This is a genomic window from Brevibacterium sp. SMBL_HHYL_HB1, from assembly GCF_018208375.1.
Classification (GTDB): Bacteria; Actinomycetota; Actinomycetes; order Actinomycetales; family Brevibacteriaceae; genus Brevibacterium; species Brevibacterium intestinavium.
Window position 1 is genome coordinate 3,277,667 of sequence record NZ_CP062936.1, and the last position, 57,671, is coordinate 3,335,337.

51 protein-coding genes and 3 pseudogenes (2 of these 54 running past the window's edge) are annotated in these 57,671 nt (G+C 61.7%); 29 read left to right on the plus strand and 25 right to left on the minus strand.

Features of this window, described 5'->3' with window-relative positions:
* On the plus strand, nucleotides 1-818 hold the 3' portion of the coding sequence (locus tag IG171_RS15035; RefSeq protein ID WP_212128174.1) for a pyridoxal phosphate-dependent aminotransferase. The gene continues 352 nt to the left of window position 1, outside the view; only the last 818 of its 1,170 coding nucleotides appear in the window; its start codon lies off the left edge, out of view; the stop codon is at nucleotides 816-818.
* 7 nt (nucleotides 819-825) lie between these two features.
* On the opposite strand, the gene IG171_RS15040 is transcribed toward IG171_RS15035, so the two are convergent.
* The 5 genes from IG171_RS15040 to IG171_RS15060 all read right to left on the minus strand — a co-directional run bounded on the left by IG171_RS15040 (nucleotide 826) and on the right by IG171_RS15060 (nucleotide 4,307).
* On the minus strand, nucleotides 826-1,476 hold the full coding sequence (locus IG171_RS15040) for a multidrug transporter (RefSeq protein WP_212128175.1): 651 nt from the start codon (nucleotides 1,474-1,476) through the stop codon (nucleotides 826-828).
* Nucleotides 1,477-1,550: 74 nt separating this feature from the next.
* Complete coding sequence (locus IG171_RS15045) at nucleotides 1,551-2,192, minus strand: small multidrug efflux protein (protein WP_212128176.1); 642 nt, start codon at nucleotides 2,190-2,192, stop codon at nucleotides 1,551-1,553.
* 127 nt (nucleotides 2,193-2,319) lie between these two features.
* Nucleotides 2,320-3,084, minus strand: a complete 765-nt coding sequence (locus IG171_RS15050) for a MerR family transcriptional regulator (RefSeq protein WP_212128177.1) — start codon at nucleotides 3,082-3,084, stop codon at nucleotides 2,320-2,322.
* 229 nt (nucleotides 3,085-3,313) lie between these two features.
* On the minus strand, nucleotides 3,314-4,099 hold the full coding sequence (locus tag IG171_RS19375) for a VOC family protein (RefSeq protein ID WP_349252122.1): 786 nt from the start codon (nucleotides 4,097-4,099) through the stop codon (nucleotides 3,314-3,316).
* Nucleotides 4,092-4,307 (minus strand): hypothetical protein, encoded by a 216-nt coding sequence (locus IG171_RS15060; protein WP_212128178.1) that lies wholly within the window; start codon nucleotides 4,305-4,307, stop codon nucleotides 4,092-4,094. Before IG171_RS15060 ends, IG171_RS19375 begins: the two co-directional genes overlap by 8 nt.
* 122 nt (nucleotides 4,308-4,429) lie before the next feature.
* Here IG171_RS15060 and IG171_RS15065 point away from each other — a divergent pair, with 122 nt between their 5' ends.
* From IG171_RS15065 to IG171_RS15095, 7 genes are all read left to right on the plus strand, one after another.
* Entirely contained in the window at nucleotides 4,430-7,435 is a 3,006-nt protein-coding gene (locus IG171_RS15065; RefSeq protein ID WP_212128179.1) for a DEAD/DEAH box helicase, read from the plus strand.
* 313 nt (nucleotides 7,436-7,748) lie between these two features.
* On the plus strand, nucleotides 7,749-9,137 hold the full coding sequence (locus tag IG171_RS15070; protein WP_212128180.1) for an APC family permease: 1,389 nt from the start codon (nucleotides 7,749-7,751) through the stop codon (nucleotides 9,135-9,137).
* 113 nt (nucleotides 9,138-9,250) lie between these two features.
* Nucleotides 9,251-10,813 (plus strand): AMP-binding protein, encoded by a 1,563-nt coding sequence (locus IG171_RS15075; protein ID WP_212128181.1) that lies wholly within the window; start codon nucleotides 9,251-9,253, stop codon nucleotides 10,811-10,813.
* Nucleotides 10,813-11,586 (plus strand): enoyl-CoA hydratase/isomerase family protein, encoded by a 774-nt coding sequence (locus IG171_RS15080; protein ID WP_212128182.1) that lies wholly within the window; start codon nucleotides 10,813-10,815, stop codon nucleotides 11,584-11,586. Before IG171_RS15075 ends, IG171_RS15080 begins: the two co-directional genes overlap by 1 nt.
* A gap of 136 nt (nucleotides 11,587-11,722) precedes the next feature.
* Entirely contained in the window at nucleotides 11,723-12,364 is a 642-nt protein-coding gene (locus IG171_RS15085; protein ID WP_212128183.1) for a TetR/AcrR family transcriptional regulator, read from the plus strand.
* Nucleotides 12,365-12,709: 345 nt separating this feature from the next.
* Nucleotides 12,710-13,315 carry a class I SAM-dependent methyltransferase gene (locus IG171_RS15090; RefSeq protein WP_212128184.1) on the plus strand — a complete coding sequence of 202 codons (606 nt, stop codon included), beginning with the start codon at nucleotides 12,710-12,712 and terminating at the stop codon, nucleotides 13,313-13,315.
* Between the two features lie 88 nt (nucleotides 13,316-13,403).
* The gene (locus tag IG171_RS15095; RefSeq protein WP_212128185.1) at nucleotides 13,404-14,060 is read left to right on the plus strand and encodes a hypothetical protein; all 657 of its coding nucleotides are present in this window, start codon (nucleotides 13,404-13,406) and stop codon (nucleotides 14,058-14,060) included.
* 12 nt (nucleotides 14,061-14,072) lie between these two features.
* On the opposite strand, the gene IG171_RS15100 is transcribed toward IG171_RS15095, so the two are convergent.
* A complete protein-coding gene (locus IG171_RS15100) occupies nucleotides 14,073-14,624 on the minus strand; it encodes a hypothetical protein (RefSeq protein WP_212128186.1) in 552 nt (183 codons plus the stop codon).
* A 73-nt stretch (nucleotides 14,625-14,697) separates the two neighbouring features.
* Nucleotides 14,698-16,128, minus strand: a complete 1,431-nt coding sequence (locus IG171_RS15105; RefSeq protein ID WP_212128187.1) for an SLC13 family permease — start codon at nucleotides 16,126-16,128, stop codon at nucleotides 14,698-14,700.
* Between the two features lie 547 nt (nucleotides 16,129-16,675).
* On the opposite strand from IG171_RS15105, the gene IG171_RS15110 reads away from it, so the two are divergent.
* The 4 genes from IG171_RS15110 to IG171_RS15125 all read left to right on the plus strand — a co-directional run bounded on the left by IG171_RS15110 (nucleotide 16,676) and on the right by IG171_RS15125 (nucleotide 22,724).
* Nucleotides 16,676-17,698, plus strand: a complete 1,023-nt coding sequence (locus IG171_RS15110; protein ID WP_349252123.1) for an aminotransferase class V-fold PLP-dependent enzyme — start codon at nucleotides 16,676-16,678, stop codon at nucleotides 17,696-17,698.
* A gap of 88 nt (nucleotides 17,699-17,786) precedes the next feature.
* Nucleotides 17,787-20,690 carry an FAD-binding and (Fe-S)-binding domain-containing protein gene (locus IG171_RS15115; protein ID WP_212128189.1) on the plus strand — a complete coding sequence of 968 codons (2,904 nt, stop codon included), beginning with the start codon at nucleotides 17,787-17,789 and terminating at the stop codon, nucleotides 20,688-20,690.
* A gap of 37 nt (nucleotides 20,691-20,727) precedes the next feature.
* Nucleotides 20,728-21,963 carry a CoA transferase gene (locus IG171_RS15120; RefSeq protein WP_212128190.1) on the plus strand — a complete coding sequence of 412 codons (1,236 nt, stop codon included), beginning with the start codon at nucleotides 20,728-20,730 and terminating at the stop codon, nucleotides 21,961-21,963.
* Nucleotides 21,960-22,724 carry an enoyl-CoA hydratase gene (locus IG171_RS15125; protein ID WP_212128191.1) on the plus strand — a complete coding sequence of 255 codons (765 nt, stop codon included), beginning with the start codon at nucleotides 21,960-21,962 and terminating at the stop codon, nucleotides 22,722-22,724. Before IG171_RS15120 ends, IG171_RS15125 begins: the two co-directional genes overlap by 4 nt.
* 22 nt (nucleotides 22,725-22,746) lie before the next feature.
* On the opposite strand, the gene IG171_RS15130 is transcribed toward IG171_RS15125, so the two are convergent.
* Nucleotides 22,747-23,784, minus strand: coding sequence for an NAD(P)-dependent alcohol dehydrogenase (locus IG171_RS15130; RefSeq protein ID WP_212128192.1), 1,038 nt, complete (start codon nucleotides 23,782-23,784; stop codon nucleotides 22,747-22,749).
* A 94-nt stretch (nucleotides 23,785-23,878) separates the two neighbouring features.
* Between IG171_RS15130 and IG171_RS15135 the strand changes: the two genes are divergently transcribed.
* Nucleotides 23,879-24,466, plus strand: coding sequence for a TetR family transcriptional regulator (locus IG171_RS15135; RefSeq protein WP_212128193.1), 588 nt, complete (start codon nucleotides 23,879-23,881; stop codon nucleotides 24,464-24,466).
* A gap of 21 nt (nucleotides 24,467-24,487) precedes the next feature.
* On the opposite strand, the gene IG171_RS15140 is transcribed toward IG171_RS15135, so the two are convergent.
* The 4 genes from IG171_RS15140 to IG171_RS15155 all read right to left on the minus strand — a co-directional run bounded on the left by IG171_RS15140 (nucleotide 24,488) and on the right by IG171_RS15155 (nucleotide 27,439).
* Complete coding sequence (locus tag IG171_RS15140) at nucleotides 24,488-24,622, minus strand: hypothetical protein (RefSeq protein ID WP_212128194.1); 135 nt, start codon at nucleotides 24,620-24,622, stop codon at nucleotides 24,488-24,490.
* Nucleotides 24,623-24,671: 49 nt separating this feature from the next.
* A complete protein-coding gene (locus IG171_RS15145) occupies nucleotides 24,672-26,219 on the minus strand; it encodes an aspartate ammonia-lyase (RefSeq protein ID WP_212128195.1) in 1,548 nt (515 codons plus the stop codon).
* A 179-nt stretch (nucleotides 26,220-26,398) separates the two neighbouring features.
* Nucleotides 26,399-26,722, minus strand: a complete 324-nt coding sequence (locus IG171_RS15150) for a CHY zinc finger protein (protein WP_212128196.1) — start codon at nucleotides 26,720-26,722, stop codon at nucleotides 26,399-26,401.
* A gap of 141 nt (nucleotides 26,723-26,863) precedes the next feature.
* Nucleotides 26,864-27,439 carry a nucleoside deaminase gene (locus IG171_RS15155; protein WP_212128197.1) on the minus strand — a complete coding sequence of 192 codons (576 nt, stop codon included), beginning with the start codon at nucleotides 27,437-27,439 and terminating at the stop codon, nucleotides 26,864-26,866.
* Nucleotides 27,440-27,709: 270 nt separating this feature from the next.
* On the opposite strand from IG171_RS15155, the gene IG171_RS15160 reads away from it, so the two are divergent.
* Entirely contained in the window at nucleotides 27,710-28,654 is a 945-nt protein-coding gene (locus IG171_RS15160; protein WP_212128198.1) for a helix-turn-helix domain-containing protein, read from the plus strand.
* Nucleotides 28,651-29,187 (plus strand): dihydrofolate reductase family protein, encoded by a 537-nt coding sequence (locus IG171_RS15165; protein ID WP_212128199.1) that lies wholly within the window; start codon nucleotides 28,651-28,653, stop codon nucleotides 29,185-29,187. Before IG171_RS15160 ends, IG171_RS15165 begins: the two co-directional genes overlap by 4 nt.
* A 162-nt stretch (nucleotides 29,188-29,349) precedes the next feature.
* Here IG171_RS15165 and IG171_RS15170 read toward each other — a convergent pair whose 3' ends face one another.
* Nucleotides 29,350-30,891, minus strand: coding sequence for an FAD-dependent monooxygenase (locus tag IG171_RS15170; protein ID WP_349252124.1), 1,542 nt, complete (start codon nucleotides 30,889-30,891; stop codon nucleotides 29,350-29,352).
* Between the two features lie 81 nt (nucleotides 30,892-30,972).
* On the opposite strand from IG171_RS15170, the gene IG171_RS19280 reads away from it, so the two are divergent.
* On the plus strand, nucleotides 30,973-31,620 hold the full coding sequence (locus tag IG171_RS19280) for a TetR/AcrR family transcriptional regulator (protein ID WP_212128201.1): 648 nt from the start codon (nucleotides 30,973-30,975) through the stop codon (nucleotides 31,618-31,620).
* Nucleotides 31,621-31,736: 116 nt separating this feature from the next.
* On the opposite strand, the gene IG171_RS15180 is transcribed toward IG171_RS19280, so the two are convergent.
* On the minus strand, nucleotides 31,737-32,681 hold the full coding sequence (locus tag IG171_RS15180; RefSeq protein WP_212128202.1) for a helix-turn-helix domain-containing protein: 945 nt from the start codon (nucleotides 32,679-32,681) through the stop codon (nucleotides 31,737-31,739).
* A 200-nt stretch (nucleotides 32,682-32,881) separates the two neighbouring features.
* Between IG171_RS15180 and IG171_RS15185 the strand changes: the two genes are divergently transcribed.
* From IG171_RS15185 to IG171_RS15195, 3 genes and pseudogenes are all read left to right on the plus strand, one after another.
* Nucleotides 32,882-33,529, plus strand: a complete 648-nt coding sequence (locus tag IG171_RS15185) for an isochorismatase family protein (RefSeq protein ID WP_212128203.1) — start codon at nucleotides 32,882-32,884, stop codon at nucleotides 33,527-33,529.
* 175 nt (nucleotides 33,530-33,704) lie between these two features.
* Entirely contained in the window at nucleotides 33,705-34,751 is a 1,047-nt protein-coding gene (locus IG171_RS15190; RefSeq protein WP_212128204.1) for a DUF2891 family protein, read from the plus strand.
* A gap of 118 nt (nucleotides 34,752-34,869) precedes the next feature.
* Nucleotides 34,870-35,078 (plus strand): annotated as a pseudogene (locus tag IG171_RS15195) (IS1380 family transposase); the annotation flags it as partial.
* A gap of 427 nt (nucleotides 35,079-35,505) precedes the next feature.
* Here IG171_RS15195 and IG171_RS15200 read toward each other — a convergent pair.
* A pseudogene (locus IG171_RS15200) lies at nucleotides 35,506-36,342 on the minus strand (ISL3 family transposase); the annotation flags it as partial.
* A gap of 133 nt (nucleotides 36,343-36,475) precedes the next feature.
* On the opposite strand from IG171_RS15200, the gene IG171_RS15205 reads away from it, so the two are divergent.
* A protein-coding gene (locus tag IG171_RS15205) for an IS3 family transposase (RefSeq protein ID WP_212131495.1) occupies nucleotides 36,476-37,887 on the plus strand; the annotation gives its coding sequence in 2 pieces (ribosomal slippage) (nucleotides 36,476-36,824 and nucleotides 36,824-37,887; 1,413 coding nt in all).
* 27 nt (nucleotides 37,888-37,914) lie between these two features.
* Here IG171_RS15205 and IG171_RS15210 read toward each other — a convergent pair.
* From IG171_RS15210 to IG171_RS15225, 4 genes and pseudogenes are all read right to left on the minus strand, one after another.
* Nucleotides 37,915-38,397, minus strand: a pseudogene (locus tag IG171_RS15210) (transposase family protein); the annotation flags it as partial.
* Nucleotides 38,398-38,505: 108 nt separating this feature from the next.
* Nucleotides 38,506-39,917 (minus strand): IS3 family transposase gene (locus tag IG171_RS15215; protein WP_212131495.1). Its coding sequence is split into 2 segments (ribosomal slippage): nucleotides 38,506-39,569 and nucleotides 39,569-39,917, totalling 1,413 coding nucleotides; the frame shifts between segments, so codons are not numbered across the junction.
* Between the two features lie 575 nt (nucleotides 39,918-40,492).
* On the minus strand, nucleotides 40,493-42,022 hold the full coding sequence (locus IG171_RS15220; protein WP_212128205.1) for a DASS family sodium-coupled anion symporter: 1,530 nt from the start codon (nucleotides 42,020-42,022) through the stop codon (nucleotides 40,493-40,495).
* Between the two features lie 85 nt (nucleotides 42,023-42,107).
* Nucleotides 42,108-42,893 carry an aldolase gene (locus IG171_RS15225; protein ID WP_212128206.1) on the minus strand — a complete coding sequence of 262 codons (786 nt, stop codon included), beginning with the start codon at nucleotides 42,891-42,893 and terminating at the stop codon, nucleotides 42,108-42,110.
* Nucleotides 42,894-42,995: 102 nt separating this feature from the next.
* On the opposite strand from IG171_RS15225, the gene IG171_RS15230 reads away from it, so the two are divergent.
* Together IG171_RS15230 and IG171_RS15235 are read left to right on the plus strand one after the other, a co-directional pair.
* Nucleotides 42,996-43,532, plus strand: coding sequence for an XRE family transcriptional regulator (locus tag IG171_RS15230; protein ID WP_212128207.1), 537 nt, complete (start codon nucleotides 42,996-42,998; stop codon nucleotides 43,530-43,532).
* A 403-nt stretch (nucleotides 43,533-43,935) separates the two neighbouring features.
* Nucleotides 43,936-45,330: an IS1380 family transposase gene (locus IG171_RS15235; RefSeq protein ID WP_249204272.1), complete on the plus strand. Its 1,395-nt coding sequence runs from the start codon at nucleotides 43,936-43,938 to the stop codon at nucleotides 45,328-45,330.
* Between the two features lie 588 nt (nucleotides 45,331-45,918).
* Here the strand turns inward: IG171_RS15235 and IG171_RS15240 are convergent.
* Nucleotides 45,919-46,149, minus strand: coding sequence for a hypothetical protein (locus tag IG171_RS15240; RefSeq protein ID WP_212128208.1), 231 nt, complete (start codon nucleotides 46,147-46,149; stop codon nucleotides 45,919-45,921).
* Between the two features lie 192 nt (nucleotides 46,150-46,341).
* Between IG171_RS15240 and IG171_RS15245 the strand changes: the two genes are divergently transcribed.
* Complete coding sequence (locus tag IG171_RS15245) at nucleotides 46,342-46,761, plus strand: transposase (RefSeq protein ID WP_212128209.1); 420 nt, start codon at nucleotides 46,342-46,344, stop codon at nucleotides 46,759-46,761.
* Nucleotides 46,722-47,588 carry an IS3 family transposase gene (locus IG171_RS15250; RefSeq protein WP_212128210.1) on the plus strand — a complete coding sequence of 289 codons (867 nt, stop codon included), beginning with the start codon at nucleotides 46,722-46,724 and terminating at the stop codon, nucleotides 47,586-47,588. The genes IG171_RS15245 and IG171_RS15250 overlap by 40 nt, the downstream gene beginning before the upstream one ends.
* Here the strand turns inward: IG171_RS15250 and IG171_RS15255 are convergent.
* From IG171_RS15255 to IG171_RS15265, 3 genes are all read right to left on the minus strand, one after another.
* A protein-coding gene (locus IG171_RS15255; protein WP_249203736.1) for an IS3 family transposase occupies nucleotides 47,560-48,752 on the minus strand; the annotation gives its coding sequence in 2 pieces (ribosomal slippage) (nucleotides 47,560-48,465 and nucleotides 48,468-48,752; 1,191 coding nt in all). The genes IG171_RS15250 and IG171_RS15255 overlap by 29 nt on opposite strands.
* Before the next feature lie 158 nt (nucleotides 48,753-48,910).
* Nucleotides 48,911-49,219: a hypothetical protein gene (locus IG171_RS15260; RefSeq protein ID WP_212128211.1), complete on the minus strand. Its 309-nt coding sequence runs from the start codon at nucleotides 49,217-49,219 to the stop codon at nucleotides 48,911-48,913.
* 512 nt (nucleotides 49,220-49,731) lie between these two features.
* Nucleotides 49,732-51,156: an IS1380 family transposase gene (locus IG171_RS15265; RefSeq protein ID WP_135542801.1), complete on the minus strand. Its 1,425-nt coding sequence runs from the start codon at nucleotides 51,154-51,156 to the stop codon at nucleotides 49,732-49,734.
* 131 nt (nucleotides 51,157-51,287) lie between these two features.
* Here IG171_RS15265 and IG171_RS15270 point away from each other — a divergent pair, with 131 nt between their 5' ends.
* Together IG171_RS15270 and IG171_RS15275 are read left to right on the plus strand one after the other, a co-directional pair.
* Nucleotides 51,288-51,725: a (deoxy)nucleoside triphosphate pyrophosphohydrolase gene (locus IG171_RS15270; RefSeq protein ID WP_212128212.1), complete on the plus strand. Its 438-nt coding sequence runs from the start codon at nucleotides 51,288-51,290 to the stop codon at nucleotides 51,723-51,725.
* Nucleotides 51,715-52,689, plus strand: coding sequence for an HNH endonuclease (locus IG171_RS15275; RefSeq protein WP_249203737.1), 975 nt, complete (start codon nucleotides 51,715-51,717; stop codon nucleotides 52,687-52,689). Before IG171_RS15270 ends, IG171_RS15275 begins: the two co-directional genes overlap by 11 nt.
* A 197-nt stretch (nucleotides 52,690-52,886) precedes the next feature.
* Here IG171_RS15275 and IG171_RS15280 read toward each other — a convergent pair whose 3' ends face one another.
* Nucleotides 52,887-53,939: a M20/M25/M40 family metallo-hydrolase gene (locus IG171_RS15280; RefSeq protein WP_212128213.1), complete on the minus strand. Its 1,053-nt coding sequence runs from the start codon at nucleotides 53,937-53,939 to the stop codon at nucleotides 52,887-52,889.
* Nucleotides 53,939-54,931 carry a LacI family DNA-binding transcriptional regulator gene (locus IG171_RS15285; protein WP_212128214.1) on the minus strand — a complete coding sequence of 331 codons (993 nt, stop codon included), beginning with the start codon at nucleotides 54,929-54,931 and terminating at the stop codon, nucleotides 53,939-53,941. Before IG171_RS15285 ends, IG171_RS15280 begins: the two co-directional genes overlap by 1 nt.
* A 117-nt stretch (nucleotides 54,932-55,048) precedes the next feature.
* On the opposite strand from IG171_RS15285, the gene IG171_RS15290 reads away from it, so the two are divergent.
* The 3 genes in view from IG171_RS15290 to IG171_RS15300 are tightly spaced (at most 32 nt apart) and all read left to right on the plus strand, a layout consistent with a single transcriptional unit that may run on beyond the window.
* Nucleotides 55,049-55,801, plus strand: a complete 753-nt coding sequence (locus IG171_RS15290) for a glutamine amidotransferase (protein WP_212128215.1) — start codon at nucleotides 55,049-55,051, stop codon at nucleotides 55,799-55,801.
* 32 nt (nucleotides 55,802-55,833) lie between these two features.
* Nucleotides 55,834-56,829 carry a DMT family transporter gene (locus tag IG171_RS15295; protein WP_212128216.1) on the plus strand — a complete coding sequence of 332 codons (996 nt, stop codon included), beginning with the start codon at nucleotides 55,834-55,836 and terminating at the stop codon, nucleotides 56,827-56,829.
* On the plus strand, nucleotides 56,822-57,671 hold the 5' portion of the coding sequence (locus IG171_RS15300) for a phosphotriesterase (RefSeq protein WP_212128217.1). The gene runs 203 nt beyond the window's last position; 850 of the gene's 1,053 nt are visible here — the first part of the coding sequence; it begins with the start codon at nucleotides 56,822-56,824; its stop codon lies off the right edge, out of view. The genes IG171_RS15295 and IG171_RS15300 overlap by 8 nt, the downstream gene beginning before the upstream one ends.

Sequence of the window (57,671 nt, forward strand, 5' to 3'; positions counted from 1 at the left end):
TCATCATCCCCGATCCCAGCTTCCCGAACTACCTGGGCCAGGTGCACCGCCTCGGCGGGGTGGCCGTGTCCGTTCCCGTGCGCGAGGACAACGACTTCAAGCTCCGCGCCGAGGATGTGCGCGCCGCGATCACGGAGCGGACCGCGGCCGTGATCATCAACAGCCCCTCGAATCCCCTGGGCTCAGTGATGGACAGGGCCGAGATCGAGCGACTCGCCGATCTGGCCGATGAGCACGGATTCACCGTCATCTCCGATGAGGTCTATGACGAGATGGTCTTCGACGATGCCGAGTTCACCTCCATCGCCGAGGTGCGTGCCGACTTCGACCGCTTCCTCGCGGTCGGCAGCTTCTCGAAGACCTATGCCATGACCGGGTGGCGGTGCGGGTTCGTCATCGGCGCACCGGACTACATCGCACCGATGTCCCTGTTGCAGGAGGGCCTGACCTCGTGCCTTCCGGGCTTCGTCCAGGAGGCGGCGGTCGCCGCCATCGAAGGCCCGCAGAGCGTCGTCGAGACGATGGTGGACTCCTACGCCCAGCGCCGCGAACTCATGGTCGAGCGCATCAACGCCATCGAGGGCTTGCACCTCATCCGCCCCGAGGCGACCTTCTATGCCTTCGTCAATGTCAAGGACTGGGGACTGAACTCCTGGGAGCTGGCGACCCAGCTGCTGGAGAAGCACAACCTCGCCACGATCCCCGGCTCGGCCTTCGGCCCGGCCGGCGAGGGCTATCTGCGGCTGACCTTCGCCGTCTCCCCTGAGACGATCAATGAGGCATGCGACCGGCTGGAAGCCTTTGCCGCAGGCAGGTGAATTCGCCTCACTCGACGGCGGCGAGCGCGGCGTTCCAGGAGCCGTAGAACTTTCGCACTGCCGCGGCCGAAGGCACTTCGCCCTTGTGCTCGGCAGCGTATTCCGTATAGGCCTTGTAGGTCGCTCCGACGCCACGGGATTCGCAGTCGGCGAGGAACTCGGCGATCGCGCGGTCGTAGGCGGCCGCGTCGAAGCGCAGCTGGCCCTTGGCCCGGCCCACCCTGTTCGTCGCCAGGCCCGCGGACTTCAGCGCCTCGTTCCAGGACCCGAACCGCTGGACGGCTGTCTGGCTCGTCGGCGGCCAGATGGCCGCCCCCTGCGCGGAGGTCGCCCCGAGGCTGTCGAGCACGGTCCTGCGCAGCGCGTCGTATCTGCTCGCGGTCAGGCTCGGCACCTCTGCACGCCCGCGCACGAAGGCGAAGGCCGCGGTCACCTCGGCGAGGGTGGAGGTCACGGTCGATGAGGACTCGCCGAGTTGGGCGGTCAGGGCGGCTTCCACCTCGGCGAGGGTCTCCCGGTCCGTGGGGCTCAGCTTGGCGGGATCGGCACTCGCCGGCGTCCCCGGCGCGTCCGCGGTGTCGAGGCTGCGGGCGGTGATGAACAGCAGCGCTCCGAGCACGGCCAGCGACGAGGTGTGGGTTCTCTCGGAATCAGACATTCACTCCATCTTACGATCTCGGCCGTCTGCACGCCCGAGTCCGCGAACGCGCACTTCTGCCCTTCGGTGACGGCTCAGCCGGCGAGCAGGGCCAGCGACCCTGTGGCGATCAATGTGGTCAGGGTCGTCCACGCGATGACGGCGATGCCCTGCCACAGCAGGATCCACGAGGTCTTCACGCCGGCGCTGACGAGGATCGTCGACGTGATCTGAGTGGGGATCGCGAGCGGCCCGAGCAGGCTCGCTCCGGGAACGCCGAACCGAGTGAGGAACCTCTTGAACTTCGCCCGACCTTTGGAGTCGGGCTTCGTCTCCTCGCCGAGGCGGCCGTGACCCTGGACATCATCCGCTCCCTCGGCCAGGGGTGGGGCAGCCTCGGCGGGAGTGTGCGCCGAGGGATCCTCTGCCGGCAGACCGGCTGCTCCGGTGCCGGTCGCGGAGCCGGTGGACACGAGTTCGCGTTTCCGGCTCTGTCGGGCGACGACGGCACGGCGGGCGCGGGCGCCGAGGGCCACGATGACGGTGACGCAGACGAGGTTGCCGATGGCACCGGCGACTCCGGCGAGGACCGGGTTCATCCCGGCCCAGACGCCGATGATCGATGAGACCTCTCCTTCGATGAACGGGATGGCTCCGGCGGCCGCGATGATGAAGGGCTGGAGCAGATCGGGAACCTGGGCGGCCAGGCCCTGGAAGAATTCGATGAGCGTGTTCATGGGGGTCCTCCTGAACGATGATCGGCAGATCCCGGCCGATGCGGGCCGGTTCTGTTGGTCGGTGCGTTCAGTACAGACCGTGTTCTCGGAACAGGGTCAAGCACTCATCGTCGGACCCAGGAAATCCTCAGCTTCCCTCCTCAGGGGCCATCTGTCTGGTGAAGGCGATGAATCGTTCACGGTCGGCTTCCGAGATATCGAGAGTCGGGAAGACAGCGATGAAGGCACGTTGGATGACGTCGATCTGCGCGGAGTTGTAGAGCTCGCCGATCGTGCCGATGATGGCCGCCTGCCCCATCCTCACATCGCCGATCATCCGCTGCGTCGGCGCCAGCAGCCAGGGCTTGTCCTCGAGGTGACGCTTCATGCTCGGAGCGATCTTCTCGGCCAGGCGGGCGCGGGTGGGCTCATCGGCGTCGTCGGTGAGTTCGTCGATCTCACGGTCGTGGGGCGCGGGTTCGGACATGAGCGATTTCATCTCCGCCACGGCTGATTCCTCGTAGAGGCTCGAGTAGATGTTCATCAGACCGCGGTCGGCGCTCGACATCCTCGCAGCGATGTCGATGAACCCTGAGGCCGTATCGATCGGGGCGCTGTATTCGAGCAGCTGGGACACCTCGGCGCGGGCCTTCTGCAGAGCCTCGATCCGGTCGCGCAGGTCTCCGTCGAGCTGATTGAGGGCCAGCTGCTGCTGTTCCTGGTCGTCTTGGACAGAGGCGATATCCGACAGCGGAATCCCGAGTTCGCGCATCCGCCGGATCTGGTGGAGTCTGAGCAGGTGGGAGGCACCGTACTGCTTGTAGCCGTTGCTCATCCGCTCGGGCTCGGTGAGCAGACCGAGCTTGTGGTAGTGGCGGATCGTGTTGACCGTGGTTCCGGTCAGTCGCGCCAACTCGCTCGTGCTCCACCCCACGATCAGGTCCCTCCGCCGCTGCCTGGTTCGCTCCGCACACGGTCCAGTCTATGCCGAGGCTCTGACTTGGAGGTCCGAACACGGCCAGGACCAGACGACCGGCTTTGCGGCAGACGGCGAGTGGGCCGTCGTCGCCGAGGACTTCGAGGACCTCGCCGATCGGATCGGCTGAGCTTTCCGGCTCTCGGCTCGGCGGGCTACGGCCACGTCACGGGACGAAGAAGCAGAATGGGTGACCGTCGTGGTCCCTGAACACGTAGAGGAGTTCGTCCTCGTCATCGCTGCGGTCCACTATCAGTTCGGCACCCAAGTCCTCTGCCCGGCGGCGCTGCCGGTGGAGCTCGTCCGTGTCCGTCACGGTGAAGTCGAGATGCAGCTGCATGGGGACGTCCGGTTTCGGCCAGGTGGTCGGCTCGAGCCGGTCGGCCCGCGGGAAGGCGAGCTTTCTGCGCCCGCGGGTATCGGTGAACACCAGCCAATCGGGGTCCACGGAATCAGCGCCCGAACCGGGCTCGTCACCGGGACGGTAGATGTAGCCGAGCAGCTGTCGATAGAACTCGGCCGACCGCCTCGGCACGGTTGTATCGATGACGGTGTAGATCAGCTCGGGATACTCAGGTCTGCCCTCAGCCAGGGTCAGCGGCGTGAGGACGGCGATCTTCCAACCGTCATCGGTCTGCACGAGCTGGTACATGTTCCGCTCGTCGGGTGCCCCGCCGTGATAGCGCCAGGTGACGTCGGCCCATATGCTGTGCTCGGTCGAGGCGATGACCGAGACTACGGCGTCCACCTCGGTGACCGCCTCGTACTGGCCGAAGGCACCGGCGAAGAAGCTCTCCGTCTGGTCGGCGTCGGTGACCGAGATCCGCTGCCCCGGGAACTCGATGAGCGCCGGCACCGCGTAATGGTCAGCGATCGCCGCGGCAACCCGGTCGATCAGGGCACGGGCGTAGGTGTCGAAGAACTCTGTGTGAACATCGTTGTTCTCATTCATGCGCCCCAGGATAGCGCGGTGCACTGACACAGCCAGTCCCTCGGCGCCGCCTGACGGCCAGCACCAGAGCAGTGACGAGGAATGCCAGCGACAGCCCCCAGAACACGAGCGCGGAGTAGGGAGCCACCGGCACGGGGGCGAGCACCTGACAGACGATCGCCAAGAAGAGCAGAGCCAGGATCCACTTGGTCAGCCGCGTCGGTCGCATGGCCTGTCCTTCCCGCCTCGGCGTCGGATCCTTCAGGAATCCCTGTTCGAACTCCGCTTCCACAGTAGGCAGGCGAACGGATCATCGGCAACCATGTCACCGGCAGATGAGAGGATGGCAGGGTGTCTGAGACCCGTGCTGCCATCCCCGCCGACTGGCGGGAGGCCTTCGCTCCCCTCGCCGAGGAGGCCCCGCGCTCGCACACGCCCGTGGCCTTGGGATTCGAACTCGTCGAGGTCATCCCCCGCAGCTGGTTCGAAGCCCAGCACACGGTGCTGCTCGACCGCGATGCCGTCACCCCCGGGGCGAATCCGTCGCTGGCGATCCGCCCGCTCATGCTCAGCGAGTCCGGCAACTGGGTGAAGAAGTCGCTGACCTGGCGGACCATCGACCGGATGGCCCGCCAGTACGACATCGACCGCCGCCACCAGGAATGGTTCACCCAACTCGCGGGCCTGCGCACCCGCGGGAAGACGGACTTCACCCCCGATGGAGCGCCGTACCACCTCGGCGATTTCCACACTCCTCTGCTGTGGGACCACCTCGAGCTGGGCACGAGTCTCGGCATCGAATTCGTCGGCATCAACCCCGGCATGGACGTGCGCATCGGTCACCGCGCGAAAGCCGCCATCGACATCCGTCGCCGCCGGGGCCAGCTGCGTGTCCAGCTTCGGGCGACGATCGACGAACGCAGCTTTCCGCCCGGCCTCATCAAACCCATCTGGACGCACGGATTCTTCGGCGTCGACGTCGAATCTGGGTTCACGGTCACTCTGGCCCGGGCCGAATCGCCGACGAAGGAACCCGCGCTGCCCGTGCTCCAGTCGCCCGGACCGATCACCATCCCCGACGCCGAGGCCGAGGAGTTCTTCGAGGAGTACTATCCCCAGCTGCGCGCCAGCGCCGAGGTCGTCAGCACCGATGACACCGTGACCTTCCCGGCCTACCGGCAGCCCCGCCTCGTCGTCTTCCTCACCTTCGGCACCGGCGACAGGCTCGACGTGTCCTGGTACTGGGAGTATTCGGCACCCCGTCGGTCCTATCCGGTCATCGACCGACGACAGCTCACGGCCGCCTCGGCGGCGGACTATGCCCAACTGCGCGACCTCGAGCATGAGGACGCGGTCGTCACCGAGGTCGAGAAGCTGCTGGCTGAGACCCACGAGACCGGTTCGGCCCTGGACCGCATCACCGATGTCGAACTCGACGACGCCGACACCGCCGACTTCGTCGTCAACGTCCTGCCCGGGCTCGAGGAGATCGAGCACGTCAAGGTCATCACGCGCGGGAAGAAGCAGCCCTACCGGGAGCTCGGCGGAGAACCGAACGTGAAGATCACCTCGGTCGAGTCGGAGAAGAACGACTGGTTCGACCTCGGCTTCCAGATCAGCATCGACGGCCGCCCGGTCCCCTTCGTCAAGCTGTACAAGGCGCTGGCGCGCGGGACGAAGAAGATCAAACTCTCCGACGACTCGTTCCTGTCGCTGAACCGACCGATCTTCGACCGGCTCAAGGCCCTGCTGGCCGAGGCGGACCTCATCGCCGAATGGGAACCCGAGGCGCCGAAGATCTCGCGGATGCACGTGGGCCTGTGGTCGGAGTTCGAGGACCTCGCCGACGAGTCCGAACCGGCCGTGACCTGGCGGGAATCCGCCCGTGCCCTGACCGACCTCGACCACCTGCCCGCCACCGAGGTGCCCCACCTGAACGGGGCGCGGCTGCGGCCCTACCAGGTGCAGGGATTCCGATGGCTGGCCCTGCTCTACCGGTGCCGCCTCGGCGGGATCCTCGCCGACGACATGGGGCTGGGCAAGACCCTGCAGACGCTGGCGCTCATCGCCCACGCACAGGCGGAGGCCCCGTTCCTCGTCGTCGCTCCCACCTCGGTGGTCGACAACTGGGTCAAGGAGGCCGCCGCGTTCACCCCCGGCCTCGAGGTGCGTGTGATCGCCGAGTCGACGAAGAAGCGTGGGACCCCGCTCGCCGAGGTGGCCGACGGTGCCGATGTCATCGTCATGTCGTATGCGATGCTGCGTCTCGAGGAGGATCCGATCTCGCGGATCGATTGGGCCGGACTCATCCTCGACGAGGCGCAGTTCGTCAAGAACTCGCAGGCGCTGACCCATCAGGCGGCGAAGTCCGTTCGCGCTCCGTTCCGGTTGGCGCTGACCGGCACGCCCTTGGAGAACTCGCTGCGTGACCTCTGGTCGCTGCTGGCCATCACCGCACCCGGACTGTTCCCCTCACCGCACCGGTTCGACGAGGAGTACGTCCGCCCCATCGAATCGGGTGAGAACCCGGGACGGATGCAACGACTGCAGCGGCGGATCCGCCCGTTCATGATGCGCCGGACGAAGGATCTCGTGGCCGCCGATCTGCCGGAGAAGCAGGAGCAGGTCATCACCGTCGAGCTCAACGCCGCCCACCGCCGGCTCTACGATCGGGTGCTGCAGAAGGAGCGGAAGAAGATCCTCGGGTTCATCGACAGTGACTACGACAGGCAGCGGTTCATCGTCTTCCGGTCGCTGACCCTGCTGCGGATGCTCGCCCTGGACCCGAGCATCGTCGACGCCGAGCACGCAGACGTGCCCTCGTCGAAGCTGGCCGCGCTGATGGACAGACTCGACGACGTCATCGCCGAAGGGCACCGGTCGATCGTGTTCAGCCAGTTCACCTCGTTCCTCGACCAGGTCGCCGCGGACCTCGATCGCCGCGGCGTCCCCCACGTCGTCCTCGACGGGTCGACGAGGAACCGCGGGACCGTGGTCGAGGCGTTCCGGTCCGGTCAGGCCCCGGTGTTCCTCATCAGCCTCAAGGCCGGCGGCTTCGGTCTCAACCTCACCGAGGCGGACTACGTCTTCCTCATGGACCCGTGGTGGAACCCCGCTGCCGAGAATCAGGCCATCGACCGCGCCCACCGGATCGGGCAGACGAAGTCAGTCATGGTCTACCGCTACGTCGCCGAGGGTACGATCGAGCAGAAGGTGCTGGCGCTGCAGAGGCGCAAGGCCGAGCTCTTCGACTCCCTCATGTCCGAGGCCGGCACCTTCGAAGGCCGGGGACCGTCGGGGCAGGCATTCAGCCAGGCGGTCACGGCCGAGGACATCAAGGGACTGTTCGAACGGTAGGGAGTCCGTCGGTTCTCCCCCTGCAGCCTCCCCTGGCTGGTCGCTCCCATAGCGCGCTGCACCACGCTCCACTTCTCCCAAGTTCTGTAATCGCAACGTAAAACTGTTCAGCGCAACTCTGTCGCCATGGTTGCCGGCAGAGCGGGAAACCGCTGAAAAGTGACCCAGTGACGGTTCCTGCCCCGCTACGGCTTCCAGATTGAACGCCCCTGCATGTCATTGACATCCGCCGAGGTCCGGCCTAGTCTATTCCCAATCAATCGATTGATTGACTCGAATCCTTGCTTCACACCGTGGTGAATACGGAGGGATCATGCCTAATAGAGAAACGAGTCCGCATCGGACACGTCCCAAACGCCGCGTAAACCTCATCGGCGCAACCAGCACGATTGTTGGGTTCGTCATCGGAGCGTCGATTTTCATTCTTCCAGGCCCTGTTGCTGGCATCGTGGGGCCGGGCCTGCCTCTCGCCTACCTTCTTGCCGTAATCCCCGCAATATTTGCCTGCTTGTACCTCGTCCAGCTTGGATCAGTACTACCCGTGACCGGCTCAAACTACGTCGTGGCTACGCGATTCGGCTCCCCCCCCCTGGCAGGATTCTCTGTAGTCTGGATGTTCATCGCCTGTGCTGTCTTCGCCCTGCCAGTGATGTCGATCGGATTCGCCTCCTACCTCGAGACCCTGTTGCCAGGCATCGATATCACTATCACCGCGATCATCGTTGTCGTAGCGCTCGGAGCCCTCAACCTGTTTGGTATCAAGGCGGTAACTCTCGTGCAGTCAGCGATGACCGGACTATTCCTTGTCGCGCTCATCGTATTCATTTCCGGCGGACTGCCGAACATTGATCCTGGAAATTTCTCGAACCCGTTTCCAAACGGAATAACTGGGCTGTTGCTCGGCGTAATCACGGTGTATTTTTCCTTCACGGGATTCACGGTCATCGCCGAAATCGCAGGTGAAGTGAAGAACGCACGGAAGACCATTCCCCGGGCGCTTATCATCTCCATCGTCCTGATCTTGATCGTTTACGTGGCAGTCGGCGCGGTTGTGACAGGAACCCTCGACTGGCAGGAAGCAGGCGCATCTCCCGCTGCGGTGGCGGACTCTGCAAGCCTGTACTACCCTCGTCAGGTTGTCGCACTCATCAGCGTGGGAGCCCTATTCGCCTCTGCCACGACGATCAATGCACTATTCACCTCGGTCGTCCGGGACATCTTGCGACTCGGTGAAGACCAGGTTCTCCCGCGCTGGTTTGCCCGAACTAGTCGACGTCATAACGTCCCGTACCCCGGCGTTCTTGTTATTACTGGACTGGTTGTCGTCGCTTTGCTGTTCAATCTCGATATTGAACAGTACTCGATGCTCACGGTGTTTGCGATCCTACTCCTACAGTGCATCGCAGCTTTCGCCCTCTTCCGTGTAAGGAAGCTCAAACCCAACCTCTGGGAGGCTTCTCCAATCAAATTCGGCCGCGGACTGTCGCTGTTCACGTTGGTGGGACTGTTGCTGACCTCGGCGTTCATAGTCGCCTTCGCCGCATACTCAGAACCTGCCACTGCTGTGGTCTTCTTCATTGTGCTGCTCATCGGCTATGTCATTTGGGCAGTCAGGTCCACCATCCTCCGACGCCGCGGGGTCAGCCTCGCAGAAACTACGCGTCAATTTGATTCGACTATCACCAAGGAACTCGGCGATTGAGCTCAATCTTCCGTCGACACACGCCGTGCCTTGACTCCGTCGACCCCGGGCTTCGAGCGGAAGCCCGACACTCGCCCATTACCGAAACACTGCTTCGATAAGGAGGACCACTAATGGCTGACACACTGGTCGGTGAGCTCGCTGCAGCCGCCATCGACAGCCCCAAGGCCGAGTTCCTGCGTACTTCAGAAGATAGCCTGACATTCGCCGATGTCCACGACCTTGTAGAACAGACCGCCCGGACACTTGCCTCATGGGGCATCGCACAAGGGGAGAGAGTCGGCATTCGCTTGCCCAACGGTTCCAGCTGGGTCGTCACTTGGCTGGCGGTCCTTCGGCTAGGCGCGATCGCTGTTCCCATCAATTGTGCCTACGAGACCAAAGATCTTAACCATGTGCTCTCGGATTCGGGGGCAAGAATGATCATCACCGACGAAGAGGGCCAGGAAAAGGTGAAAAGGACTGAAGCCTGGTCTGGCGGTTCCTTGAGAATCGTCGTCGATCTGATCGGGTGCACCAACGAAACCCCATCGGATGTTCTGCCACCTCTTGAGACCATCAGTGGACAGACCCTCGCCAATCTTCAATACACGTCGGGAACTACTGGCTTCCCGAAGGCATGCATGCTCGCACACGAATACTGGATGGCACTGGGCCGGCGTGCTCAAGAAAACGTCAATGCTCAGGTTGGTGACGTGACGATCACCTCGCAGCCTTTCTCATATATGGATCCGCAGTGGAACACGGCACTTTGTCTGTTGGCGAGAATTCCCTTGGTCATCCGACCTCGCTTCTCCGCCTCTAAGTTCTGGGATTGGGTACGCGAAGAAGGCGTGACGTTTTTCTACGTCCTCGGCACAATGCCGACGCTGCTGTACAAGCAGGAACCAACTTCGGCGGACAAGGAGAACCAAGTCCGGATCATCATGTGCTCAGGGATCCCTCCCGCGCTCCACCGTCAGCTTGAGGAAAGGTGGGGAGCCCCCTGGCGCGAGGCCTATGGGATGACTGAAACGGGCATCGATCTCTGCGTCCCCCTCAACGCCAAGTCCTCGGTGGGATCGGGAATCATCGGCTGGCCAGTGGTCGGCAAAGAAGCTCGGGTTCTACCGCTCGACGGCACCGATCCGGCACCGGGAAAGCAAGGCGAACTGATCGTTCGGGGCAAACCTTTGATGAAGGGGTATTGGAATCAGCCCGAAGCCACCGCCGAGGTGATGCATGACGGGTGGTTCCACACTGGTGACGTCGTCATTCAGCGCGAAGACGGGGCGTTCACACTCGTAGGTCGAATCAAGGACATGGTCCGCCGAGGAGGTGAGAACATTTCTTCCGCGGAGGTTGAGAATGCTGCAAACCAACATCCGGACATCATCGCGAGCGCTGTTGTTGCTGTTCCTGATGATCTTTGGGGCGAGCAGGTGAAGCTGTTCCTTCTGCCGAAAGAGGGGCGGATTCCGTCTCGTGAACTAGCCGAGGACGTCTTCGGTCTGCTCCAATCTCACCTTGCGCGCTTCAAACTTCCCGCGCTGATCGCCTTCGTCGAGACATTTCCTCTCACACCCTCCGAACGCATTATCAAGAGCCAGATCCCTGCAGGCCTGGCAACAGAGGGCCCCGGGATCTTCACGATGCCCCTCCCCGTCCACAATTCTTCCAAGAAGGAGCACCGCTGATGTCGGCCACGAACACACAGAACTTGATACAGCATACGGTCACCGATGACGTCGCAGTCATCAGCCTCAACCGGCCGGACAAACTCAATGCACTGAACGCCAGCATGCTGCACGAGCTTGCCGACCTGGTGCAGGACTATGGCACCGGGGACTTGGTCAAGGGACTAGTGGTTACGGGTGCCGGTCGCGCCTTTTCCGCCGGTCATGATCTGGCGGGAGGAAATCAAGCGAGCAGCGCTCAAGAGATCGCCGACTCGGTCAACGCTTTTCACAACGTCAGCCGAGCCTGTTTGCGCACCGCGGTTCCGACAATCGCTGCACTCAACGGACTCGCTGTCGGTGGCGCGTTCGAGATGACTTTGGCTTTCGACCGACGAATAGCCACAGCTTCTGCCGAAGTATTCCTACCTGAGAATTCTTTAGGGCTGACAGTCTCGAACGCATCGAGCTTTCTGTTAGGAAAGCTGCTGTCACGAGGTGATGCGTTGGACTTCGTGCTGGGTGCCAGGAGAGTCGGAGCTGAAGATGCAAAACGCCTCGGTCTCATCGACGAACTGATCGAGCTGGATCTCGTGAGCACAGCCATCGCACGAGTGCATGAGTACACACCTCCGAATTGCTCCACCCAACAGCATCTTCGACTACTCCGGCCGTCTATTCGTGAGGTTGAGGAAGCGATGGAAAACGAGACTGCCGAGGCCATAGCAGCTTGGGAAACCGGGCTGACCGCTCGTGGAAACGAAAGCTTCTGGAAGAAGAAGCGAACCAGCTGACCAAAATATTTGCTACAGCCGGTCCCCGCGCTTTGAACGACCCGAAGATGTTCTCCACCGCGTGTTTCCGTAAAGTGGGCGTCGGGCTATACCCGATATATGGCTCCGACGGGAAAACTGCCAAGGAGGACTCGCCGTGAGGATTCAAAAGGTTCAGCAAGCAGCAGTACTGCTGTTCGCTGAGCGGGGCTTTGCGGCGACGGGAATCAGAGAGATCGGGCGGAAGCTCGAGCTGAACTCTGCGACGCTTTACCACTACACGGGGAGCAAAGAAGATCTTCTGGTAGGGATCATGCGGTTGGCACTCGAGAATCTCTCAACCATGGGCCAATCCGCCGTGGCTCGGTCGGCTCGACCGATCGAACAGCTTGGCTACCTGGTGAGTGCCCACGTTGGCTTAGCGGCTCTCAACCCGTTGACAAGCAAAGTCATCGATCACGAGTTACGGTCACTGGCACCGAGAAACTATGAAACACTGCTCGCTCTCCGGGACGAGTATGAGGCGCTCTGGGCCGAAGTGTTCGAGCGCGGATTGTCAGTCGGCGAGTTCGCTAAAGATACGGACGCAAAAGTAGCCCGACTCGCAGTTATCAAAATGTGCAATGGAGTTGCCAACTGGTTCCATGCCGACGGGCCGCTGACGATCATCGAGATCCAGGAACGCTTCGTCAATCTTGCCGGAAGAATGGTGGGGGTTGATCGGCTTTCCGATCAACTGTCCGAAGGGCACGTGACCCCAGTGAAGCTTGATGTCGAACCGACAGTATGGGCTGGTTGAGATGAACAGATGCCCGCTTTTTCTGAAGATGCGATCGGACCTCAATCCGCTCACATGATTGGAGTTTCCAATGTCGGGCTTCCATTCGGGCTCCGTCGTCGGGGAATGAACAGATCTATCCGGTCAGGCCCCGGTTTTGTTCCTCATCAGTCTCGAGGCCGGCACCTTCGAAGGCCGGGGACCATCGGGGCAGGCGTTCAGCCAGGCGGTCACGGCCGAGGACATCAAGGGACTGTTCGAACGGTAGGGAGTCCGGCTAGCCTGTCAGTGAGATCAACGACCGATCCGACCGGCCCGACCGTGCGGGGCTCCTCGCCAAGGCGGGCCGGATGAAAGGCGAGACGAATGGCCGGCTTCGGAGCTGTGGCATCACGGGTCTACGGGTTCTTCACACGCAATTCGCGCACGACCCGATCGGTCGTCGACCATGCCGGCCTAGAGGCCGGTGACCGGGTCCTCGACGTCGGCTGCGGCGCCGGAAGCGGTGTCGCCTATGCCGCCGAGCGGACTCGGGTCTCGAGCGTGGCCGCCGTCGACCCGTCCCCAACGTTCGTTGCGATGGTCCGGCGCAGGGTCCCCGAGGCCGATGTGCGTGTGGCGGGGGCCGAGGAACTGCCCTTCGACGACGGCAGCTTCACCGTGATCTGGTCGGTCGCTTCGATGCATCACTGGGATGATCGGGACCGGGGTCTGGCCGATCTCGTCCGCACGCTGGCGCCCGGCGGTCGTCTCCTCATCGCTGAAAAGGCTCTGAAGCGCCCCGGGCATGGGATCACTGAGCAGCAGGCGCGGGCCGTGACGGCCCTACTCAAACGGCTCGGTCAGGTCGAGGTGAGGACTGTGGGCAAGCGGATTGGAGCGCTGCGGCTGACAATCATCGAGTCGACGCGGCCGGGCGATGCCGGCGACGGCGCCGAGGCTGCGGCCCCTGACGGTCCTGCCGCCGATTGAGCATCGGCCCGACCAGCGGGCTGATCGCTGCCTCGCCGCCGCGGCGAAGAGGGGCTCCACCGCACGGGCCACTATTCTGGTAGTGACGATGGATGAGAACACACGCACTCGAAAACGGGAGAAGCGCTGGCAGGAACGCCTGGCGCTGCCGGTCCTCATCGCCGCTCTCGTATCGATTCCCGCGGTGTTCCTGTCGTTCCTGTCCGAGCCGTGGTCCGAGGCCGGTCGGGTCATCAATCTCCTCTCCGGCCTGGTCCTCGTCGGAGAGACGCTCATCCTCTTCATCGTCACCCCGAACAGGGTCGCCTGGTTCAAGAGACATCTGTGGCTGGTCGGCCTCACGATCCTCGTCGTCCTCGGGGTCGCTTTCGCGCTCGGGCCCGTCCAGCTCCTCCGACTCATCCGCCTCATCGGCGCGCTTCGGATCCTGCGCACGGGCCGGATCATCAAGGCCGGCCGCCTGTTGGCCGGCCGCGGCTCCAGCTTCTGGAACAAGTTCACCGCGACCGGCGTCTCGATCCTCGTGGCGGTCTTCGTCGCCGCCACCTTGGCGGATCCGACCTCGACGGTGCGCGGACTGCTCCACGACATCCTGCCGTTCCGGTTCGGCCCGATCGCCATCATCGCCTCGGGGCTGGTTCTCGCCGCGGCCACGTTCATCGTCCTCTTCGACCGGACCGGCGGAGACGCCGAGGACGAAATCCTCGACGCCGGTGATGAGGACGGCGAGGAGCAGCGCCGCTGAGCCGTCGAGAAGCTAGGCGTTCAGGCCAGGCCCCGGACCGTCCCAGAACTGCTCCCGGCGGCTTCTTCTCATCGCGACGATCATCGACAGTCCCAGTCCCACGCCCAGCAGAACACCGGGCAGAGCAGCGACAGAGAAGTCGATCAGGCTGTTGCGGTATTCGGCCTCGAACACCGCGCTGGGAGATACGACATCCATGCGGAATCCGAGCAGCTCCGCGACCGGTGGCAGGGCGACCGCGCTGAGCACGAGCACCCCGCCGATGAGACCGGCGACTCGCGCTCCTGCCCGACAATGAGCGACCGCGAGGACGAGGATGACGACCGCCCCGATCAGAGGCGGGACGATGGCGATGAGCCTCAGGGCGATGGCCTCGCCAGAGATCGCTTCGCCTCCCCAGACCAGTCCGATCTGTCGGCACAGGACGATGATCGGGACGCTCACGACACCCAGCACACGAATCCGGCCGCGCGCACGGACGGCGAAGGGGATGAAGGCGGCCAGACAGCACACGATCAGCGTCACGTTGCCGACGCCGGCCCCATAGAGCAGTGCGGGATTCATGCGAAGGAGACTACCAAAGCACTAGGGTCTCGACCCCAGCGCCGCCAGCGGCCACCCCTTGGAACGGTGCCGATCAGCCCCAGCCGGGGACGACGAAGATCAGCCAAGTGACGATCGGGGCGATGACGACCATCGAGAAGCCCCAGACCATGAGCTGTTTGAACACCTTCTCACGCTGGTCCTCCGGCGAGTTCGCGACGACAAGGGCCCCCGAAGTGGAGAACGGGGACGAATCGACGACCGAGGACGAGATGGCCAGGGCGATGATCATCCCGATCTCCCCGACGCTGCCGGTGAGCAGGAACGGCACAGCCAAGGGAATGAGCGCGCCGAGGATGCCGGTCGTCGACGCAAATGCCGAAACCACGGCACCGATGAAGCAGATGATGAGCGCGGCGAAGAGCGGAGCACCCATTCCGGCGACCTGGTCACCCAACCAATCGATCGTGCCCAGTCGCTCCATCAGCTCGACATAAGTGACGATGCCGCAGATGAGTAGCACAGTCGGCCACGCAATCTTACTCACCGCACCCTTGCTGATGCGAGGAGAGAAAAAGGAGATGATCACGGCGATGCTGATCGAGGTGAATCCGACGTCCTGATTGAGCGGCGGCACGACCATGACGGCGAGAACCACCAGACCGATGAGCGTGACGATCCGGTTCATATCGAGAGTGGTCACGTTGACGTCGTCGTCATGGTCCTTGACCATCGTCGTCTGAACCGATCGGCGCGCCGCTCTCCGCTCGGGATCGTGATACGGGGCGGGCGAACCTCCACTCTGACCGCCCCGACCCTCTGAGGGTCCGGAACCGGTGGGTTCGCCTGCAACACCGTCGGTCCCTCCGTCGGCGGGAGTGCCGTCCTTGCTTTCCAGCCCCCGCCCGAGATCTCGTTTGCCCAGAAGCTCGCGCCCACCAAAGAGGAGGAAGCAGATCAGGCCGAGGGCGACGTTGAAGACGAATGAGGCGAGGAACAGCAGCACCGGGCTGCCCGGAAGATCATTGCGTTCGACGACTTGGTTCGTGATCGTGCCGAAGATGCTCAGTGGAGAGAAGCCGCCAGCTGTCGCACCGTTGATGACCATCAGCCCCATGAGCAACGGGCGGATCCCGTACCGTCTCGAGAAGCCCATACTCATCGGGGCGATGATCGCGATCGCGGCTGGCACCACCGAACCGAAGCCCGAGAGCAAGGCAGTGACGACGAAGAAGACCCAAGGAATGAGAGCGACCCGCCCTCGAACGGCCTTGACGAGAATGTTGACAATCCAATCGACCGTTCCGTTGTCCTTGGCCAGAGCGAACAGATAAGTCACCCCGACCAGAATGAGGAAGAGATCCGCGGGAAATCCGGATAGCAAGGTGTCAACGTCCTCGCCGAGCACGAAGGTCCCGAACAGGAAGGTCGCCATCAGGGCCAGTGCCCCCATGTGCACCGAGACGAATGTGGCGATGACGAATAGGGCCACAAGGACAAGTATCGAAGCAATTTCCAAAGACACAATTCGCTCCTATGCGATGTGTTGACCAATCGGAAACGACTCCTTTGCCGCATCCGATATTCCACAATGTGGAAACTGTGCCGCACTTTCATGAAAGTCTGCCCCGAGAGGCACACGCAGTCAAGACCCATTTTCCACTTTCCCGAAGATTAGGAAATAGCGGACTGCATCGGCGTCACCCAGACGCCCAACCCGCCGAAAATCTTCCGTTACCCCTGGTCAAGTCGACCAAAGGCAGAGGATTATGCGGAGTGGAAGCCGGAAGACCACCCCCGCGAGCTCCCAATCAGGATTGCCGAAGAATCTTCATCGGGAATCGCAGAAAAGGCATTCTTCTATCGAATTCTCTGTGGTAGCGTAAAACGAAACTTGAGTACCGCATCGTGGAATCAGAGAGGATTCTTCAATGGCTACCAGCGGACGGCATTTCCTTCAGATCCCGGGCCCCAGCAATGTTCCCGACAGTGTCCTTCGCGCGATTTCGATGCCGACGATCGACCACCGTGGGCCTGATTTCAAAGAACTCTTCAGCCATGTCCTCACTGGCATGGCAGAGGTCTTCCGAACCTCCAATCAGGTCATCATCTATCCGGCCACCGGCACCGGCGCGTGGGAAGCTGCTCTGGTCAACACTCTCAACCCCGGCGACGAGATCCTCTGCTACGAGACCGGCCACTTCTCGTCACTGTGGAAGGCGATGGCTGAGAAGTGGGGACTCAAACCCACAGTCATCGCCGGCGACTGGCGCACTGGCGCAGATCCACAGAAGATCGGCGAAGCCCTTGCGGCCGATACCGGCCACCGGTTCAAAGCCGTCTGCGTCGTTCACAACGAGACCTCGACCGGTGTCACGAGCCGCATCCCCGAGATTCGGGCCGCCATCGATGCCGCCGACCATCCCGCTCTGTTCATGGTCGACACGATCTCGTCCCTCGGCTCAGTCGATTATCGGCACGATGAATGGCGGATCGATGTCACGGTCTCCGGCTCGCAGAAGGGCCTCATGCTCCCGCCGGGACTGTCCTTCAACGCCATCAGCGACAAAGCCCTTGCCGCACACGAGGATTCCACCCTGCCTAAGTCGGTGTGGAACTGGACAGAGATGCTCGACGCCGGCAAGAACGGGATGACTCCCTACACGCCGAACACGAATGTCCTGTTCGGGCTCAAGGAGTCTCTGCGTCTGCTCGCCGAAGAAGGCATGGACAACGTCTTCGCCCGGCACATCCGATTCGGAAAGGCGACTCGGGCCGCCGTCGAGGCCTGGGGTCTCGAGGTGCTGTGCACGAACGAATCCGAGTTCTCTCCAGTACTGACCGCTGTCGTCATGCCCGATGGCCACGACGCCGACGAACTGCGCTCACTCATCCTCGACCGGTTCGACATGTCGCTGGGTGCAGGCCTGTCGAAGCTGCAGGGCAAGGTCTTCCGGATCGGTCACCTCGGCGATCTCAACGATCTCACCCTCGCCGGCACGCTTTCCGGAGTGCAGATGGGACTGCAGCTGGCCGGCGTGAAGATCGACCCAGCCGGGCTCGGGGCCGCTCTCGAAATCCTCCGCGACAGCTGAAGCCATGCACCGTTGAACACGACAACCGTCGACTCCAACGACCCCGCCGCAACACCAGTTTCCGACACGACAGGTTGGTGACACTGCCATGAGTAACTTCATCGCAGACCTCAAAGGCAATATCGCAGGAACCGTCGACACCTCGACTCGTCGGCTCGCAGAGTATGCCGTCGACGCATCGAACTACAGGGTAGTGCCACAGGTGGTGGCCTTTCCGAAGACCACGGCTGATGTCGTTACGATCCTCGAAGTAGCCAGGTCACATTCGGTTCCGATCACGTCACGCGGCGGCGGAACCTCGCAGGCCGGGAACTCGATCGGGCCCGGTCTCGTCATCGACTTCTCGCGCCACCTCAACAGAATCCTCGACATCGACCCGGTGCAGAAGACAGCCCGGGTCGAGCCGGGTGTGCTCATGAGCGAGCTGCAGAAGGCCGGAAAACCGCACGGCCTGACGTTCGGGCCTGACCCCTCGACGAAGAACCGAGCCACAATCGCGGGCATGATCGGAAACAACTCATGCGGACCGCACGCGATCTCGGCCGGACGCACGGTCGACAACATCATCGAGATGACTGTCATCGACGGCACCGGACGGAGCTTCCTCGCCGGACCGGGTCTCTCCCAAGTGCCGGGACTCTCCGAGGTTGCCGCACAGCACCTTGCCGTCATCCGCACCGAGTTCGGCCGATTCAGTCGCCAAGCGTCTGCCTATGCCCTCGAACACCTGCTGCCGGAGAACGGACCGAATCTGGCGAAGTTCCTCGTCGGCAGTGAAGGCACTCTGACGACGACCACGGATGCAATCGTCAGTCTCGGCGACCTCCCGAACTCGCCGACCGTCCTCGTGCTGGGCTACCCGGACATGTTCGAAGCCGCCGATGCCGTCCCACGAGTGCTGCCACATGGGCCGCTGGCTGTCGAAGGCATCGATTCGCGCTTGATGGACATGGTGCGGGCGCACAAAGGCAAAAACGCTGTCCCTGAACTTCCGAGTGGAAAGGGCTGGCTGCTCATCGAAGTCGCAGGCGCCACACCGGACGAGGCAGTCGCCAATGCTCAGACCATCGCCGATGACGCGGGAACCGAGCACTATCGCATCCTGCCAGCGGGCAAAGAGGCGAGCACCCTGTGGGGAATCCGCGCCGACGCCGGCGGTCTAGCCGGACGCACCGAAGATGGCGATCCCGCGTGGACGGGGTGGGAGGACGCAGCGGTCCCACCGGAGGTGCTCGGTGACTATCTGCGTGATCAGGACGAGCTCATGACCGCTTACGGCGTCCGCGGGCTTCCCTACGGTCATTTCGGGGACGGATGCGTACACATGCGCACGGACTTCCCCTTCGACCGACCCGGCGGCACGGATATCTTCCATGATTTCGTCATGGAGGCAGGACAGCTGGTCGCCAAATACGGCGGCTCGGCTTCCGGGGAGCACGGTGACGGGAGAGCCCGCTCAGAGCTCCTCGGCATCCAGCACTCCGAGGAGGCCATCGCAACCCTGGGAGAGGTCAAACGTCTCTTCGATCCCGAGAATCTCCTCAACCCCGGCATCATCGTCGATCCCCTGCCGATCACCGCCGATCTGCGCCGCCCGCAGGCAATTGCCATCGGAACCGCCGGTGGGTTCGCCTTCGCGCATGACAAGGGCAGCTTCACCGATGCCATCCATCGTTGCGTCGGCGTCGGGAAATGTCGCGCAGACACCTCTGGGTCCGGTGGTTTCATGTGCCCGTCCTATCTGGCGACAAAGGACGAGAAGGACTCCACTCGCGGCCGTGCCCGGGTCCTCCAAGAAGTGACCAACGGGGGCCTGATCAGTTCGTGGGACAGCGCCGAAGTAGCAGAATCCCTCGACCTGTGTCTGAGCTGCAAGGCCTGTTCGTCCGATTGCCCGGCCGGGGTCGACATGGCCCAATACAAATCCGAAGTCCTCCATCGCACCTACCGCGGCAAGATGCGCCCTCTGTCGCACTATTCCCTCGGCTGGCTTCCCACATGGGGCCGCATGCTCACCGCGGTTCCCGGAGTCAGCACTCTGGCGAATACTGTGCTGAGTTTCCGACCATTGGCAAAGTTGGTGCTCGCCGGAGGTGGCATGGATTCCCGCCGGGCGATGGTGCGGTTCAACGAACGCCGTTTCTCCCGCTGGGCTAAGAACCGGGTCTCCCCCACCGAGGCACGCGACGCCCTGGTCGAGGAGGAGTACGTCAAGAGTTCGCAGTCAAACAATCCGCGGCAGCAGGTGCTGCTGTGGGCGGATTCCTTCACCGAGTATCTCTCCGACGCCGGTGCCAGAACAGCCGTGGACCTGCTGGAGAGGGCAGGATTCGAGATCCTATTGCCGGACCGCCAGTCCTGCTGCGGACTCACCCTCATTTCGACCGGACAGCTCGATGCGGCACGGAAGAGGCTGCAAGCGACGATGGAGGTGCTGACACCCTATGCCCGCAGGGGCATCCCGATCGTCGGCATCGAACCCAGTTGCACCGCGGTTCTGCGCAGCGACCTCGGCGATCTTTTCCCCGATGACGAACGAGCCCGGCTCATCGCAGCTGCAACATCGACCCTTGCTGAGGTCCTCGCCGATGCCGAATTCGAGGTCCCCGATCTCACAGGCCGCACGATCATCGTCCAACCGCATTGCCACCAGCACTCCGTCATGGGCTTCGCCGCTGATCGGAAGCTCATCGAGCGCACGGGGGCGACAGTGCGCGAACTCGCAGGCTGTTGCGGACTGGCAGGCAACTTCGGCATGGAGGTGGGGCATTACGAGACATCGGTGGCGGTGGCAGAGAATGCCCTGCTGCCGGCATTGCGCGATGCTCCACCGAATTCGATCTTCCTCGCCGACGGCTTCTCCTGTCGCACCCAGGCCGAGGACCTCGCCGATGTCCGCGGAATGACATTGCCCCAGCTACTCACCGGGGAAGCAGCCGAACTTGGGTGTTCGGCTCGTGCGACCCGCCTGCCCCAACCCGTTGAGGCATGAACCGACGGTTGCCTCCACGAGCTCGAAATGAACGACGATGTCTGCGAGGAAGAAGATGACCGGCGACGGAACCGCAGGACCGCTCTCAGGAGTCACAGTGCTCGAACTCGGCGTGTTCATCGCTGGCCCATATGCGGCGATGCAGCTGGCCGATATGGGCGCCCGCGTCATCAAGATCGAACCGCCGGGCGGCGATCCTATGCGGGCGTCCGGGCCATTCATCGACGGAGAGTCGAGTCCGTTCGTTCGGCTCAATCGCAACAAGGAGTCGATAGTTCTCGACCTCAAGTCCGATGACGGCAGGGCGAAGCTGAAGGCACTGCTCAACGACGCTGATGTCCTCGTGGAGAATATGCGCCCCGGGGCGCTGAAGAAGTTGGGCTTCGGATACGAGGAGCTTCACGTCGATCATCCAGGACTCATCTACGCCTCCGCCTCGGGCTGGGGGCAGGACGGACCCCTAGCACCTTTGGCGGGTCTGGACATCATGGCGCAGGCCAGGTCGGGGCTGATGAGCATCACAGGATTCCCCGATCATCCGCCAGCCAAGGTGGGCGTGCCGATCTCCGACCTGTCGACCGCGCTCTATGTCGCACTCGGCGTCGTCTCGGCGCTCTATGAGCGCCGGCAGTCAGGGCTGGGTCAATACCTCGATGTCTCCCTATTCGAGTCCGCAGTGTCCTTGGCTGTGTGGGAGGCCGGAGGCTACTTCGGCTCAGGAGCTGTGAGCCGCCCGGCCGGTTCCGCGCATCAGGCACAGGCTCCGTACCAGGCCATAGAAGTTCGTGACGGCTACGTCACCATCGGCGCGAACACTCCGGCGACCTGGACCCGGTTCTGCTCGGCCTTCGACCTCGCCGATCTCGAGAACCATCCGAAATATGCCGAACCCGCCCTGCGGTTCGCGAACCGGGAAGCGCTCATCGCCGTCATCGAGGACCGACTGCGCGATCACACCATCGCCGAAGTTGTCGAAGAGATGAATCGCGTCGGCGTCCCGGCCGCCCCGATCAACGACTACGACCAGGTTTTCAACGACGTGCATCTGCATCAGCGGAACTTCTTCTGGTCTTCCCAGCACCCCCGTCTCGGCGATGTCACACAGTTGGGCAACCCGATGCGCTTCTCCCGTTCGCATCTGACCGAAGGGGCGGCGGGACCGTCGTTGGGCGCCGACACCGACAGAGTGCTGTCAGAACTGTACGCGATTGATTCGCAGTCACCGCAGACCTCCTCAGCGTCGGTCGGTACAGGCAATGAGGAGCAGACATGAGCGACGAAGTACTCACCGAGATAGTCGGACGCAGTCTGCGCGTCACCTTCAATCGGCCCGAGGCACGCAATGCGATGACCTTCGAGATGTACCAACGGCTCGGCGAGGCGTGTGCGCAGGTCGACACCGATCCGTACCTTCGCGCCCTCGTGCTGCGCGGCGCCGGCGGGCGTGCTTTCGTAGCGGGTACGGATATCGCACAGTTCCGCGGCTTCAGCGGAGACGATGGGGTGGCCTATGAACAGCGCATCGACGAGGTGCTCGGCGCCCTTGCAGCCGTAACCAAACCGGTCATCGCCGTCATCGACGGTCATTGCGTGGGCGGTGGACTGGGCATCGCCTGTTGCGCCGATGTCCGCATCGGCTCTGCCACTTCTTCGTTCTCTGTGCCGATCGCACGCACTCTGGGCAACACTCTGTCGGCGAACACGCTGCAAAGACTGGTCCGGGCGTTCGGCGAGCCACGCACCGCATCGATGCTGATCACCGCCAGGAAGGTCGACGCCGAGGAGGCACTGCTGAGCGGGTTCCTCACCTCAGTCGCCGAGGACCTCGATACCGAAGCGGAGGGCCTCATCGAGCGAGTCGTTTCGGGTGCGCCGCTGACGCAGTGGTCGATCAAGGAGAACCTTCGTAGACTCCACAGCGGCGAGGACGTCGACGACTCCGATGTCATCAAGGCCGTCTACGGCAGTCGTGACTTCGCAACCGCAGTGGAAGGGTTCCTCGCGAAGACTCCGGTGGAGTGGTTGGGCGAGTAGTCTCAGACCTCTAACGCCCGCCTCACCCGTCGAGGTCGGAGAGGTCGAGAATGAACCGGTAGCGGACATCGTTGCGGTGCAGACGCTCGAGGGCAGCAGCGACCTGCGACGAGGGAAGAACCTCGACGTCGGGGACGACCCCTGTGTCGGCACAGAAGCGCAGCAGCTCTGCGGTCCGCCCCCGGCCCCCGCTCCCTGCGGCACCGAGCCTCTTGCGCCCCATGAGAAGGTCGGTCACCGGCAGAGTCACCTCGCCGAGATATCCGAGCACTTCGAGAGTCCCGTCGAGCGCGACCAGCTCCAGATAGCGCGAGAGGTCGTGGGGCGCGGAGACTGTGTCGAGCACGACGTCGAAGCTCTCACGCGCCTGCCGCATCTGCTCCGAATCGGCAGAGACGATGAAGTCCTGCGCTCCGAGCCGATGGGCGTCGGCTCGTTTGCCTTCCGTGCGGCTGATCACCGTGGTCGTGGCCCCGAGCGCTGCGGCGAGTTTGACCGCAAGGTGGCCGAGTCCACCGAGCCCGACGACGGCGACGCGAGAATGCGAGCCGATGCCGAGCGCACGCAACGGCTCCCACACGGTGACTCCTGCACACATCAGAGGTGCGGCCGACACCGGGTCGAGCCCGTCGGGCAGACGGTAGGCAAAGGCCTCACGAACGACATACTCCCGTGAATAGGCTCCTTCGGTGATGGATGAATCATGACGGTCGGTGCCGCTGTAGGTCAGAGTGGGGAATTCGTGGCAGAAGTTCTCCTGCCCCAGCGCACACATCCCGCACTCCCCACAGGAGTCGACGATATTGCCCACTGCGACTGGGTCGCCGATGCGCAATGACGTCACCTCCACACCGATATCGGTGACGACGCCGGTGAATTCGTGTCCGGGCACGAGCGGAGCGGGCCCGGTGTGGTCCCGCAGCGCCTGCAGGTCGCTGTGACAGACTCCGCAGTACTCGACTCGCACCGCGACATCGTCAGGTCGCAGATCTCGACGCTCGATCGCCGCGAGCTCCAATCGGTTCGGGCCGGTGGCCCTCCAGCCGGTGGTCGTCCTCATTGCTGCATTCCTTAAACAGACTGTTCGGTCTATTCAGGGTAGGGCCCCACACCCGCCCAAGCAAACCAACCGTTCTGTTTGATATTCTGCCTGCATGCCTGCCCCACCACAGACCTCCCGCGGTGCCGCGACGTATCAACGCATCCTCGATGCCGCCACGAAGGAATTCGCTGAGCACGGAATCGCTGGGGCCCGCGTCGAACGGATCGTCACCGCGGCAAGGACGAACAAGGCCCAGCTCTACGCATACTTCGGAGACAAGAAGCGCCTCTTCCACACGATCTTCTTCAGCTCGCTGGACCGCATCACGGATGCCGTCCCCTTCGATGCCGACGACCTCGCCGATTGGGCCGTTCGCCTCTATGACGAGTACCTGCGTCGTCCCGATCTCATTCGGCTGGCCACTTGGTCGCGGCTGGAGTGCCGTCCCACCGGCTACCTCGCCGAGACTCACGAGGATTACGATGAGCCCAAACTCGCAGCCATCGCCGAGGCACAATCCGCGGGTCGGGTGCGCTCCGGCAACCCATTCGACATCATGGCCATCGTCATCGCGATGTCGACGGCGTGGTCGCCGGTCAGCAATGTCTACGCCGCAACCGGCGACGAGCCTGAGACAGTGCACGAATCACGACGGGCCCTGCTGCGTGACTGTGTCAGACGGGCTACGGCTCCCGAATGACGCGGCCTCGCGACCGGTCGCTCACCTCTGAAGCGGAGTCCGAACGCTTTCGCTCAGCACACGAGTGCGATAGCTGCGCGGCGATTCGCCCTCGCCTCTCTTGTACGCTGCACTGAAAGAACTCTCCGAGGAATACCCGAGCTCGCGGGCGAGCATCCGCAGACGAATGCCCTTCGAGCAGCCCCTGGTGACAGTCCGCCCTCGGTCACTCCTCCGGGTCGGCCACCACCGGGAGCTCTCCGGTCATCTCGTCCCGCGGCACCGATTCGGCGGAATCCGGGTCCGTCGTGACATTGTCATCGGCCGGCATTCCGGTCAGCCGTTCGGGTTTGAGGATCTCGCCGAGCTGTTCACGTTCGACTAGTCCGTGTTCGACGACGAGATCAGCGATGGATTCGTTCCTGGCCAGCGCCTCCTTGGCCAGCCTCGCCGCGGGGGCGTAGCCGACGACCGGCGCCAGCGCGGTGATCACCGTGACCGAACGATCCACGATGTCATCCAGCTGCCGCTCGTTGGCGGTGATGCCGTTGACGCAGTTGATGCGGAACGTCTGGCAGGCCCGCTCGAGCCAGGTGACCGACTGGAACAGGGAGTGAGCGATGATCGGCTCGAAGGCATTGAGCTGCAGCTGGCCGGCCTCGACGGCCATGGACACGGTGGCATCGGCGCCGGCCACGGAATACGCGACCTGGGAGACCGACTCGGGAATGACCGGGTTGACCTTGCCGGGCATGATCGACGAGCCCGCCTGCCGGGCCGGCAGATTGATCTCGCCGAGGCCGGCCTGCGGCCCCGAGGACAGCAGACGCAGGTCATTGGCGATCTTCGACAACTTCAGAGCGCTGCGCTTCAGCGCCCCGGAGAAGGTGATGAACACACCCGTGTCCGAGGTCGATTCGACGAGGTCACCGGCGGTGACGAGGTCGAGTCCGGTGATCTCGCGCAGGTGCTTGATCACCGCTTCCTTGTACCCGACCGGGGCATTGATCGAGGTGCCGATCGCGGTCGCGCCCATATTGACCTCGCCGAGGAGGGCGACGGCCTCTTCGAGCCGCTGGACGTCCTCGCGCAGAGTCGTGGCGAAGGCGTTGAACTCCTGACCCAGAGTCATCGGCACGGCGTCCTGGAGCTGAGTGCGGCCGACCTTGACGATATGGGCGAATTCGCGGCCCTTGGCGGCGAAGGCATCGGCCAGCAGCGTGAGCTCGCCCAGCAGGTTCTGCAGTGAGAACGCCAGGGCGATCTTGATCGCCGTCGGATAGGTGTCGTTCGTCGACTGGCTGTGGTTCGTATGGTCGTTGGGGTGGATGAACGCGTAGTCGCCCTTGGGCCGACCGGCGATCTCGAGGGCGCGGTTGGTGATGACCTCGTTGGCGTTCATGTTCGTCGACGTTCCGGCCCCGCCCTGGACGACACCGACGGCGAACTGGTCGTGCAGCTTGCCGGCCTTGATCTCCTCACAGGCGGCGTCGATAAGGTTCGCCCGCTGATCGTCGAGCGCCCCGATCTCGGCATTCGCCCTCGCCGCAGCCTGCTTGACGCAGGCGAAGGCGCGCACGAAGTCCGGGTAGACGGAGATGGGGCGGCGTGCGATGGGGAAGTTCTCATTGGCCCGAGCCGTATGCACTCCCCAATACGCAGTATCGGGGATCTCGAGACTGCCGATCGAATCGGTCTCTGTGCGAGTGGGCGAGGTCTGAGCGGTCAGAGGAGTGGAAGCGGTGGATGATGCGGAGGCATTCGACTCAGTCATAGTGGTTTCACACTCTCACACTTCGCCCGTGGACCGAAGCGGACCGGGCTGGCGGTGGACACTGCGGTGAGATTCCTGAGAGGAAGCGGACGACGGTAGGGAATTCGCCTGGTCGGACGGCCGTTTCGTCCGCCCATTCCGTGTCCGAAGCGGACGCTTCAGCCGCCTAGGATGCCAAGTCAGTTGCCGAAGTAGTAGTCCGAATGCGCCGCGCATCGGGGATTGAATGCGGCACCGCATTCCGTGCAGGCGTCGACGCTCTTGTACGTATCGATCGACAGTTCGGACCAGCACATTCCGCACAGGATCGCCGGCTGGTCGAACTGCTCGCGCGGCCACTGCTCGGCCGGGTGGTCGGTCGTCTCCGAGTGACAGAGATGGCAGGGGAAGTACCGGTCGCAGCAGAAGAAGCGGATCGCGATGATGTCGAGTCGGGTCCCGTAGTGGACGCACCGCGTGTGTTCGTCGACGGGCTTGCCGTGGACCTGGAGAGACCGGTTCATCGCTCACCTGCTTTCTGACAATCGGACCAGCGAGCCCCGCACGGCAGGCGCAAAAAGCGCACTTGGCTGGAGAGCTGCCCTGCAAGTCGACACCACGGTACCGTGACGAGAGGAGCGACAGCGAACACTGCCCCTCCTAGGTCAGTTCGTCCTACGAGTCCAGAACCCCTCATGAGCGGCTGCGGCTTCGTCCTCCAGCACTGGCCCGACGACCTCGATCACTCGCTGGCCGCGGGACAGAACCTCACGACAGGGAAGGTCGAAGGTCGGGTTCTCGGGATCATCTCCGGTCAGCTCCAGCAGCCGTCGCTCCGAGAGCGCGTAGACGATCCGGCCGATGCCCGTCCAATAGACGGCCCCGGTACACATCACGCAGGGTTCGGCACTTGTGTACAGCGTCGCTTCGGCCAGTTCTTCCGGAGAGCACTGTCGCGCTGCCGCCGATGCGGCCCGCAGCTCCGCGTGCTGTGTGGGATCACCGGTGGGAGGCAGCGAGTTGTTGCCTGCGGAAGCCAGCACGGTCCCGTCGGCTGCGACGACCGTCGAAGCGAAGGGATGGCTGCCGCGGTTCTTCGAGTCCTCAGCCAGTGAGATGGCCTTCCGCAGCTGGACAAGGTCCGATTCGCCGGCAGAGACGCGGCCTTCGGCCTCGTCCGACCGGGTGGTTGCTGAGGCCCCCGAAACTGCCGAGGAGGCTGCCGACTGTGCCTTTGTCATATCCGTATCCGTTTCTTCGTTGTTCTCGTTCGCGGCTGTCCTGTTGATGACTGCATTGTGCAGCACGGCGAAGATGGTCCAGAGGCAGATGCCCACACTGAGCGCTATCGTCACAATAAGGGAATCGTGCGTCCCCTCATATTTCGCACGCGCCAGCTCCGGATTCCTGCGGCAGTCGTCATTGCGGCCATGACGATCGCGTCTCCGCCGAGGACCGCATGAGCAAGATCGGTCGGGCGGAATGGGCCTTGCCCCGCCCATACTGGAGAAATGAACGAACGAAGATCAGGGCGCGACCGCGTCAGGGAGCTCTTGGACTCAGTCCTCGACGACTACGAGGAGGGCGCTGCCTTGGACAGCTTTGCTGCGAACGTGTTCTCTTCGACTTTCCACTTCAGCAGGCAGATCAGTCAGGCTGCTCGGGAATCCCCTTCGGCGTTGAGGCGTCGGGTCCTGCTTGAACGCGCAGCGTGGGAGCTGCAGCGTGGACGGACCGTCACTGACACGGCATTCGCTGCCGGATATGACTCGGTTGACGGGTTTTCGCGGGCGTTCTCTCGAGCGTTCGGCTGCCTTCCCAGCGTCATACCGTCAGTCGACGAACGTGGCCACTGGCTGCCGGCACCGAACGGAATCCACTTCCATTCCCCGACGGTGCTCTATGTCGATGCCGAGCAGGAGGAATCTGCTGGCGATGTCGTCGCCCTGATGGTCCGGCACGATCTCGAGGACACCGATGCGGTGCTGGCCGCAGCCGAGGCGGTTCCCGACGAGGAATACCGGCGTGAGAGGATGCCCGGTCATGAGGTGCTGCCGTGGGCCGGGGACGAATCCTCGCTCGCCGAGGTGGTTCGACATCTGGCTTTGGGCAAGCTCCCATGGCTCGCGAGCATCGCAGGTGAGGACGAACCCGACCTCGGAGGGGAGGTCGATGCTGTCAGTCTGCGCCGCCGGCACTCCGAGATCTCGGTGCGTTGGCTCGCCATGACCCGGGATGTCGAACGTCGAGGCGCGTGGGGCGATCGTGTCATCGACGCGCTCTGCGATCCGCCTGAGTCATTCCTGCTCTCGCAGATCCTCGCTCACGTCCTGACCTTCTCGGCGCATCGCCGACAGGTTGCTCGCTGGATGCTGGGGCAGTCCGGCATCGATACCGACCAACTCGACCCCGATCCGATCACTTGGCACCGACGCGTCTCTGGAGGATTGTCATGACTCGCTATCGCTATTACACCGCAACGACCCTTGACGGGTTCCTCGCCGACGATTCCGACTCACTCGATTGGCTGTTCAAACAGCACATCGATGAAGACGGACCGGGGAACACGACCGCGTTCCTCTCCGACGTGGGCGTACAGATCATGGGTTCGACCACGTATCTGTGGGTGCTCGAGCACGAACGGGCGTGGCTGCCGGAGATCCCCACCGTCGTCTTCACTCACCGCGACCTGGAACCGGCGAACGAGCACGTCTCGTTCGTCTCCGGCACACCAGCCGATCATCGCGGCGCGATCGAGTCCCTTGCAGACGGACGCGATGTGTGGGTGATGGGAGGCGGTGGATTGGCGGCGGAGTTCGCCGAGGCCGGTATGCTCAACGAGGTGATGGTCTCGATAGCGCCGGTGATGCTCGGCTCGGGCAAGCCGCTGTTCGGAGGTGCTTTCGACCTCGAGTTGCAGGAGTGCGAACGCAACGGCGATTTCGTCATCGCCAGGCACCGCGTGGTCGGGCCCTTGAACGTCGCCTGAAGCGAGTCCGCTCCAGCGCGGGTTGGGACTGCCCGCGCCGGATCGTCTCCGAAGGGGAGGGCCTGCCGAGGGAGCAGCATGACTTCGATTCATCGTGGATTCCATCCAGTCGTGAAGTCAGCCGGACCCTCAGCAGTCCCCTGCGGTCCGTCAATGGGGCGTTCAGCGGATGATCCGATGAGCGTGCAGCGCTGAACGCAGCATCGCCTGATCGGCCTCTCCTCCGGTGGCCGGTATGGCGGCAGCGACGTAGCCGTCGGGGCGGACGAGGTAGAGCCGATCGGAACGCAGCCGTCCGCGAGGATCGGGGCCGAAACGATGCGGGCCGTCAACCCAATCCGGAACGTCGGGTCGAGAAACTGGACTGTCGCCGTAACTGTGCAGTTGCCAGGTGAATGAACGCAGTGATTCGAGGTTGCTGTCCGCCCGTGGCAGCCGCAGACCGACGATTGCGTCGTCAGCCCAGCCCCGGCTCGCCGATTCGGCGGAGAGGAACCGATAGCGGATCCGGTACTGTCCGAGCAGTCCACCGGCTCGAGATCCCAAGGGGCCTTCGAGGATCCGCGGTGCGAGGCGGGCCATGACTGCACCGACTCCTCGTCGCAGCAGAGCGATCCCTCTTCCTCGACGAGCCATCACTCCGAAGGCCCGGTCAGTGACTTTGACCAGCTTGAGGGCGACGGGCCGACGCTCGCTCTCATAGCGGTCCAATGCCTGCTCGTCCACGTGCCCTCGGGCAACATCTGCGAGGAGGTTGGCCAAGTTGTGCGAGTCCTGAAGACCGGTGTTCATTCCCTGCCCCCCGACCGGTGAATGGACGTGGCCGGCATCCCCGGCCAAGAACATTGCTCCTCTGCGGAATCGTGAAGCCACTCGATGGTGGACTCGGTAGCTCGAGAACCAATCGACATGCGTATAGCTGATTCCCAGATCGGATCTCGCGCGGGCCAAGGCGGTTTCCTGGTCGATGGACTCCCCCGGCACCATAGAGATGATCCGCCCATGTCCGTTCGGGCCCAGCGGCAAGAGGACTGCGAATGATGCGTCTCCGAACCTCGTTGCCAGGGAATTCTCCGGCAGCCCCGAAACGCCGTGCAGATCGGCGACGTAGAAGGTCGCACCATTGGTGACGCCTTCGAACGAAGCCCCGATCTCTTGACGAATGGTCGAACCGGCACCATCAGCACCGATGCACCATCTCGCTCGAATGCGGAGGAGCCCGTCAGGACCATCTGCCAATGCCTCGAAACTGCTGTCGCCTGATCCACCATGCCTGAGGACTGCGATGAGCCGAGTTCCCCACCGCACTGGCGTACCCGCGTCATCCAACGCCGAGGACAGAAGCTCTTCATTGCGACTCTGCTCGAAGATCTGAATGCCGGGGAAGTCAGTCGACCCCGCCTGAGTCGATTCCAGGCTGAATCCGAGCAGACCTGCCTCCTGGCCGATCTGCATGCGACCAGCCGGATTCCCGCCGTCGAGCACCTTCTGGACAATCCCGAGCTGGTCGTAGATCTCCATCGACCTGGCCTGCACTGCCACGGCTCTCGACTCCCGGGTGGGTCCCGACTTGCTGTCGATCACGACAGACGGGATCGCCCTGCGGGACAATACCAATCCGGCCATCAATCCAGTGGGTCCGGCGCCCACGACCAAGACATCAGTATCAATGACTGGGAGATCATTCACTGTCACAGTGGCCACGAGCCACCCCCTCAGTTTGTGCGTGGCACGTTCTGCGTGCCGGTGGTGCGACCCGCGGTTCGGACCGCATGGACATTCTCGATGCGCAAAGACACTAAGTCAACACTTGTTGAATTCAGCTATGATGAGTTCATGGCGAAGAACGGAAAACGCACTGGCCGGCCAGCTGGCATGGGTGACACCAACAAGCGACGCTTGCTCGAAGCCGCTCGTGAACAGTTCTCGTCGCAGGGATTCCGCAGTGTGACGATGCGGTCGATCGCTGCTGAGGCTGGAGTCGACGTCGCGTTGATCGCTCATCACTTCGGGAGCAAGGAGGGGCTGTACGCCGCCACGGTCGAATTGCCCGAGTCGGCTCCCGAGATACTGAGATCAGCTCTGTCGGGGCCGCTGCACAGCCAAGGGGAGCAGCTCACTCGCGGATACCTTGGCCTGTGGGAGGATCCCTCGACGAGCGCGCAGATGCGCACATTGGCTCGATCATCACTGACTCGCGAAGGCACTGGCCAGCATTTGGCGAGCGCACTCATCGGTGCGGATGTCGACCCTGACATCGATGCGCTGGTTTCCGGTCGACGACGAGGATTCAGCTTCGCTATGACCCAGCTGATCGGCGTGGCAATCGCTCGATACCTCACCCGGCTTCCATATGTGACTGAGCTCGACTTCGAAGCTCTTGTATCCCATACTTCCCCGGCGGTTCAGTTGCACTTGAACGCCAAGGAATGAATGCGGCAATACCCCAGGATCCGATCGGCGGAGTCTTCGACATCCCGGAGTCCGACTCCTCGGCGGCGGACGCAGCCCGTCCGACGCCCTCCGGGCTCGTGTCCGCCCCTCGCCGTTCACGCGGAGGCGTCGAAGCGACGGCGGTAGTCCGAAGGAGTGGTGCGGAAGGCCTCGGCGAAGTTCTGGCGAAAGGTCGTTGCGCTGCCGAAGCCGCAGTCTGCGGCAATGCGGTCGATCGGGTGATCGGTGGTCTCGAGCAATCGGCGAGCCTCGTCGAGGCGGCGTGAGCGCACCCAGGCGGCGGGGGTGGTTCCGGTGGAGCGACGGAACGCCCGGACGAAGGCCCGCGAGCTCATATGCCCGGCGGCCGCGAGACGGTGGACGGGCAGGGGCTCATCGAGGCGGTTGAGCGCCCACACGAGAACGTCAGCGATCGGATCGTCGGCGCCGTCCGGCAGCGGACGCTGGATGTACTGCGCCTGCCCGCCATCGCGGTGTGGGGCGATGACGAGACTGCGGGCGATGCGATTCGCCGCAGACGCGCCGAGGTGGGTCCTTACGATGTGAAGGCAGGCGTCCAGCCCGGAGGCCGTGCCCGCCGAGGTGATGACATCGCCGTCGTCGATGTAGAGGACCGCCTCATCGACGCTCAGGCTCGGGTGGAGTTCGGCGAGGAGGTCGAACGCGTGCCAATGGGTGACGACCCGGCGGCCGGTGAGCAGCCCCGCCTCGGCGAGGGGGAATGTCCCCAGGCACAGCCCCACGACAGTCGCCCCGTGGTCGTGCTCCCGCGTGAGCAGTCGACGAAGTCCGGCGGTCGCCGGGCGTCCGTCGTCATGCCATGAGGGAACGACGACGATGTCGGCCTTCGCGGCTGCCTGCGGTCCGTTGAGCCCGCCGATCTCGTAGCCCTCGGCCGTCCGGATGGGCCCTGCGTCGTCGGAGAACACCAGCGTCTCCCAGGGCGCCAGCCCCTGTCGGGAGACCTCGTCGAAGACCATCTGCGGAACCGACAGGTGGAACATGGTGATGCCGTCGAACGCATAGATGGCGATCCGCATGACTGTCTGCCTCCTCATCGGCGGGCCTCGACCGATCGCTGCGCGCCGGCGTGGCGACGGGCGGAGGACCCGCTATTGGCGTGAATCCATTGGTATTGGGTCATTCTGCCAGTGGTTGGGACGTCCGGCAGCCGCGAGAGTAGGAAGAGCCGCCCTTTCAGGCGGTGACCCACTCGTCGATTCGACTGCTAGGAGAGCTCATGTCCACCCCTCAGCGCGCACTCGTCCTCGTTGACATCCAGCAGGACTACTTCAACAACAGCCCCCTGATGATCCGATATCCGAATCGTGAGGATTCACTCGCGAAGATCACCGAAGCCATCGACGCCGCTGTTGCCGCTGACATCCCCGTCATCATGGTCCAGCACACGGAAGGTCGGGGTGCACCCGTGTTCGACCCCGACAGCCCGGGATTCGCAGTCCGCGATGAGGTTCTCCGGCGTCGACAGGACAGCTGGAAGACCGTGGTCAAGGAATTCGGCTCTGTATACGCCAACACCGATGTGGCCCAGTGGCTGCGTGAGAGGAACGTCGACACCGTGACACTGGTCGGGTACATGACGAACAATTGCGTTCTCGCCTCGGCGGTCGAAGGCGAAGGGCTCGGGTTCAGCACGGAAGTCCTCAGCGACGCCACCGGAGCGATCAACATCGCCAACGACGCCGGCTTCGCTGATGCGGAGACGGTGTACACGACGTTGATGACCGTGCTCAATTCGAACTTCGCCGCCGTGGCCACGACCAGTGACTGGGCCGCTGCTCTCGACGCGGGACGGACGCTGCCCAGGAGCGACCTCGGCAGCTCGGCGATCGCGGGTGCCGAGCAGGCACGGATCGTCGGAGTCTGAGCGACCGGGCCCGGGGCATGAGCGCACAGCGACACCTCGAACGGGCGTTATCGATGGTCTCTGACTGAATTCCAGATGGATGGAGTCCAATGAAATGGCAGAATCACGGTATCGGAGTCGGTGACCGCCGACGACGTCGCAGGAAGAGCTTTCCCGAGTTCAAACAGGAGCGCAGATGCCGTCACCGGAGCATTTCATCCACCCCTTCGCCGAGGTGGCGCTGAGCAACATCACGCGCGAGTATCCGTACGCGGCCCACCATGTCGCGCGCAGTCTCGCCGACATCGTGCCGGCTGTTGAGAAGAATCCGGCATTCGCGAATTCCTATGACTGGCACTCGAGCGTGCACATGCACTGCCTGCTCGCTTCGCTGCTCGGCACCAAGCTGGGACGAACGGCGAACTGGCGCGACGAGGCCATCGAGGTGCTTTCAACGCATCTGAGTGAAAGGAATATGCTCGCCGAGGCGGACTTCCTCCGTGACAATCGCTCGTGGGAGCGACCGTACGGTTGGGCATGGGCCGTCGAGCTCAATCGAGTGCTCAATGCCAGCGAACTGCCCGAACTGCATGCACTCGGCAAGAACACTCAGGTGCTCGCCGATACTGTTTTCGAGCTGGTGTCGACCTGGTTGCCGAAGGTAGCCGAACCTGTGCGTCACGGGGTCCACTCGAATACGGCTTTCGGGCTGCGTCGCATCCTCGTGGGCGCCCGAACAGCGGAACGCCACGATGTCGTCGACGTCATTGCCGGTGCCGCCCGTCGCTTCTATGCCGAAGACGCGGCGTGGAACTTCGCTCAGGAGCGCAGCGGCCACGATTTCCTCTCGCCCGGGTTGTGCGAAGCCGACCTCATGGCCGAAGTCCTCACCGAAGACGAGCAAGCCGCGTGGCTGCCCGGGTTCCTCTCCGACCTCACACCCGAGTCACCGGCGCTGACTCCGGTCAAGGTGCATGACCCGAGTGATGGTCAGCAGAGCCATCTCTACGGACTGGGCTTGTCCGTGGCAGCCTCAGTGATGCGCTTGGCCCCACAGCTCGAGGCGACCGCCGAACACACCGGCGATGACTCACTCATGGAGCAGGCCAAAGGAATGCTCGCCCGCGTCGACGACCTCATGGCTCCTGGCCTCGAGGCAGCCGTGTCGGACGAATACATGTCCTCGCACTGGGTGGCGACGTTTGCGTGGGAGGCTTTCGAAGCAGCGAGACTGGCGGACTAGCCTCAGGATTTCATGTTTAGGGTCGTCCGACGGGTGGACCGCTAAGAGAAAAGTGCTCCTGACCAGGATTGATGGCGTTTGCGACGACATCAATCCACGGAAAGGGAGCACTCTCAGAGTGAAGCCTACCCGCATCTACCCTCGCTTGCACATCGATACCGCACCCAGCAATGCCGTCGGCCAAGTCGGTTAACTGCTGCTGACTGAAACCGTGCATGTCAGTGGGCTCGGCCACCACCTGAAACAGGCCACGGCGGCGGGAAGAAGCACTTCCCCATCCACGACCCGGCCAAGGTCTTCATCGGCATTGCCATCACTTTGGCTCTCGCGGATGACGAGATGCGTCAATGGGAGCCGAAGAGACTGCGTATGCATCTCTACACGATCCCAGCCACGATCGCCAGGACGGCCCGCCGGGTGGTGGTGCATGTGAAGAACACAGCCCGCTCCGGTGCCATCGTTGCCGGACTCAACCGACTGCGAGCCTTACCAGGGCCCGAGCCCGGATGACGAGGAAGTGCCCGAGTTCGCATCGAGTAGAGGAAGGCCTTTGGGGGTGGGATCCCCACTCAGCCGTGGCGTCACACGGTGATCGCGTCATACCCACGTGGCAGAATCAGAGTCCAATAGGCGCTCAAGCCCGAGCATCATGATCGCGCGCCCACCCATGAAAAATCGAGGCTAGAAGAGCTCGTGAAGGTATCCCAGTCCTTTCTGCAGGAAACGGCTGAGAACAGTAACGGAGTTATCGGGCTCATCGTAATTGAGAGTGTAGGACCGGTCTGAAGCCACCGGACTCGAGCAGACACCTCGCGATGTAATGCGTGAGGTTGCGGAATCCCAGCGCGGACCCGCGTAGATGCTCGAGTCTGCCGTTGATCGCTTCAGTGGGACCGTTCGACGTTCCCGGTCGGGTGAAGAATGCGAGCACATCAGCAGCTCGACGCTTCAACGTTCGTCCTAACCGTTTGAGCTCGACAAGTTCGGGTGGCAGATTCGTTGTCAGGGCGTCGATGACCGTTTGCAAGAGTCTCTTGCCCTCTTTGCAGTCCGCGGTTCGGTAGGCGCTGACAATGTCTTGGTAGACAGCCCAGGTGACTTCGACTTCGGTGAAGTTCGGGTCAGCGAAGAGGTTCGCGATTCTTTCCTGCTGCTTGGTCGTGAGTAAGCTGCTGCCCGTGTGAAGAGTTCTTCTTGCCCGGTACAACGGGTCCTTTGCTCGTCCGCGATGGCCGGTTGTCTCCTGCTGAACTCGGCGACGTACCTCGTCGAGGGCATCACCGGCGAGTTTGACGACGTGGAAGGGGTCCATGACTTCCACAGCGTCGGGCAGCTCCTCAGCTGAGGCTGTTTTGAAGCCGGAGAATCCGTCCATCGCGACGACGTCGATGCCCTCACGCCATTCTTTCGGTCGGTCTTTCAACCATTGTTTGAACACCTGCTTCGAACGGCCAGCCACCATGTCGAGCAGACGTGCCGAGCCTGTTCCCTCGCTGATCGGGGTGAGGTCGATGATGACGGTGACGTACTTGTCACCACGCCGGGTGTGCCGCCATACATGCTCGTCGACACCAATGACGCTGACCCCGTCGCCCTGCGTGTCAGGGTGAGTTGAGTCCACCGGTTCATAGCAAGTCCGCCTTAGCAGGGCGAGATCAGGAACAACCACGATGAGTATCTCGACTCTCTCCCCATCATCAACTCCGATCGGCGATGATGGAACGATGAACCCTCGCCACCCACGCGCTGATGGTCCACGCCGACGTACCTTCACCCCCGACCAAAAACTCGCCCACCTGACCGCGTACGAAGAAGCCTGCAGGCAGCAGCAGGGAGGAGCCTACCTGCGCCGTGAGGGGCTGTATTCCTCGCTGATCACCGAATGGCGCAGACTGCGCGATGCGGGTGTCTTGGATGGAAAGAAGCCCGGTCAGGCGGTCGGGAAGCCGAGCAAGGATCAGGCTGAGATTGCCCGGTTGCGCCGCGAGCTCGAGCAGACCCAGCAGCGTTTGGACCGCACGGAGACGGCATTGGAGATTATGGGAAAAGCACGCGCGCTCTTGGAAGAGACCTCCAAGAGCGCGGATACCGAGACCAGGCGGAAGAAGCGCTGATGAACGCCTACACCGAGCTGACCGTCCACGGCTTGAGTACCCGGGGCGCGGCTGGGCTGACCGGTATCGCGCGGTCGACCGCGGCACGCCGCCGCAGACGTTCAGGCCCGCCTGTACCGCGGGAGGTGGTCCCGGCCAACCGGCTCGACTGCACTGAACGAGCGCATGTGCTGGCCGTGCTCAACAGTGCTGAGTTCGTCGATTCCACCCCGATGCAGGTCTTCGCCACTCTCCTCGACCGGGGCGTCTACCTCTGCTCGATCTCGACGATGTATCGGATCCTGGCCGAGCATGCCCAGGTCAGAGAACGTCGACGGCAGGCCAGGCATCCTGCCCGAGCGGTGCCGGAACTGGTCGCTGACGGGCCGGGACAGGTGTATACGTGGGACATCACCAAGTTGGCCGGACCGACCCGGGGTGTGTACTACGACGCCTATGTGATGATCGATATCTACTCCCGCTACATCGTTGGTGCTCATGTCCATGCTCGTGAGTCCGGACCGTTGGCTCAGGAGATGATGGCCGAGGTGTTCGGCATCCACGGCATCCCACAGGTGGTCCATGCCGACCGGGGCACGTCGATGACGTCGAAGTCCGTGGCTACACTGTTGGCCGATCTGGAAGTGACCAGATCGCATTCGCGGCCGAAGGTCTCCAACGACAATCCCTATTCCGAAGCGTGGTTTAAAACGTTGAAGTATGCGCCGGTCTTTCCCGAACGATTCGGGTCTTTGGCTGGGGCGCGAGGGTTCATCGACGAGTTCGTGTCCTGGTATAACCATGAACATCACCACCAGGGACTCGGTCTGCATACGCCGGCCGATGTCCACTACGGACTCGCAGCGGCCAAGGCGAATGAACGCGCTGACGTCCTCGCCGCGGCCCGGGCGGCTCATCCTGAACGGTTCGCCACGAACGCACCCCCGAAGGTCCTCGACCTCCCTGCGGCTGCCTGGATCAACAAGCCCGTCGAGAGCACGACTGACGACGACCGCCAGCAGGTTGAGCTACCAGCTGCCTAACTCCCGCTGGTCTCACTCACCTTGACAAATTCCGTCGAAACGGGTCGGGTCGTTGATCAACAACCGCTTACCTTCAGCGAGGACGGCGGAGTTCGCGGTGTGCCAGGACACGGCGAGTTTCGCAGCGATGACGGACACGGTGTCGTGATCGATGACGAGGGCACGCAACGCCCAGTCGAGGCCGGTTCGCGAGATCTTCGCTCGTGGTGGCGCCGCAGCTGTGGTGTCTTGACGCCAGACGCGGCCACACTCGACGCATTTGTAACGGCGGAGGCGAATGTGAAGCGTGGTTGGTCGGTGGCCGAAAGGTTCGTGGGCCAGCTGGCGGACGACGGTGTCGCGAATGATCCCGTGGCCGCCGCACCGTCGGCACCAGTCATCAGCAGTGTTTGGCTGGCATTCCAGGATGGCCTTTTGCCCGGTGATGTTTTGGCCGGTGCAGGTCAGATCGAGGGTGTCGAGTCGGCAGAATGTCGTAAGGTCAGGGGTCGAGAAAGTAGGCTTGGCCACGTCGAGGTCTTTCGGATGGACTGTGTGAGAACTTCCATCATCGGAAGACCTCGACGTCTATCCGCGCAGCGACGCGGAATTTGTCAAGGTGAGTGAGACCAGCGGGAGTTAGGCAGCTGGTAGCTCAACCTGCTGGCGGTCGTCGTCAGTCGTGCTCTCGACGGGCTTGTTGATCCAGGCAGCCGCAGGGAGGTCGAGGACCTTCGGGGGTGCGTTCGTGGCGAACCGTTCAGGATGAGCCGCCCGGGCCGCGGCGAGGACGTCAGCGCGTTCATTCGCCTTGGCCGCTGCGAGTCCGTAGTGGACATCGGCCGGCGTATGCAGACCGAGTCCCTGGTGGTGATGTTCATGGTTATACCAGGACACGAACTCGTCGATGAACCCTCGCGCCCCAGCCAAAGACCCGAATCGTTCGGGAAAGACCGGCGCATACTTCAACGTTTTAAACCACGCTTCGGAATAGGGATTGTCGTTGGAGACCTTCGGCCGCGAATGCGATCTGGTCACTTCCAGATCGGCCAACAGTGTAGCCACGGACTTCGACGTCATCGACGTGCCCCGGTCGGCATGGACCACCTGTGGGATGCCGTGGATGCCGAACACCTCGGCCATCATCTCCTGAGCCAACGGTCCGGACTCACGAGCATGGACATGAGCACCAACGATGTAGCGGGAGTAGATATCGATCATCACATAGGCGTCGTAGTACACACCCCGGGTCGGTCCGGCCAACTTGGTGATGTCCCACGTATACACCTGTCCCGGCCCGTCAGCGACCAGTTCCGGCACCGCTCGGGCAGGATGCCTGGCCTGCCGTCGACGTTCTCTGACCTGGGCATGCTCGGCCAGGATCCGATACATCGTCGAGATCGAGCAGAGGTAGACGCCCCGGTCGAGGAGAGTGGCGAAGACCTGCATCGGGGTGGAATCGACGAACTCAGCACTGTTGAGCACGGCCAGCACATGCGCTCGTTCAGTGCAGTCGAGCCGGTTGGCCGGGACCACCTCCCGCGGTACAGGCGGGCCTGAACGTCTGCGGCGGCGTGCCGCGGTCGACCGCGCGATACCGGTCAGCCCAGCCGCGCCCCGGGTACTCAAGCCGTGGACGGTCAGCTCGGTGTAGGCGTTCATCAGCGCTTCTTCCGCCTGGTCTCGGTATCCGCGCTCTTGGAGGTCTCTTCCAAGAGCGCGCGTGCTTTTCCCATAATCTCCAATGCCGTCTCCGTGCGGTCCAAACGCTGCTGGGTCTGCTCGAGCTCGCGGCGCAACCGGGCAATCTCAGCCTGATCCTTGCTCGGCTTCCCGACCGCCTGACCGGGCTTCTTTCCATCCAAGACACCCGCATCGCGCAGTCTGCGCCATTCGGTGATCAGCGAGGAATACAGCCCCTCACGGCGCAGGTAGGCTCCTCCCTGCTGCTGCCTGCAGGCTTCTTCGTACGCGGTCAGGTGGGCGAGTTTTTGGTCGGGGGTGAAGGTACGTCGGCGTGGACCATCAGCGCGTGGGTGGCGAGGGTTCATCGTTCCATCATCGCCGATCGGAGTTGATGATGGGGAGAGAGTCGAGATACTCATCGTGGTTGTTCCTGATCTCGCCCTGCTAAGGCGGACTTGCTATGAACCGGTGGACTCAACTCACCCTGACACGCAGGGACGCGCCGTGTCCTGGAATCACCGATCTACACTCTCTTTTACGAAGAGCCAGTTATCGTCTCCGACCTGCCTCACATTTTCGAGGTCATCGAGAACGTGTACCTTCCTCAACTTCTTCTGCCCCCAGCAACGACAACCGTCGTATTCCATGAGTTGTACAAGCGCATTGGCGAGGACCCGAGCACGTGGACTGCAGTGTTAATGCCTCACACTGGAGAAGGCGTTGCCCACTACGAGGACCTGCTCCTCTAACCACCTTGAGGCCCTGCACCAGGGTAATGCAGGGCCTCTTCTGTACCCACCTGTAAACAATGCCTACACCCCCAACAGAGGGCCGGCGTGCATTCCATGCTCGGTCCCGAATATAAGGACCCACGGCACCTTAGAACATGAACCGGAACTCGGAAAAGCTATGAACCTATCTAACGAGATTCGCTCTAGCGTTAGCTGAGTACGAGCGGGGCTGAGAAGGGTATAACCAAGGCGATGATCAGAAGACTGACTACGTCGAAAGCAATGCCGGTACGGACCATGATCCGCAATGGTAGTTTTCCTGATCCAAATACAATTGCGTTCTGAGTCGTTGAGACCGGCAGCATGAAACCAAGGGTGGCGGCCAGAGTCGCTGTCAGTCCAACGGCGACGGGATCGGCACCGCTGGCAAGAGCAATAGGCAGCGTGATTGGAACCATGACTAGGGTGGCGGCCGTATTGCTTGCCAGCTCTGAAAACGCCAGAGCCATTAGCGCTGCAACCAGCAAAATGACCCACGGTGCGCTACCGCCTACCCAGTCGCCGACGGCGTCTCCGATAACTTGGGCAAGACCTGTGGACTCGAGCGCGGCACCGAGGACGAGGCCGCCAGCGAACAGCATAATCGTTCCCCAGTCGATCTTTTTGCCACTCGTCCATGTAAGAACCGTGGGAGAGGAAGGATCTCCTGAGGGGAGGAAGAACAACAGCGTGGCTCCTGCAATCGCAACTACTCCTTCATTGAAGTGTGCGGCGAACCACTGAGTGGCACCTGCGTTATCACCCGCAATGATGCGAACGATGCTTGGTAGAATCCAAGCTAGCGCCGTCACCGCAAGCACTGATATTGAAAGCTTTTCCGCCCGCGATATCGGTCCTAGCTCTTTTGATTCGCGAGCGAGCACTTGGTGCAGCCGGTCCGTATTGATGTTCTTGTACGGGTTGATAAGAGGAACCACAACCAGCATCGCGACGAAGAGACAAATGGCGACTGGGGCCGTGATCAACGTCCAGTCCAAAAACGCAATCTTTTGGCCAGTGGCGTTTTCGACAAGTTCGATGCCAATAAGGTTTGGTGGACTTCCAATGGGGGTGAGCATCCCGCCGATGCTGGATCCATAAGTGAGCGCAAGCAGTAGCCCAGCACCCATGTGGACGATGTCTGCTTTTCGTCGGTCTTTCTGCTCGTTGATGATGTCGGATATCACGACGATCATCCCCAGCCCGGTTGGTAGCAGCATCGCTACTGTGGCGGTGTTGGAGATGACTGTTGATAGAATTGCGGAGGCTCCGCCCAACGCGGCGATGAGACGCCAAGGCCTACGCGATACCCAGGGGTAAGAAAGTAGGCGGAGAGCGAACCGCCGCCCAGCTCCGTGAACCAGCATTGCTTGGGCGATCATGAATGCGCCAATGAACGTCAACAGTGTGGTTGAACCCATCGGTTTTATGAGTTCGTCGGCTTCTCCTGCGCCGAACAGAACTAGCAGTGCCACTGCGAGTAGGCTCGAGATTGGCAGGGGCAGTGCTTCAGTGAACCAGAGGATTACGACACCAAGTCCGACAGCTGCGACGACTTGCTGTGGCCAGGTGAGCTGAAGCGGTAGAACCAGCACGAGGATCAGAACCAGCGGACTAGTAACCAGTCCGACTTTGCTAGCTTTAGAAGGTGAAGTTTGCGGTGTAGTTGTTGCCTGCGAGACGTCATTGTTCGTCGGCATCTGTAGTCCTTTGGTAGTGGACGGGCAGCCCCCGGCCCGGAGCAGAAACTAAATGGTGCGCTCCGGGCAGAGTGCTGATAGAGACCTATTTGTTCAGTGCATCCGGATGATTTTTCAGTGCCTTGCGCGCGTAGTAGCCGAAGTTTGCTGAGCTGCGTTTTGGCGTCAGGGTCCAATCATGCGCTTCTCTTGCTAGCCGTTCAGGAAGCGGTTTAATCTCACCTGCGCTCATCGCCGCTAGCTGAAGCTGTGCGCCCCGCTCGATCAGGACTGCCAACGAGCAGGCTTCTTCAACACTTGCACCAGCAACGACTTGACCGTGGTGGGCAAGGAGAACTGCCTTCTTGTCTCCGATGGCCGAGCTGATAAGTTCGCCCTCTTCATTTCCTACTGGGACTCCCGGCCAGTCAGGTACGAATGCGCAGTCGTCATAGAGAGGCGCGATGTCCATCTGCGATACCTCTAGCGGTACTTCGAGCATGGATAGAGCGGCCACATGGAAGGGGTGGGTATGCACGACGCAATGGACATCGGGTCGCGCGCGGTAGATCCAGCTGTGGAATCGGTTAGCTGGATTGGCCATGCCGTCGCCTTCGAGGACGTTGAGATCCTCGTCGACGATGAGAAGGTTTTTTTCGGTAATCTCGTCAAAACCGAGCCCCAGACGCTGCGTGTAGAAGGTGCCAGGCTCTTCTGCGCGGGCAGTGATCTGTCCAGCGAGACCGGAGTCATGGCCAGCATCGTAGAGCGCCCGGCACGTCAGCGCTACTTTTTGGCGAGTAGTCCAGGAACCGTCCTCAATATGAGCTTCCATTCCCTCGTGGGCGCGATTCATCAATGCGGACTTCGTGTCATTCATGGTGGATGCCATGTTGATTCTCCTTTGAATGTCGTGAGCAGGACACACCGTTGACTATATGACACCTCGTGTCATGATACAAGGGCCCGAAGGTTGACCAGGTAGTATCGATTTGTGGAAACAAAGAATAGGGGCCTGTCTCGGATCCGGGCCTTACGGCAAGAGCGAGGGCTCTCGCTGGGAACGCTGGGGGACCGGACCGGGTTGAGCAAGAGTTATCTTTCGAAAGTCGAACGAGGCCATAGCACTCCGTCAATTGCCGCTGCTCTGAAAATCTCGGACGCGCTCGGTGTCGATGCCAGCCGCTTATTTGTCGAGGACGGCAAGCAAACCGCCGTTGCAATTGACAGGCATCAAGATCAACCGAAAGCTGTTCAACTTCGCCCCTTGGGGTCCGAAATGCTGGGCAAGCTGATGTCTCCGTTCGTGCTTCGACCGGGCATGGACTTCGCGCCCCACGAATCGAATCACTCGGGTCAGGAACTGATCTTTGTTCATCAGGGCGAGATCGAGGTGCATTATGACGACGACTATGTGGTGCTTTGTGCTGGGGACAGTGCCTATCTCGATGCGACCTTGACGCATCGCTTGCGAAGCACTTCTGACGCAGAAGCTCAAGTGGTAGTCGTAACGGTTGCGGACCGCTCCTAAGCTCGAGGCCGAATCTTCGGACGAAGAAGCCGTAGTAGACCCACCCGCTGTGAGTTTCAACGGGAATGGCGAGGCGCTCTGTGCTAGTGAGCTGTCTCGTATGGCAAAGACGATGAAGCGTCGCCGCGAGTGCACTTCTGCAACGGTTGGTGACACTGCGGTCGAACTTGCAGGTTCTTAATCGATTCAGACACCCGTCAACGTCAGCCGCACGCCCTCAATGCTCGTCACTTGGCCGACCGGCACAGTTAAGCCTTGATCCACCGATGCAAGTAGCTGGATCAAGCCGCGTATGAAATGGAAATGCCCCCTCTGAACTGGGAAAATGGTGATGTTCAAAGTCAACCAATCCCGCCCAGAAAGGGGCACCTCTCAGGTGCTATTCAATCACACCCCCACGGCTGTGTCCCACTCCTTCGACGATAGGAATCTCACCGCCGCCACCGGGCTGGTCCCGATCATGACACTGGCCCAGAACGCCGGCCTGCCAGACCTCGCCGAAGACCGTCTGACCGTGACGACGACCGGGGCTGACAAGGGCGCGAACCCGGCCCCGAAACTGGCCACTCTCATCGCGGGAATGGCTGCCGGGGCCGACTCGATCGATGACATGAACATCCTCCGCCACGGCGGCATGAAACACCTTTTCGACCGCGTCTACGCTCCCTCGACCCTGGGGTCGTTCCTGCGTTCGTTCGCCTTCGGCCACGTCCGGCAACTCGATGCGATCTCCTCCCGTTTTCTGACTAACCTCAACGCGCACACACCGCTGCTGCCCACGAACCAGGACAGTGCACAGGCGTCAATGATCTTCGTCGATGTCGACGACACCGTCATCGACGTCCATTCCGCGAAAAAGCAGGGAGCCGGGTTCGGCTACCAAGGCAGTCGTGGACTCAACGCACTGTTAGCGACCGCGTCGACGCGCGACTCCAGCCAGATCATTGTCGGCCAGCGTCTGCGCAAGGGCTCAACCTCCTCAGCCCGGGGTGCTGACAAATTCGTCTCTGACGCCCTGGCCACCACAACCCGAATCGACTCTGGCACTTCGGTGTTGGTGCGCGCTGATTCGGCATACTACTCATCAGGCGTAGTCAAAGCCGCCCAAGACGGCGGGGCGGATGTGTCGATCACGGTGCGGATGGACAAAAGAGTCAAAGCAGCGATCGGGGCGATCCGCGACGACGCATGGACGGGCATCGAATACCCTGAAGCGATCTACGACGAGGAGACCGGGGCATGGATTTCGAAGGCCGAAGTCGCTGAGGTCCCGTTCACCGCGTTCACCTCGAAGAAAAAGGCACTGCAAACGACGGGGCGTTTGGTGGTCCGCCGTATCCCTGAACTCAACGAAACTAAACGCATGAGTGGGCAAGACCCATTGTTTGACTTGTTCCGGTATCACGCGTTCTTCACCACCGTCGACCGGACTCGTTTCGACACTGTTGCTGCTGATCACACGCATCGCAAGCACGCGATCATCGAACAGATCAATGCGGAGCTGAAGAACGGTGCTCTGGCGCATATGCCCTCCGGGGTGTTCAACGCCAACGCCGCGTGGGTGACGATAGCGGCGATCACTCACAACCTGCTACGGGCTGTTGCCGGACTCATCGGTGGACGGATGAGCAAAGTCCGCGCTCCGACGCTGCGGACACGGATCATCAGCATTCCGGCTCGGATAGCTCATCGGGCCAGGAAACTGATTATGCATCTGCCCTCGAAGTGGCCGTGGGCAGATGAATTCTCACGACTCTGGCAAGCAGCGTTGAGCCCACCAAGGACAGCATTGTCCTGACCGATTCGCTCTTGCTTCGAGCACGATGCCGCGGGGTCTGGAGGAGACCTTCGGAAACTTTTGTGGAAGAGACTGGTGAGAGACCGGGGCAATGTCTCCTGCCCGCTCACCGATTCCGCGCTCGAATCCGAGCGAGCCCCTGGCATCAAGCAGATCGGTGGATCAAGGTTAAGGGGAACCCGTTTGCTTTTCCAGGAAGCCCCTATGACTCAACCGTTCTCAACGACACTCACCACCCTCATGAACGAGTACCTGTTGGGACCGAAGTCTCGTGATCTGTGCACCTCTTTTGCCTCTCCGAACGTGCAGGCAGCCGATCTGCAGCGAAGGCCGCAGAACTATTCGACCGCGCCTCTCAGCAAGCCATAGCCGCACAAGAACTGGATTCTCACGGGGTAGGTGGCACATCCCTCACCAGCGGACCGACTTCCGAGGAAATGCGGCAAACCAGCGAGGAATCGTTCAAGCTCGCGAAGCTTGCCGACGTCATAGGGAAGAGATCGCCGAGGCCGCTCTCGTGTTCTTCGAACGGCTGGAAGAACGTATCGGAGCTAAGCGATCCGCTCAGATTTAACAGCTGCTCGACCCTCAGAAGCCTTGACGGTGGACACCCTGGCCGTGACCTTGCTGCCAGACGGATTTGCTGCCCAGATCTTCAATCCGCAGTTCGTTATGAGCATGCGTACCGACCGCGATCTCGCGTTCATTCGAACTCACGAGATGTATCACCTGTTGATGCGCCCCCTGTAGGGAGACCGGGGCTTGAACGATCCGGTGTACACCACCGCCCAGAAAGCCGTCATCAATGAGCGTGTCCAACGTCTGATGATACCATCCGGTACCCCCCCCCCCCGATCCAGCGCGAGATGCCTTTCGCTTTCAACACGGACAAGGGTAAGTACGAAGAGACTGGTGTAAAGCCATACACTGTCTTCGAGCGGTACTGCAAGGTGGATCGCCCCGGGGATAATGGAGGCAGGGAGATTGGAAGAAGGAGATTCTCTCTTACCATTGAAATACACCGACGAACTCAAGGCGCGTGCTGTCGAGCTCGTCATCCATGCCCAAGCCGACCCTGACACCGCGAACGGAGCGATCACCCGTGTCGCGAACGAACTTGGCTTGAGCAAAGAAACCCTGCGTGTGTGGGTGCGTAAGCACAAAGAGTCCGGCAAGGCGACACCGGCTGAGTCGGTCGACCTTGAAGCCGAGAACCGTCGGTTACGGGCCGAGTTGGCCGAGGCGAAGCGGGCCAATGAGATCCTGCGTCGGGCGTCGGCTTTCTTCGCGGCGGAGCTCGACCGCCCATCAAAGAGGGGGCACCTCCCGCTTGCGGAGGAATCGTCGATTTCATCGACGATCATCGTCACGAGTTCGGCATCACACCAATCGTGCGCGCCCTATCCGGGACGGCGGCACGGATTGCTGTGAGCTCGTATTGCGCGTTTAAGAAACGTCAGCCATCTGCCAGGGCCCGCCGGGACCAGGCGCTGATGGCGGTGATCAGAGATGTCTATGAGGCGAACTATTCCTGCTACGGGGCACGGAAGATGTGGAAGGCAATCAACCGCGAGTACGCCGATCGGTTCGCCCCTGTTGCTCGGTGCACGGTGGAGCGGTTGATGCGCCAGTTGGGCATCGACGGCATCCGGCGGAGACGGAAGCGTCCGAAGACAGCCTCAGCCAGGGCTGAGGAATGTCCGGATGATCTCGTCGAACGCGAGTTCACAGCACCTGGTCCGAACTGCGTTTGGGTTGCCGATATTACGTATGTTCTGACGCAGGCTGGGTGGGTGTACACGACGTTCATCCTGGATGTGTTCCATCGTGAGATCGTCGGTTGGCAGGTGACGAACCATATGCGGGAGTCCCTGGCTAGGGACGCTCTGACGATGGCTTTAGCTGCGAAGTATCGGGCTGGTGAAGACGTGTCCGGGCTTGTCCACCACAGCGACCGCGGCGTTCAGTTCCGGTCGATTCGCTACGGCGAGACCCTGGCGGAGTCAGAGATCGTGGCGTCTGTGGGGTCGCGTGGGGACTCCTATGACAACGCGATGGCCGAGGCGCTGAACTCGGTCTATAAGGCTGAACTCATCGATCGGAAGGTGTGGTCGGGACTGGTTGAGGTGATGGTGGAGACGTCGAAATGGGTGGCTTGGTGCAACCAGACACGGTTGCATTCAGCAATTGACTACGGGACTGATGCAAGTAGAGGTGACAATTCGGGTGTCACGCTGCGACTGCAGGTGACCCAATAATTGCTTCGTACTCGACAGGTGTCAAACGACCTAACCGGGCTTGCCGCCGACGACGGTGATACGTCTGCTCGATCCACGTCACGATCGCGATTCTCAACTGCTCCCGACTCACCCACCGGCGACGGTCGAGAACGTTCTTCTGCAGCAGGGCGAAGAATGACTCCATGGCCGCGTTGTCGCCAGCAGCACCGACCCGGCCCATCGACCCAACAAGGCCGTGGCAAACCAGACTCTGAGTGAATTTCCTTGATCGAAACTGACTGCCACGGTCGCTGTGTACCGTGCATCCGCCCACATCACCACCCCTGCGGACCACGGCCATCTCGAGAGCGTCAACAGCCAACCGGGCCTTCATCCGCGCACTCATCGAGTAGCCGACGATCCGTGACGAGTAGACGTCCTTGATCGCACAGAGGTACAGCTTGCCCTCATCGGTGTGGTGCTCCGAAATGTCGGTCAACCAGAGCCGATTCACGCCATCGGCTGTGAACTCGTGCCGGGTCCGACCGTCCTCGTCGACCACGGCACACAGGTCGTCGTGGACGGGTGGACCGGGCTTCTTTCCATTCTTGCCCCGGCCCTTGCCGAAGGCTGAGAACCAGGAGTTGGTCGAACACAACCGCCACGCGGTGCGCACTGCCATGGGATGGCCGGCCGACTCTGCTTCATCGGCGAGGTATCGGTATCCGAACTCGGGATCGTCGCAGTGGGCGTCGAACAGGGCGTTGGCCCGGTACGCTTCGACGATGTCGGCTTCAGGGACCGGTGTGGCCAGCCACCGGTAGTAGGGCTGGCGCGAGAGCTTCAAGACCCGGCACGACACCGCGACGGGGATCCCGTCGGCGGCGAGCTCTCTCACGAGCGGGTAGAGCCTTTTGACGGCAGATTCGCCTGTGACAAGTAAGCGGCTGCACGGCGCAGGACTTCGTTCTCTTGCTCCAGCAGGCGAGTCCGCCGCCGCAGCTCCCGCAGTTCAGCGGATTCGTCGGTGGTATTGCCGGGCTTGTTACCAGCATCGATCTCGGCCTGGCGGAGCCATTTCGCGATGGTGCCTTCGTGGACGCCGAAGTCCTTGGCGATCTGTCCGATCGTGGTCTTCTCGTCGCGGTTCAAGGCCACGCGGACGACGTCATCGCGGAACTCTTTCGGGTAGGGCTGAGGCATGGTGTCTATCCTTCCAGACTTGCCTGTGTACAAGCCAGATCAGATGTCACCAAACCCTGCATCAGTCCCTACCGCCCGCCCATCGAGGTCCATTCTGAATGGACCAACCAGTCCGCGACTGAACCCGCGGCTGCTTAGGAAACCAAGAAAAGGAGCCTCTACGAAACCCGGAGCTTGACAATGACGTCGGACCCGAGCCTGGTGTACACGCTTCGGATCGTGTCGATGAGCAGCCCGGATCTGCTGGACATCACGACTGCTGATGACACTCGAGGTTTGTCTACGGTGTCGAAGTCGAGTCTCGCCTGTCCAGGGTCACGCAGTTTGGCTTTGCCGACCTCGACGAGAGCGGCGAGGTCTTCGGGTGTGTGGGCTGCCCCGAGGTGCTCGACGATCCGGTAATTCCCGCCAGTCTTATCAGCGATCTGCACGGCTGTAGCGCCCGACGCGGTGGGTACCTTGCGCACGAAAGGGCTCATACCCCCATGATACGACTCAAATTAGTTACCCAAACCCCAGACGCACAACCGCCTGACCAGGAGGAATATGTTCGGTGGCCCCGAAAACCTCACCTACTTGTGCAAGTCAGGTCGAACGGCAAAAGACCCTGCAGGGACCGCAGACTCAACCGGCGGTGAAGTGGCTCACCACCGCAATAGTGTAAGGGCGTCAGGACTTTGCGAATGCCGTTGCGCGGCGCTATTCGAATCTCTCAGCAAAGAGGATAGGCACTAATGGGTTCTTACCAGGTGAGGCCAGCCCCGCCACCCCAGCCGACGACAAATGTATGCACATTGGCATAGTCTAAGCCTTGATCCACCGATCGGTATGGGAGCCGTGGTGTGAATCCGGTTCCCGCAAAATGTCGACAAATGGGCAGGGAACATCGTCCCGGTCTCTCACCAGTCTGATTCCACTTTTCAGTTCCCGTAGGCCTCCTCCCCGGGCCCCGGTCTTCACGCCCGCTCGGGCTGATCGGTCATGTCAACGCACGTTGGGGAGGGCTCAACGCGGCCTGCCACAAACGAGCGAATTCCTCGGCCCATGGCCAGTCTCTGGGCAGATTCAGGATCAATCTCCTCGCTCGGTGGGCAATCCGGGCCGGGACGAGGATGATACGCGTCCTCAGTGTTTGTGCACGCGCCTTGCTCATTCGGCCACCCATGAGCCCAGCAGCTGCCCGCAGTAGGTTATGAGTCATCGCCGCGATCGTCACCCACGCTGCGTTGGCATCGAAGGCCCCTGAGGGCATATGCGCCAGTGCACCGTTTTTCAATTCCGCATTGATCTGCTCGATGATTGCGTGCTTCCGGTGGATCTGGTCCGCCAGAACAGTGTCGAAGCGCTCCTGATCGAGGGTGGTGAAGAAGGCGTGGTATCGGTACAAGTCGAATAACGGGTCCTGCCCGGCAGACCGCTTCTTCTCGTTGAGCTCGGGGACTCGTCGCACGATCAACCGGCCTGGCACCTGCAGAGCCTTCTTCTTCGACGTGAACGCGGTAAAGGCGACTTCAGCGACTTCAGCCTTGCTGATCCACGTTTTGGTCTCTTCGTCGAAGATCGCTTCCGGGTACTGGATGCCGGTCCACGCATCATCGTCGATGGTGGAGATCGCTGTTTTGACCTTCTTGTCCATACGCACCGTCACCGACACCTCGGCCCCAGCACCGCGGGCGGCTTTGGTCATTGTCGACGAGTAGTAGGCGGAATCAGCACGCACCAGCACCGGGGCCTGACCGGAATTGATGCGTCGAGTGGTGGCCAGGGCGTCAGAGACGAACTTGTCGGCACCCCGAGCTGATGAGGTAGAGCCCTTCCGGAGACGCTGACCGACGATGACCTGACTGGAGGTGCTTGTCGATGCAGTCGCCAAGAGCGCGTTGAGTCCCCGACTGCCTTGATACCCGAATCCGGCTCCTTGTTTCCTTGCGGAATGGACGTCGATGACGGTGTCGTCGACGTCAACGAAGACCATTGACGACTGCGGTGTTGTCGGACTGGTGGCCAGCAGGCGTATGTGCTGGTCGAAGCCGGTCAGAAGACGGGCGCTGATGGCATCGAGCTGTCTGACGTGGCCGAAGGAGAACGAGCGCAGAAACGATCCCAAAGTCGATGGGGCGTAGACACGGTCGAAGAGTCTGTTCATGCCGCCGTGGCGCAGGATGTTCATATCATCGATCGAATCGGCGCCGGCGGCCATGCCCGCGATCAGGGTGGACAGTTTCGCGCCCGGGTTCGCGCCCTTATCGGCTCCGGTCGTCGTCACGGTCAAACGCTGCTCGGCGAGGTCGAGCAGGCCTGCCTGGTGGGCCAGACGCATGATCGGGACCAGGCCGGTAGGACTGACGAGGTTCGTGTCGTTGAAGGAGTAGGACGCTGCCGTGGGTGTGTGATTGAATAGCACCTGAGAGGTGCCCCTTTCTTGAACGGGAATGTTGACGTTAGACATCATCATTTTCCCAGTTCAGGAGGGGCATTTCCATTTCACACGCGGCTTTGAACAGCTACCCGCATCGGTGGATCAAGGCTAAGTTCATGAGTAAACCACTCCGCGTTGTCGGCGCGATTATCCAACACGAAGGAAAGATCCTTGCCTGCCGGAGACTTCCAACGAAGGCAGCGGGTGGCAAATGGGAGTTTCCAGGCGGGAAGGTGGAAGTCGGAGAATCTCCCAAGGCTGCGCTGAAACGAGAACTTTCAGAGGAACTTGGATTGGATACTGTGCAAGTGGCGGAACTAGTCCGGCGCGAAACCACGCCGAGCAGCGGAAAGTTGATTGATTTAACTTGCTTTCGAGTCTCCGTCGAGACTCCTCCAACATCGAGTCAAGATCACGATTTGTTGAGGTGGTGCACTCCGGCCGAACTGAGGGACCTAGATTGGGCGGTCGCAGATCTGCCCATGATGTTAGCAGTCGCCAACTGCGATACAGATAGGGGAGCATCCACTGGAGGAACACGTCATGGCAAGTAGCGAGCCGGCAGGGCTTCGAGAGTCCGCAGTCGAATGGCTGCAGATGCGGACCGACGGTGGATTAGAACCACTCACACGCGACGATATCAACGATTTCATGTTCGATGGCCAGGTTTTCAAACTGCAATCGACGCAACAAGGAATCCGAAAGCCAAAGGGGTTTAGCGCCGCGCTCTCGTTCCAAACAGTCTTCCGGCGCGCAGGTCAAGAACGGCCTTATGAAGACTCAACTGGTGACGACGGACTGTTTCGTTACAAGTGGCGGGGCTCGGACCCGAGCCACCCAGAAAACGTTGGGCTTCGTGAAGCTATGAAACAACAGTTACCCCTCATTTGGTTTCATGGAGTGGCAATGAAACCAGCACGATTCCAAGTAATTACTCCGGTCTACATCGTGGCAGAGGAGCCGAGACAACAGCAGTTCGTGTTCACAGCCGCGGAAGACGCCACCGCGGCCCTCAGCCTGCACGAATCAGCACATGAGGCGGTGGCCAAACGGTACTTCGAGCGTCAGGCAAAGGTCAGGGTCCACCAACCCGTCTTTCGCTCGATGGTTCTTTCGGCCTACGACAATCACTGCGCTGTTTGCAACCTTGCACATTCGGGCCTGCTCGACGCGGCGCACATTATCCCTGACCGAGACGAGAGAGGCATTGCTGCTGTCGTTAATGGACTCGCAATGTGCAAAATCCACCACGCTGCCTTCGACGGAAACCTTCTAGGAATAAGCCCCGACTGCGTGGTACATATCCGGCACGATCTGCTCATAGAAGCCGATGGCCCAATGCTCAAGCACGGTCTGCAAGAGCTGCACGGCAAACGATTAATGAAGGTCCCGCGGCATCGAGGCGATCGTCCACGTCGAGACCTACTTGAGCAAAAATTCGAAGAGTTCAAAGGGGCCGGTGCAAAGTTAGATCTCAGATGTTCTCAAGTCGACGAGAAGAAGACTCAATGTGTCTAAAAGCCTGGAGATCGCGAGGAAGTCCACGCTGCTAGCGGCTCTCTTCGCCAAAACCAGTACATTCAGATAAGTGCTCCCGCTACATGACAACCTCTGGAGGCGAGCGCTAAAGACCATCAAGACAAGAGCTCACAGAGCTACGCGGAGTAGCACATGGGACAATATCTGCCGTTCTAGAAGAAACGACGAAAGCTCCATCACTGAGTGACGATGTGGGAAAAGTTGCGCAACGCTTGTGACCAGGAGTCAAGCTCGAGGTGTTCGTTGAGCGCATGCATCTGCCCTGGATCTCCCGGCCCCCAGATCACCACGGGCGCACCGCCGAAACCCTGCTGCAACACCGAAGCATCGGTGAAATAAGAAACCGCGGGCGCATTCTCCATACCGCTGAGAACAGCCGGAATCGACTTTGTCCGCACTGCGGGAAGGTCAAGCAGGACGTCGACGTCGATCTCGGGGTCCAGACCGGACGTCCACTCGAACACAGCATCGTTGCCGCCTACTGTACGGACGTCAAGAGTCAGGTACGCAGAGTCTGGAACGATATTAATCGCTGTGCCGCCGGAGATCGCTCCCAGGTTAAAGGTCTCCTCTCCCAGGTAATCATCGGATGACAGCGGCAGCTCATCAAGCCTGGCGATGGCGCGGGCGCCCAACAGTCGGATCGCATTGCTCCCTCGATGGGGCGCCGATCCGTGGGCATCTCTGCCATGAGCCGTGAGTTTGAGCCAACTCGCCCCACGGTGGCCGAGGGACACGGCATTGTTCGTCGCTTCGGGCACAATGACCAGGCTCGGCGAGAGGTCGAGGGCGTCGGCGCAGTCGCTGGCTCCACGGCAGCCGATCTCTTCATCGCTGGTGAGGAGCACACTCGCCCCAATCCCCATGGATGCGGACTGGCGTAGGGCATGAAGGGCAGCGACAAGGCCGGCCTTCATATCCACGGTTCCCCGACCGTGGAGTAGCCCGTCTTCGACTTCAGCAGACCAGGGCCCCCGTTCCCACGCCTCTTCCCTGCCTATCGGCACGGTATCCATGTGGCAGACGAACAGCACTCCTGGCTCCGACCCTGTCTCGAGAAGTGCCCAGGGTCGGCCGGTCGTCGATCGGCTTGTCAGCCGTACCCCATCAACACCTGTCGCGTAGTCGATCGCCAGCGATTGAGCCTCGGCCTGGGACTCGAGTCGCCCGGACGTCGTATCTCGACGGACAAGCTCGCGTAGGATTTCGAGAGCTTCCGTTTCATTCATCAACTCAAATGCTCCTTTGTCGATTCGCGCACGGTCAACGTCATCGGCAGGACGTGATCCTCCGGTGGCTCACCCGAGATCAGCCGGCGAATCCCGTCCACGGCTTTGCGAGCCATGCCTTCCGTTGGCTGCTCTACCGTCGTCAGCCGGGGTGAGAGCCATTCACCGAGAGTGATTCCGTCGCAGCCGATCACGGACAGGTCTCTCGGAATCTCGATTCCACCACGCCGAGCCGATTCAAATAGGCCAACAGCGGCGATGTCGCTCGCGCTGAAGACAGCAGACGGATTCGCGCCCGTTCGTGCCATGTGAGCGAAAAAGTTGGAGCCGAAGGCCGAGGTGAACCCCCCTCGCACAATGGCTCGTTCGTCAACTTCGATTCCGTGTGATTCAAGGGCCGCCCGATATCCAGCTTCGCGCTGGTCGGCCGTGAGCAGATTCTCCGGCCCGCCGAGGTGGGCGATGTGCCTGTGCCCCATGGAGATGAGGTGTGAGGTGGCCTGGAAGGCACCACCGAAACTATCTGCGGTTACATGTGAGACCCTCCAGGCTGGAGTCTCCACGTATTCATCGAGGAAGACGACAGGGAAGCTACCAGCCAACTGGCCGGCGAAGGCAACGTTCGTGCCGTTCATACCCAGATAAATCAGACCGGAGACGTCTGGCAGATCGATAAGCCTGTCCACGCCTACCCTTTCTCGATGCGGCGAAGAGCCGGTGAGTACAGTTAGCACCTCTGATCCGCTTTCGGCAGCAGCCTCAGTAACGGCATCAGCAAGCGCGGCAAAGTAGGGATTATCGAGCGAAGGCACGACGAGACCAAGACACGCCTTTTCGACGGGCCGGGCACCGGGTACGTCATATCCCTCGGCCACGAGCGCGTTATCAATTCGTCCGGCAGTATCCGTGGAGACCTTTAATTCACCACGCACATATCGGGAGACCGTGGAGACAGCTACTCCTGCATCGCGAGCGACCTTGGCCAGAGACATGCGACTCCTTCAGGCTGGCGTTGACTGTGATGTCAATCAAACTCTATATTGATACTCGTGCGCAATGTTGCGCAATATACGCATCAATCACATGATCCACACGTCGAGGAGACAGACATGGTTAAAGTCCTGTTGGCAGGAGAGTCCTGGGTCAGCGCCACCACTGATCACAAAGGATTCGACCCCTTCGCCCATACACAAGTCGAGATCGGCTGCGGTCGTCTCCTCGCGGCACTTTCGGCAGAAGGCATCGACGTCACGCACCTGCGGTCGCACGATGTGGCGGAGAAATTCCCCCTGACCATCGAGGAACTCGATAAGTTCGACGTCGTCCTCTTGTCCGATGTAGGTTCGAACACTTTGCTCCTCCACCCTGACACTTTCGTCCACGGCCGCCCGACCCCGAACCGCCTCAAGCTCGTAAAGGATTGGGTCCACCGCGGAGGAGGGCTAATGATGGCCGGAGGCTACCTCAGCTTTCAAGGCTTCGAGGGCAAGGCGAATTACCATCGAACGCCAATCGAGGATGTCCTGCCCGTCAGCATCGACCCCTTCGACGACCGAGTCGAGACACCAGAAGGCGTGAACCCTCGAGTGGTGGCCGCTGACCACACAATCGTTGCCGGACTAGATGCCGAGTGGCCAATTCTCCTCGGGTACCAGCACACAACGCCGAAATCCGACGCCCAGGTCGTCGCTACTGTCGAGGACGATGCGCTCCTGGCAACCCGGACGGTCGGACAGGGCCGGACTCTGGCCTTCACATCCGACATCTCGCCTCATTGGGCCCCAGAAGAATTCATGTCCTGGGACGGATATGGCAAGCTCTTCGCCCAGGCTCTGACTTGGCTAGCCGGCGCGTCCGCCTAAGCGCACTCTCAACGACTCTCAAGGAGAAACCGATGACAAAGTCGTCTACCGGGCGGATCACCTCGGTTATCACGCTGACAATCGCCACAGTTTTCGCAGGGATGCTCGGACCGATGCAATCTCTGGTCAATGGTCGGTTGGGGTCCGAGTTGCAGGACGGGCACGCTGCGGCCCTAGTTTCTTTTGGCACTGGACTATTGCTCATGCTTGTCCTTGTGCTGTCACGTGAACGCACTCGACATGCCTTCATTCAGCTCCCAAATCAGCTCGTTCGAGGAGATATCCCGCGTTGGAACTTCTTCGCCGGGCTATGCGGCGCCGTCATCGTCCTCTCTGAGGGTGTTACGGTCGGCTTCCTTGGAGTGGCGATCTTCCAGACCTCACTGATCTCAGGCATGGTGATCTCTGGCATCGTCTGTGACCGGCTTGGGATCGGCGTACCGTTCAAACAAGTTATGTCGGCCCCGCGCGTGGCGGGCGCCATCCTCGCGATTTGCGCGACGCTCCTGGTAGTCTCACCCAACTGGTCGGCACCACACATGATCGCGCTGGCCATCATGCCTTTCGTCGGCGGCCTGATGGCGGGCTGGCAGCCAGCGGGCAACTCAGAAGTCGCTCTGCTGTCTAAGTCGATGCTCGTATCGATCACATGGAACTTCCTCATCGGCTTTGTTGCCTTGGGGCTGGTCTACGTGATCCGTATGCTCACCGCCGACGTAAGTTTTGCGCTTCCGCAGGTCTGGTGGATGTACCTCGGGGGCCCGTTGGGACTCCTCTCAATCGCCCTCATGGCCCTTCTCGTCCGCGGACTCGGGCTTCTCGTTCTCGGACTTGCCTCGACCGCCGGGCAGCTCATCGGTTCGCTCCTACTCGAGGTGACTTTCCCTGCGGAGGGAACGGACCTGCATTTCGTCACCATACTCGGGACGATTGTCGCCCTCATAGCTGCAGGGATCTCTATGGTCCCGGCCCGCAACCCGGATGCCCCGCAATCGCGTGCTTCGGTCAGTGAGGTCCAACATGGCTGAGGTGATGAGTGTTCAAGGTGCCATCGACATTGACAACCTCGGCCTGATACTCCCCCACGAGCACTTGTTCAACGATCTCTCCTCAGAGGTCGCGCCGGCGGCTTACCAAGCGACTCGGCAATTAGCTGAAGCTCCAGTTGCCCCCGAGCTCCAGTATCTACTCCGCCAGGACCCCTACTGCTGTCTCGACAACGTCTCCCCGAAGGACTTCCAAGATGTCGTCCACGAGGTTCAGGCATTTGCCGCGGTCGGCGGTACTACTATCGTCGACGTGACCAGCAGCCCCGCGATTGGTCGGGACCCACTGAATCTCGCAGCTGTAGCCGAGGCCACTGGAGTCCATGTCATCATGGGCACCGGCTCCTATCTAGAGAAGTTCGAAGGCCGCCGGATTACGGCAGCAGGGGTCGAGGAGCAAGCTGCTCGCATCTTGTCCGAGCTCACCGATGGAGTTTCTGATACCGGTATCTGTCCTGGCGTGATCGGTGAGGTCGGATTATCACCCGTCTTCACGCCCGCCGAACAGGCTTCCCTTCGCGCCGCGGGACTCGCTCAAGCCCAAAGACCGTCTGTTGGGCTCAACATACATATGCCGGGGTGGCAGCGCCGAGGAGACGTGGTCCTCGACATCCTCATCGAGGACTGCGGCGTCCAACCGGCGAAGATCGCACTTGCCCACAGCGATCCGTCTGGCGGGGACTCTCACTATCAAAGAGCGCTTCTGGACCGCGGCGTAATCCTCGAGTTCGACATGATAGGTCTCGACATTTCATTCCCCGGGGAGGGCGTTGCACCGACGGTCACGGAGACCGCACACGCCGTCGCCGGCTGGGTACGCGAAG

Coding starts and splice junctions, on each gene's coding strand:
- IG171_RS15040 (WP_212128175.1), bottom strand. CDS start 1,476: ATGTCTGATTCCGAGAGAACCCACACCTCGTCGCTGGCCGTGCTCGGA.
- IG171_RS15045 (WP_212128176.1), bottom strand. CDS start 2,192: ATGAACACGCTCATCGAATTCTTCCAGGGCCTGGCCGCCCAGGTTCCC.
- IG171_RS19375 (WP_349252122.1), bottom strand. CDS start 4,099: ATGAATGAGAACAACGATGTTCACACAGAGTTCTTCGACACCTACGCC.
- IG171_RS15060 (WP_212128178.1), bottom strand. CDS start 4,307: ATGCGACCGACGCGGCTGACCAAGTGGATCCTGGCTCTGCTCTTCTTG.
- IG171_RS15070 (WP_212128180.1), top strand. CDS start 7,749: ATGCCTAATAGAGAAACGAGTCCGCATCGGACACGTCCCAAACGCCGC.
- IG171_RS15075 (WP_212128181.1), top strand. CDS start 9,251: ATGGCTGACACACTGGTCGGTGAGCTCGCTGCAGCCGCCATCGACAGC.
- IG171_RS15080 (WP_212128182.1), top strand. CDS start 10,813: ATGTCGGCCACGAACACACAGAACTTGATACAGCATACGGTCACCGAT.
- IG171_RS15090 (WP_212128184.1), top strand. CDS start 12,710: ATGGCCGGCTTCGGAGCTGTGGCATCACGGGTCTACGGGTTCTTCACA.
- IG171_RS15095 (WP_212128185.1), top strand. CDS start 13,404: ATGGATGAGAACACACGCACTCGAAAACGGGAGAAGCGCTGGCAGGAA.
- IG171_RS15100 (WP_212128186.1), bottom strand. CDS start 14,624: ATGAATCCCGCACTGCTCTATGGGGCCGGCGTCGGCAACGTGACGCTG.
- IG171_RS15110 (WP_349252123.1), top strand. CDS start 16,676: ATGGCAGAGGTCTTCCGAACCTCCAATCAGGTCATCATCTATCCGGCC.
- IG171_RS15115 (WP_212128189.1), top strand. CDS start 17,787: ATGAGTAACTTCATCGCAGACCTCAAAGGCAATATCGCAGGAACCGTC.
- IG171_RS15120 (WP_212128190.1), top strand. CDS start 20,728: ATGTCTGCGAGGAAGAAGATGACCGGCGACGGAACCGCAGGACCGCTC.
- IG171_RS15125 (WP_212128191.1), top strand. CDS start 21,960: ATGAGCGACGAAGTACTCACCGAGATAGTCGGACGCAGTCTGCGCGTC.
- IG171_RS15130 (WP_212128192.1), bottom strand. CDS start 23,784: ATGAGGACGACCACCGGCTGGAGGGCCACCGGCCCGAACCGATTGGAG.
- IG171_RS15135 (WP_212128193.1), top strand. CDS start 23,879: ATGCCTGCCCCACCACAGACCTCCCGCGGTGCCGCGACGTATCAACGC.
- IG171_RS15140 (WP_212128194.1), bottom strand. CDS start 24,622: ATGCTCGCCCGCGAGCTCGGGTATTCCTCGGAGAGTTCTTTCAGTGCA.
- IG171_RS15145 (WP_212128195.1), bottom strand. CDS start 26,219: ATGACTGAGTCGAATGCCTCCGCATCATCCACCGCTTCCACTCCTCTG.
- IG171_RS15150 (WP_212128196.1), bottom strand. CDS start 26,722: ATGAACCGGTCTCTCCAGGTCCACGGCAAGCCCGTCGACGAACACACG.
- IG171_RS15155 (WP_212128197.1), bottom strand. CDS start 27,439: ATGACAAAGGCACAGTCGGCAGCCTCCTCGGCAGTTTCGGGGGCCTCA.
- IG171_RS15160 (WP_212128198.1), top strand. CDS start 27,710: ATGAACGAACGAAGATCAGGGCGCGACCGCGTCAGGGAGCTCTTGGAC.
- IG171_RS15165 (WP_212128199.1), top strand. CDS start 28,651: ATGACTCGCTATCGCTATTACACCGCAACGACCCTTGACGGGTTCCTC.
- IG171_RS19280 (WP_212128201.1), top strand. CDS start 30,973: ATGCGCAAAGACACTAAGTCAACACTTGTTGAATTCAGCTATGATGAG.
- IG171_RS15180 (WP_212128202.1), bottom strand. CDS start 32,681: ATGCGGATCGCCATCTATGCGTTCGACGGCATCACCATGTTCCACCTG.
- IG171_RS15185 (WP_212128203.1), top strand. CDS start 32,882: ATGTCCACCCCTCAGCGCGCACTCGTCCTCGTTGACATCCAGCAGGAC.
- IG171_RS15190 (WP_212128204.1), top strand. CDS start 33,705: ATGCCGTCACCGGAGCATTTCATCCACCCCTTCGCCGAGGTGGCGCTG.
- IG171_RS15220 (WP_212128205.1), bottom strand. CDS start 42,022: ATGCCGACGAACAATGACGTCTCGCAGGCAACAACTACACCGCAAACT.
- IG171_RS15225 (WP_212128206.1), bottom strand. CDS start 42,893: ATGGCATCCACCATGAATGACACGAAGTCCGCATTGATGAATCGCGCC.
- IG171_RS15270 (WP_212128212.1), top strand. CDS start 51,288: ATGAGTAAACCACTCCGCGTTGTCGGCGCGATTATCCAACACGAAGGA.
- IG171_RS15275 (WP_249203737.1), top strand. CDS start 51,715: ATGGCAAGTAGCGAGCCGGCAGGGCTTCGAGAGTCCGCAGTCGAATGG.
- IG171_RS15280 (WP_212128213.1), bottom strand. CDS start 53,939: ATGAATGAAACGGAAGCTCTCGAAATCCTACGCGAGCTTGTCCGTCGA.
- IG171_RS15285 (WP_212128214.1), bottom strand. CDS start 54,931: ATGTCTCTGGCCAAGGTCGCTCGCGATGCAGGAGTAGCTGTCTCCACG.
- IG171_RS15290 (WP_212128215.1), top strand. CDS start 55,049: ATGGTTAAAGTCCTGTTGGCAGGAGAGTCCTGGGTCAGCGCCACCACT.
- IG171_RS15295 (WP_212128216.1), top strand. CDS start 55,834: ATGACAAAGTCGTCTACCGGGCGGATCACCTCGGTTATCACGCTGACA.